General features: G+C 70.2%; 60 protein-coding genes and 1 pseudogene (2 of these 61 only partly in view). 43 read left to right on the top strand and 18 right to left on the bottom strand.

The genetic code is table 11. The annotated features are described in order from the left end of the window. A protein-coding gene (locus JI751_RS15030) for a cold-shock protein (protein WP_201938454.1) crosses the window boundary here: on the top strand, positions 1–335 show its 3' portion. The gene continues 61 nt to the left of window position 1, outside the view; the window shows 335 of its 396 coding nt (coding positions 62–396); the start codon falls outside the window, past its left edge; the stop codon is at positions 333–335. A gap of 6 nt (positions 336–341) precedes the next feature. Here JI751_RS15030 and JI751_RS15025 read toward each other — a convergent pair whose 3' ends face one another. Continuing rightward, positions 342–1,850, bottom strand: a complete 1,509-nt coding sequence (locus JI751_RS15025; protein ID WP_307814271.1) for an MFS transporter — start codon at positions 1,848–1,850, stop codon at positions 342–344. A gap of 91 nt (positions 1,851–1,941) precedes the next feature. Here JI751_RS15025 and JI751_RS15020 point away from each other — a divergent pair, with 91 nt between their 5' ends. Then, positions 1,942–2,745: a DUF3027 domain-containing protein gene (locus tag JI751_RS15020; protein WP_236666273.1), complete on the top strand. Its 804-nt coding sequence runs from the start codon at positions 1,942–1,944 to the stop codon at positions 2,743–2,745. Between the two features lie 3 nt (positions 2,746–2,748). Here JI751_RS15020 and JI751_RS15015 read toward each other — a convergent pair whose 3' ends face one another. Together JI751_RS15015 and JI751_RS15010 are read right to left on the bottom strand one after the other, a co-directional pair. Continuing rightward, entirely contained in the window at positions 2,749–3,381 is a 633-nt protein-coding gene (locus JI751_RS15015; protein ID WP_201938448.1) for a class I SAM-dependent methyltransferase, read from the bottom strand. Beyond that, complete coding sequence (locus JI751_RS15010) at positions 3,378–3,671, bottom strand: DUF2530 domain-containing protein (RefSeq protein ID WP_307814269.1); 294 nt, start codon at positions 3,669–3,671, stop codon at positions 3,378–3,380. The genes JI751_RS15015 and JI751_RS15010 overlap by 4 nt, the downstream gene beginning before the upstream one ends. Positions 3,672–3,740: 69 nt before the next feature. On the opposite strand from JI751_RS15010, the gene JI751_RS15005 reads away from it, so the two are divergent. The 7 genes and pseudogenes from JI751_RS15005 to tuf all read left to right on the top strand — a co-directional run bounded on the left by JI751_RS15005 (position 3,741) and on the right by tuf (position 11,644). Further along, positions 3,741–5,219 (top strand): NCS2 family permease, encoded by a 1,479-nt coding sequence (locus tag JI751_RS15005; RefSeq protein WP_201938447.1) that lies wholly within the window; start codon positions 3,741–3,743, stop codon positions 5,217–5,219. 163 nt (positions 5,220–5,382) lie between these two features. Further along, the gene (locus JI751_RS15000) at positions 5,383–5,826 is read left to right on the top strand and encodes a MarR family winged helix-turn-helix transcriptional regulator (RefSeq protein ID WP_236666272.1); all 444 of its coding nucleotides are present in this window, start codon (positions 5,383–5,385) and stop codon (positions 5,824–5,826) included. Positions 5,827–5,881: 55 nt separating this feature from the next. Continuing rightward, positions 5,882–7,144 (top strand): annotated as a pseudogene (locus JI751_RS14995) (MFS transporter); the annotation flags it as partial. A 189-nt stretch (positions 7,145–7,333) separates the two neighbouring features. Further along, the gene (gene rpsL, locus JI751_RS14990; protein ID WP_056599611.1) at positions 7,334–7,705 is read left to right on the top strand and encodes a 30S ribosomal protein S12; all 372 of its coding nucleotides are present in this window, start codon (positions 7,334–7,336) and stop codon (positions 7,703–7,705) included. Further along, positions 7,705–8,175 (top strand): 30S ribosomal protein S7, encoded by a 471-nt coding sequence (gene rpsG, locus JI751_RS14985; protein WP_201938443.1) that lies wholly within the window; start codon positions 7,705–7,707, stop codon positions 8,173–8,175. Before rpsL ends, rpsG begins: the two co-directional genes overlap by 1 nt. 122 nt (positions 8,176–8,297) lie before the next feature. Beyond that, positions 8,298–10,358: an elongation factor G gene (gene fusA / locus JI751_RS14980; RefSeq protein WP_236666362.1), complete on the top strand. Its 2,061-nt coding sequence runs from the start codon at positions 8,298–8,300 to the stop codon at positions 10,356–10,358. 92 nt (positions 10,359–10,450) lie between these two features. Then, a complete protein-coding gene (gene tuf / locus JI751_RS14975) occupies positions 10,451–11,644 on the top strand; it encodes an elongation factor Tu (protein ID WP_201938433.1) in 1,194 nt (397 codons plus the stop codon). A gap of 90 nt (positions 11,645–11,734) precedes the next feature. Here tuf and JI751_RS14970 read toward each other — a convergent pair whose 3' ends face one another. Then, positions 11,735–12,154: a hypothetical protein gene (locus tag JI751_RS14970; protein ID WP_201938431.1), complete on the bottom strand. Its 420-nt coding sequence runs from the start codon at positions 12,152–12,154 to the stop codon at positions 11,735–11,737. A gap of 68 nt (positions 12,155–12,222) precedes the next feature. On the opposite strand from JI751_RS14970, the gene JI751_RS14965 reads away from it, so the two are divergent. Further along, positions 12,223–12,807, top strand: coding sequence for a mismatch-specific DNA-glycosylase (locus JI751_RS14965; RefSeq protein ID WP_236666271.1), 585 nt, complete (start codon positions 12,223–12,225; stop codon positions 12,805–12,807). Between the two features lie 2 nt (positions 12,808–12,809). Here the strand turns inward: JI751_RS14965 and JI751_RS14960 are convergent, their stop codons facing one another. The 9 genes from JI751_RS14960 to JI751_RS14920 form a co-directional block, all read right to left on the bottom strand. Further along, the gene (locus JI751_RS14960; protein WP_201938429.1) at positions 12,810–14,177 is read right to left on the bottom strand and encodes a transaminase; all 1,368 of its coding nucleotides are present in this window, start codon (positions 14,175–14,177) and stop codon (positions 12,810–12,812) included. After that, on the bottom strand, positions 14,174–15,634 hold the full coding sequence (locus JI751_RS14955) for an NAD-dependent succinate-semialdehyde dehydrogenase (RefSeq protein WP_201938420.1): 1,461 nt from the start codon (positions 15,632–15,634) through the stop codon (positions 14,174–14,176). Before JI751_RS14955 ends, JI751_RS14960 begins: the two co-directional genes overlap by 4 nt. Further along, positions 15,634–16,983 (bottom strand): 4-aminobutyrate--2-oxoglutarate transaminase, encoded by a 1,350-nt coding sequence (gene gabT, locus JI751_RS14950; RefSeq protein ID WP_201938412.1) that lies wholly within the window; start codon positions 16,981–16,983, stop codon positions 15,634–15,636. Before gabT ends, JI751_RS14955 begins: the two co-directional genes overlap by 1 nt. Further along, positions 16,980–18,263, bottom strand: a complete 1,284-nt coding sequence (locus JI751_RS14945) for a saccharopine dehydrogenase family protein (RefSeq protein WP_236666270.1) — start codon at positions 18,261–18,263, stop codon at positions 16,980–16,982. The genes gabT and JI751_RS14945 overlap by 4 nt, the downstream gene beginning before the upstream one ends. Before the next feature lies 1 nt (position 18,264). After that, positions 18,265–19,119, bottom strand: a complete 855-nt coding sequence (locus tag JI751_RS14940; RefSeq protein ID WP_236666269.1) for an ABC transporter permease — start codon at positions 19,117–19,119, stop codon at positions 18,265–18,267. Between the two features lies 1 nt (position 19,120). Beyond that, positions 19,121–20,032, bottom strand: coding sequence for an ABC transporter permease (locus JI751_RS14935; RefSeq protein ID WP_307814267.1), 912 nt, complete (start codon positions 20,030–20,032; stop codon positions 19,121–19,123). Continuing rightward, positions 20,029–21,138 carry an ABC transporter ATP-binding protein gene (locus tag JI751_RS14930; protein WP_201938410.1) on the bottom strand — a complete coding sequence of 370 codons (1,110 nt, stop codon included), beginning with the start codon at positions 21,136–21,138 and terminating at the stop codon, positions 20,029–20,031. The genes JI751_RS14935 and JI751_RS14930 overlap by 4 nt, the downstream gene beginning before the upstream one ends. A 1-nt stretch (position 21,139) precedes the next feature. After that, complete coding sequence (locus tag JI751_RS14925; protein ID WP_201938408.1) at positions 21,140–22,390, bottom strand: ABC transporter substrate-binding protein; 1,251 nt, start codon at positions 22,388–22,390, stop codon at positions 21,140–21,142. 67 nt (positions 22,391–22,457) lie between these two features. Next, entirely contained in the window at positions 22,458–23,903 is a 1,446-nt protein-coding gene (locus JI751_RS14920) for a gamma-aminobutyraldehyde dehydrogenase (protein WP_307814266.1), read from the bottom strand. A 198-nt stretch (positions 23,904–24,101) separates the two neighbouring features. Between JI751_RS14920 and JI751_RS21910 the strand changes: the two genes are divergently transcribed. From JI751_RS21910 to trmB, 3 genes are read left to right on the top strand one after another with little or no spacing between them, the layout of a single operon-like run. Beyond that, positions 24,102–24,560: an Lrp/AsnC family transcriptional regulator gene (locus JI751_RS21910; protein WP_307814265.1), complete on the top strand. Its 459-nt coding sequence runs from the start codon at positions 24,102–24,104 to the stop codon at positions 24,558–24,560. After that, the gene (locus JI751_RS14910) at positions 24,557–25,942 is read left to right on the top strand and encodes an aspartate aminotransferase family protein (RefSeq protein ID WP_201938401.1); all 1,386 of its coding nucleotides are present in this window, start codon (positions 24,557–24,559) and stop codon (positions 25,940–25,942) included. Before JI751_RS21910 ends, JI751_RS14910 begins: the two co-directional genes overlap by 4 nt. A gap of 51 nt (positions 25,943–25,993) precedes the next feature. Beyond that, a complete protein-coding gene (gene trmB, locus JI751_RS14905; protein ID WP_307814263.1) occupies positions 25,994–26,716 on the top strand; it encodes a tRNA (guanine(46)-N(7))-methyltransferase TrmB in 723 nt (240 codons plus the stop codon). On the opposite strand, the gene JI751_RS14900 is transcribed toward trmB, so the two are convergent. Together JI751_RS14900 and JI751_RS21905 are read right to left on the bottom strand one after the other, a co-directional pair. After that, positions 26,698–27,438: a tetratricopeptide repeat protein gene (locus tag JI751_RS14900; protein WP_201938392.1), complete on the bottom strand. Its 741-nt coding sequence runs from the start codon at positions 27,436–27,438 to the stop codon at positions 26,698–26,700. The genes trmB and JI751_RS14900 overlap by 19 nt on opposite strands. Positions 27,439–27,447: 9 nt before the next feature. Continuing rightward, positions 27,448–28,221, bottom strand: a complete 774-nt coding sequence (locus tag JI751_RS21905) for a phosphotransferase family protein (protein WP_201938390.1) — start codon at positions 28,219–28,221, stop codon at positions 27,448–27,450. A gap of 48 nt (positions 28,222–28,269) precedes the next feature. Here JI751_RS21905 and JI751_RS14890 point away from each other — a divergent pair, with 48 nt between their 5' ends. From JI751_RS14890 to JI751_RS14765, 26 genes are all read left to right on the top strand, one after another. After that, positions 28,270–29,061 carry an alpha/beta hydrolase family protein gene (locus JI751_RS14890; protein ID WP_201938381.1) on the top strand — a complete coding sequence of 264 codons (792 nt, stop codon included), beginning with the start codon at positions 28,270–28,272 and terminating at the stop codon, positions 29,059–29,061. 364 nt (positions 29,062–29,425) lie between these two features. Beyond that, complete coding sequence (gene rpsJ, locus JI751_RS14885; RefSeq protein WP_008360994.1) at positions 29,426–29,734, top strand: 30S ribosomal protein S10; 309 nt, start codon at positions 29,426–29,428, stop codon at positions 29,732–29,734. A 9-nt stretch (positions 29,735–29,743) separates the two neighbouring features. Then, positions 29,744–30,412: a 50S ribosomal protein L3 gene (gene rplC, locus JI751_RS14880; protein ID WP_201938373.1), complete on the top strand. Its 669-nt coding sequence runs from the start codon at positions 29,744–29,746 to the stop codon at positions 30,410–30,412. Positions 30,413–30,414: 2 nt separating this feature from the next. Further along, positions 30,415–31,359, top strand: a complete 945-nt coding sequence (rplD, locus tag JI751_RS14875; protein WP_201938371.1) for a 50S ribosomal protein L4, sunset domain variant — start codon at positions 30,415–30,417, stop codon at positions 31,357–31,359. Beyond that, entirely contained in the window at positions 31,356–31,661 is a 306-nt protein-coding gene (gene rplW, locus JI751_RS14870; protein WP_129474442.1) for a 50S ribosomal protein L23, read from the top strand. Before rplD ends, rplW begins: the two co-directional genes overlap by 4 nt. Before the next feature lie 24 nt (positions 31,662–31,685). Then, positions 31,686–32,522, top strand: a complete 837-nt coding sequence (gene rplB / locus JI751_RS14865) for a 50S ribosomal protein L2 (protein ID WP_201938369.1) — start codon at positions 31,686–31,688, stop codon at positions 32,520–32,522. 5 nt (positions 32,523–32,527) lie between these two features. Further along, positions 32,528–32,809, top strand: coding sequence for a 30S ribosomal protein S19 (rpsS, locus tag JI751_RS14860; protein WP_056599671.1), 282 nt, complete (start codon positions 32,528–32,530; stop codon positions 32,807–32,809). Further along, a complete protein-coding gene (rplV, locus tag JI751_RS14855) occupies positions 32,806–33,264 on the top strand; it encodes a 50S ribosomal protein L22 (RefSeq protein WP_201938367.1) in 459 nt (152 codons plus the stop codon). Before rpsS ends, rplV begins: the two co-directional genes overlap by 4 nt. Beyond that, on the top strand, positions 33,264–34,067 hold the full coding sequence (gene rpsC / locus JI751_RS14850) for a 30S ribosomal protein S3 (RefSeq protein WP_201938358.1): 804 nt from the start codon (positions 33,264–33,266) through the stop codon (positions 34,065–34,067). Before rplV ends, rpsC begins: the two co-directional genes overlap by 1 nt. 4 nt (positions 34,068–34,071) lie before the next feature. Further along, complete coding sequence (gene rplP / locus JI751_RS14845; RefSeq protein WP_201938356.1) at positions 34,072–34,491, top strand: 50S ribosomal protein L16; 420 nt, start codon at positions 34,072–34,074, stop codon at positions 34,489–34,491. Further along, complete coding sequence (gene rpmC / locus JI751_RS14840) at positions 34,491–34,733, top strand: 50S ribosomal protein L29 (protein ID WP_201938349.1); 243 nt, start codon at positions 34,491–34,493, stop codon at positions 34,731–34,733. The genes rplP and rpmC overlap by 1 nt, the downstream gene beginning before the upstream one ends. Further along, positions 34,730–35,011 carry a 30S ribosomal protein S17 gene (rpsQ, locus tag JI751_RS14835; protein WP_201938347.1) on the top strand — a complete coding sequence of 94 codons (282 nt, stop codon included), beginning with the start codon at positions 34,730–34,732 and terminating at the stop codon, positions 35,009–35,011. The genes rpmC and rpsQ overlap by 4 nt, the downstream gene beginning before the upstream one ends. 125 nt (positions 35,012–35,136) lie before the next feature. Continuing rightward, positions 35,137–35,505 carry a 50S ribosomal protein L14 gene (gene rplN, locus JI751_RS14830; RefSeq protein ID WP_201938339.1) on the top strand — a complete coding sequence of 123 codons (369 nt, stop codon included), beginning with the start codon at positions 35,137–35,139 and terminating at the stop codon, positions 35,503–35,505. A gap of 15 nt (positions 35,506–35,520) precedes the next feature. Then, positions 35,521–35,862 carry a 50S ribosomal protein L24 gene (gene rplX, locus JI751_RS14825; protein WP_201938338.1) on the top strand — a complete coding sequence of 114 codons (342 nt, stop codon included), beginning with the start codon at positions 35,521–35,523 and terminating at the stop codon, positions 35,860–35,862. Position 35,863: 1 nt separating this feature from the next. Further along, positions 35,864–36,430 (top strand): 50S ribosomal protein L5, encoded by a 567-nt coding sequence (gene rplE, locus JI751_RS14820; protein ID WP_201938336.1) that lies wholly within the window; start codon positions 35,864–35,866, stop codon positions 36,428–36,430. Between the two features lies 1 nt (position 36,431). Beyond that, positions 36,432–36,617 (top strand): type Z 30S ribosomal protein S14, encoded by a 186-nt coding sequence (locus JI751_RS14815; RefSeq protein WP_011757321.1) that lies wholly within the window; start codon positions 36,432–36,434, stop codon positions 36,615–36,617. A gap of 70 nt (positions 36,618–36,687) precedes the next feature. Further along, the gene (gene rpsH / locus JI751_RS14810) at positions 36,688–37,107 is read left to right on the top strand and encodes a 30S ribosomal protein S8 (RefSeq protein WP_135838853.1); all 420 of its coding nucleotides are present in this window, start codon (positions 36,688–36,690) and stop codon (positions 37,105–37,107) included. 34 nt (positions 37,108–37,141) lie between these two features. Then, a complete protein-coding gene (gene rplF / locus JI751_RS14805; RefSeq protein ID WP_201938334.1) occupies positions 37,142–37,684 on the top strand; it encodes a 50S ribosomal protein L6 in 543 nt (180 codons plus the stop codon). 1 nt (position 37,685) lies between these two features. Continuing rightward, positions 37,686–38,069, top strand: coding sequence for a 50S ribosomal protein L18 (rplR, locus tag JI751_RS14800; RefSeq protein WP_201938332.1), 384 nt, complete (start codon positions 37,686–37,688; stop codon positions 38,067–38,069). Positions 38,070–38,118: 49 nt separating this feature from the next. After that, on the top strand, positions 38,119–38,739 hold the full coding sequence (rpsE, locus tag JI751_RS14795) for a 30S ribosomal protein S5 (RefSeq protein WP_201938329.1): 621 nt from the start codon (positions 38,119–38,121) through the stop codon (positions 38,737–38,739). Next, on the top strand, positions 38,739–38,921 hold the full coding sequence (gene rpmD, locus JI751_RS14790; protein ID WP_129474456.1) for a 50S ribosomal protein L30: 183 nt from the start codon (positions 38,739–38,741) through the stop codon (positions 38,919–38,921). Before rpsE ends, rpmD begins: the two co-directional genes overlap by 1 nt. A gap of 1 nt (position 38,922) precedes the next feature. Further along, positions 38,923–39,363, top strand: a complete 441-nt coding sequence (gene rplO / locus JI751_RS14785; protein WP_201938320.1) for a 50S ribosomal protein L15 — start codon at positions 38,923–38,925, stop codon at positions 39,361–39,363. A gap of 215 nt (positions 39,364–39,578) precedes the next feature. Then, on the top strand, positions 39,579–40,874 hold the full coding sequence (gene secY, locus JI751_RS14780; RefSeq protein WP_201938318.1) for a preprotein translocase subunit SecY: 1,296 nt from the start codon (positions 39,579–39,581) through the stop codon (positions 40,872–40,874). Beyond that, positions 40,875–41,450, top strand: a complete 576-nt coding sequence (locus JI751_RS14775) for an adenylate kinase (RefSeq protein ID WP_201938316.1) — start codon at positions 40,875–40,877, stop codon at positions 41,448–41,450. A 21-nt stretch (positions 41,451–41,471) separates the two neighbouring features. Beyond that, positions 41,472–42,296 carry a type I methionyl aminopeptidase gene (gene map / locus JI751_RS14770; RefSeq protein ID WP_201938314.1) on the top strand — a complete coding sequence of 275 codons (825 nt, stop codon included), beginning with the start codon at positions 41,472–41,474 and terminating at the stop codon, positions 42,294–42,296. 206 nt (positions 42,297–42,502) lie between these two features. After that, positions 42,503–43,531, top strand: coding sequence for a TerC family protein (locus JI751_RS14765; protein WP_201938312.1), 1,029 nt, complete (start codon positions 42,503–42,505; stop codon positions 43,529–43,531). A 21-nt stretch (positions 43,532–43,552) separates the two neighbouring features. On the opposite strand, the gene JI751_RS14760 is transcribed toward JI751_RS14765, so the two are convergent. From JI751_RS14760 to JI751_RS14750, 3 genes are read right to left on the bottom strand one after another with little or no spacing between them, the layout of a single operon-like run. Next, the gene (locus JI751_RS14760) at positions 43,553–44,230 is read right to left on the bottom strand and encodes an HNH endonuclease family protein (protein ID WP_201938310.1); all 678 of its coding nucleotides are present in this window, start codon (positions 44,228–44,230) and stop codon (positions 43,553–43,555) included. Continuing rightward, on the bottom strand, positions 44,218–45,624 hold the full coding sequence (locus tag JI751_RS14755) for a serine/threonine-protein kinase (RefSeq protein ID WP_201938308.1): 1,407 nt from the start codon (positions 45,622–45,624) through the stop codon (positions 44,218–44,220). The genes JI751_RS14760 and JI751_RS14755 overlap by 13 nt, the downstream gene beginning before the upstream one ends. Continuing rightward, on the bottom strand, positions 45,621–46,796 hold the full coding sequence (locus tag JI751_RS14750) for an FHA domain-containing protein (protein ID WP_201938298.1): 1,176 nt from the start codon (positions 46,794–46,796) through the stop codon (positions 45,621–45,623). Before JI751_RS14750 ends, JI751_RS14755 begins: the two co-directional genes overlap by 4 nt. Before the next feature lie 196 nt (positions 46,797–46,992). On the opposite strand from JI751_RS14750, the gene JI751_RS14745 reads away from it, so the two are divergent. The 4 genes in view from JI751_RS14745 to JI751_RS14730 are tightly spaced (at most 19 nt apart) and all read left to right on the top strand, a layout consistent with a single transcriptional unit that may run on beyond the window. Beyond that, on the top strand, positions 46,993–53,280 hold the full coding sequence (locus JI751_RS14745) for a fibronectin type III domain-containing protein (protein WP_201938296.1): 6,288 nt from the start codon (positions 46,993–46,995) through the stop codon (positions 53,278–53,280). 16 nt (positions 53,281–53,296) lie between these two features. Then, a complete protein-coding gene (locus JI751_RS14740; RefSeq protein WP_201938294.1) occupies positions 53,297–54,268 on the top strand; it encodes an AAA family ATPase in 972 nt (323 codons plus the stop codon). A gap of 19 nt (positions 54,269–54,287) precedes the next feature. Then, positions 54,288–55,466 (top strand): DUF58 domain-containing protein, encoded by a 1,179-nt coding sequence (locus JI751_RS14735; protein WP_201938292.1) that lies wholly within the window; start codon positions 54,288–54,290, stop codon positions 55,464–55,466. After that, a protein-coding gene (locus JI751_RS14730; protein WP_201938283.1) for a transglutaminase-like domain-containing protein crosses the window boundary here: on the top strand, positions 55,463–56,154 show its start. Its footprint extends 1,816 nt past the window's final position; the window shows 692 of its 2,508 coding nt (coding positions 1–692); it begins with the start codon at positions 55,463–55,465; the stop codon falls past the right edge of the window. Before JI751_RS14735 ends, JI751_RS14730 begins: the two co-directional genes overlap by 4 nt.

Raw genomic sequence — 56,154 nt, 5'->3', positions numbered from 1 at the left:
AGGACGGCCCCGACGTCTACGTCCACTCCGACGCGCTCCCCGAGGGCACCCCCGCGCTGAAGGCCGGCACCAAGGTCGAGTTCGGCATCGCCCAGGGCCGACGCGGCGACCAGGCCCTCCAGGTGCGCGTCATCGACGCCCCGGCGTCGGTCACGCGCAACCAGCGCAACGCCCAGCGCAAGAAGCCCGAGGCGATGGTCACCATCGTCGAGGACCTCATCAAGATGCTCGAGGGCGTCGAGGAGGGCTACCGGCACGGGCGTCACCCCGAGCGCAACGCCGCGCGCGGTACGGCGAAGGTGCTGCGCGCGCTCGCCGACGAGCTCGAGCTCTAGCCCGACCTACGTCGTCGCGGGGGCGGCCGGCCGCATGCGTGCCGGCCGGCTGATCAGCACGAACGTCGCCCACGCGCCGAGCACACCTGCCGCGATGCCCAGCCCGAGCTGGGGGTTGAGCGGCATCGCGATGCCGACGAAGCCGCCGATCACCCAGGCGAGCTGCAGTGTCGTGTCGGAGCGGGCGAAGGCGCTCGCCTGGATCCGGCTCGGCACGTCGCGCTGGATCGTGGAGTCGAGCGAGAGCTTGGCGAGGGACTGTGCGAGCCCGGCCGTCAGGCCGAGCAGCGCGAGGGCGAGCAGGCCGTAGAACAGCGCGGCGATCACGACGACGACCGCGTCGGCCAGCAGCGCCAGCACCACGGTGGCAGCGGGGTTGAGCTTGCGCAGCAGCGAGCCGATCGCGATGCCGAGCGTGTTGCCGAAGCCGGCGGCGCCGATCACGAGGCCGAGCAGCAGCTCGGGCTTCCAGTCGCCGATCGGGTTGTCGCGCAGCAGGAACGCCATGAACATCGTCAGGAATCCCGACAGCCAGCGCGGTCCGCAGTTGGCCCGCAGGGCGAAGGCGACGGCTGACGGGATCCGGGTCTTCGGGCGCCGGCTGCCTGCGGAGACCGCGGTGGACCCGGTGAGCACCAGCTCGCCCTCGCCCTGGCTGGCGTCGACCTTGTCGGGCAGCCGGATCGCCCAGATGGTGGCGAGCACGAAGACCATGAAGCCGTAGCGCAGCGACCACTCCGGACCGAAGGTCGAGGCCCCGATCGCCAGCGGTGCCGAGATCGCCGCCCCGACGACGCCCGCGAGGGAGACCCGGGCGTTGGCCTTCACCAGGGTGAGCTCGGGAGGCAGCAGGCGGGGGACGGCAGCGGCGCGGGTGACGCCGTAGGCCTTGGAGGCGACGAGGACGCCCAGGGCGGCGGGGAACAGCCACGCGGACCCGGTGATCACAGCGGTGGCCAGCACCCAGCAGAGGAAGGCGCGGATCGCCATGGTCGCGCCGACCGCCCACCTGCGGCCGTGGCTGAAGCGGTCGAGGAACGGGCCGATCAGCGGCGCCACGATCGCGAAGGGCAGCATCGTCAGCCCGAGGAAGAGGGCCACCTGGCCGCGCGCTTCGCCCGTGGGGACCTGGAAGAAGAGGGTGCCGGCCAGCGAGATCGCCACGGCCGCGTCACCGGCGGCGTTGAAGGCGTGCAGCTCGATCAGGCGCGACAGGCCCGAGTCGCCGGCGCCCTCGGCCCGCGCCGCGCGCCGCGCCTGGCTGACGGCGTACTGGCCCGCCGTGCCGGCTCCGCGCCCGGCGACGCGGGCGCCACGGCCGGCGGCCCTGGCTCCCCGTCCGGCCGCTCGCACGCCCTTGGCGGCACCCGACAGCGAACGGCGTACGGCACCCGGGGCGGGCGCCGACGGCGGCGGTGGCGACACGCGGTAGGGCTGGGTGTCCTCGCCCGGATCGGGCTCGTGGTCGTGCTCCCGCGCCTGCCCCGGGGAGGGGTCGGGGCGGTCGCTGGTCACGGGGACCATCTTGGACTACCCGCCCGACGGCGCGTGGATGCCGTCCCGGCCCAGGGTGCCGACGGGACAGGACCGCGCACCGTTTGTCATGATGGCGCACGTGATCTCTCTCCCGACCCGTTCCGGCAAGCCGGACTCGGCCCTCGCCAAGGCCGCCGACCTCGCACGCGGCATCGTGCTCGAGGTCGCCGACGGCGACGAGGTGGGCGACCACCTCGGTGCGTACGCCGAGGGGGAGCGGGTCGTCACGCACCACTTCGCCTGCACCCGGCCGGGCTACCCCGGCTGGCACTGGTCGGTCACCCTGACCCGCGCCAAGCGCGGCAAGGACCTCACGGTCAACGAGGTCGTGCTGCTGCCGGGCGACGAGGCGATCGTCGCTCCCGCGTGGGTGCCCTACAAGGAGCGCCTCCAGCCCGGCGACCTCTCGCCCGGCGACCTGCTGCCGGTGGAGGACGAGGACGCCCGCCTGGTCCCGACCTACCTCGTCGGCGACGACCCGCTCGACGGCCCGATGGACGGCGACGCCCGCGCCCAGGTGCGCCGGGTCGCCGAGGAGCTCGGCCTGGGCCGGGTCCGCACGCTGAGCCGCGAGGGCCTCGACATGGCCGCCGAGCGCTGGAACGCCGGCACCGGCGGGCCGGACGCGCCGCTCGCCAAGAGTGCTCCCGACCAGTGCTGGTCGTGCGGCTTCCTGGTCCGGCTCAACGGCTCGCTCGCGGACCGGTTCGGCGTGTGCGCCAACGGCAACGCCAACGACGACGGCAGCGTCGTCACCTTCGACCACGGCTGCGGGGCCCACTCCGAGGTCAAGCTCGCGCGCAAGCAGCAGCCGCTGCCGATGCCGGAGCACGCCTTCGACACGCTGACCGACGACGAGTTCGAGACGCTCTAGCCGTCAGGCCTGCCCCGGCCCCGACTCCGGCTCCAACACCCACACGGCGTACTCGTCGTTGGGCTCGTGCAGCTCGTAGCTGCCGAAGCGGTGGACGACCCGCAGCCCGGCAGCGGTCGCGTCGGCGACGAACTCGTCGGCCGGGTAGGTCCGGCTGCCGGCCTTCAGTGCCGTGAGGTGGAAGCCGATGACCGCGCGGCCGTCCGGCGCCAGCAGCTCGCGGACCCGTTCGAGCACGCGCCGCTCGGTGTCCTCGCCGAGGTAAACCATCACGTTGCCGACGACGGCGACGAGGTCGAACGGGCCGACCTCCGAGGGATCGAGCGCCAGCGCCTCGTGGGGGAGGACGACGAGGTCGGGGTACGTCGCCTCCGACTGCGCGCGCAGGGCGGGGTCGGGCTCGGTCGCCACGACCCGGTGGCCGCGCGCCCGGAGCGCCGCCGACACCCGGCCCATGCCGGAGCCGATGTCGAGGATGCGGGCACCGCGCGGCGCGAGCGCGTCGACGAGCCGGGCCTCCCCGTCGACGTCCGCGCCCTCGGCGACCCGCTGGGCGAAGGTCTCGCCGTAGCCGCGGTTGCGCTCGCCGGCGAGCTCCCAGCGGGTCGGGGGGAGCGCTCTCGGGGTGTTCGTCATGCGCGCCGCCGTCCCTGCTGCGCGGCGCGCTCCTTGCGGCGACGGCGGCAGTACTCCAGCCCGCAGAGGCCGAGGCCGAAGCCCGCGAGGCAGGTCCACAGCCACCAGGTGCGCCCGCTGTCCTGCAGCGTGCCCCAGAAGGGGAGGAGCCCGAGGAAGCCGAGCAGCCACAGCGCCGTGCCGACCTCGGTGGTGCGGACACCGTCGACGTCGAGCGGCTCGACCTGCGCCACGATGTAGGTGCGGTTGCCGATCTCGTGCTGCATCGGCTGCTCGTCACCCAGGTCCACGCCGTCACGCTACAACGCTGCGGCGAGGCGAAACATGCAGGTCACATACGTCTGCCAGACTCCGATTCCGTGAGCGACGACACGCAGACCACGCGGCCGACCTCGAAGGCCTCCGGCCTCGACGGGTTCTTCCGGATCACCGAGCGGGGCTCGAGCGTCGGCAGCGAGGTCCGCGGCGGGGTCGTGACCTTCCTGACGATGGCCTACATCATCGTGCTCAACCCGCTGATCCTCGGCTTCGTGCCCGACTCGACGGGTGCCTACCTCGGCGGCGGGACGGGCGACGGGTCCAACCTGCCCGTGATCGCCGCGGGCACCGCGCTGGTCGCGGGCGTGCTGACCATCCTGATGGGAGCCGTGGCCAACTTCCCGCTGGCGCTCGCGACGGGCCTCGGCCTCAACGCGTTCGTCGCCAACGCCATCGCCACCCGGTCGACCTGGGAGGACGCGATGGGCCTCATCGTCCTCGAGGGCATCATCATCCTGGTCCTCGTCCTGACCGGGTTCCGCAAGGCGGTCTTCCACGCGGTGCCGCAGCAGCTCAAGGTCGCGATCTCCGTCGGCATCGGGCTCTTCATCGCCCTCATCGGCTTCGTCGACGCCGGCTTCGTGACCCGCATCCCGGACGCCTTCAAGACCACGGTGCCGGTGCAGCTCGGCGACGGCGGCACCCTGACCGGCTGGCCGGTCCTCGTCTTCGCGATCGGCGTCGTGCTGATCATCGCGCTCTGGGTACGCCGGGTGCGCGGGGCGATCCTGATCTCGATCATCGCCACGACGGTGCTCGCCTTCGTCGTCCAGGCGGTCCTCGACCTCGGCGCGGCGGCCCAGGAGGGCCCCGGCAACTGGTCGCTCAACGTCCCCGAGCTCAACGGCGTCGTCGACGTCCCCGACTTCGGCACCCTCGGCCAGTTCTCGCTCTTCGGCGCCTTCTCGTCCGTCGGCTTCCTGGCCGCCCTGCTCCTCGCCTTCACGCTGCTCCTCGCCGACTTCTTCGACACGATGGGCACGATGACGGCCATCGGTGCCGAGGCGGGGCTCAACGACGAGGAGGGCATCCCGCCGCACTCGCAGCGGATCCTCATCGTGGACTCGGTCGCGGCGATGGCCGGCGGTGCCGCGGGGGTCTCGTCCAACACCTCCTACATCGAGTCGGCGTCCGGCGTGGGCGAGGGTGCGCGCACCGGCCTCGCGTCGGTCGTGACCGGAGTGCTGTTCCTGCTCTCGACGTTCTTCGCCCCGCTGGTCGAGGCGATCCCCTCCGAGGCGGCCGTCCCCGCGCTCGTCCTCGTCGGCTTCCTGATGATGCAGCAGGTCCGCGGCATCGACTGGGAGGACCTCGAGATCGCGATCCCGGCCTTCCTGACGATCGTGCTGATGCCGTTCACCTACTCCATCAGCGTCGGCATCGGCGCCGGCTTCCTGGCCTACGTGCTGATCAAGGTGGTCGTCGGCAAGGCGCGCGAGGTGCACCCGCTGATGTGGATCGTCGCGGCCCTCTTCGTCGTCTACTTCGCGATCGCCCCGATCACCTCCTGGCTCACCTGAGACCTTCGCTCGGGCCTGCATGAGTCCCCGCACGTGCGGGGACTCCGACACTCGGAGGCCGTTGCAACCCCCTCCACGTGTCCGACTCGCCCTCCAAGTCCGTGAGACGCGAGGTCGACGGCTGCCGGAATAGTTAGCACAGGTAATGAGTTACGCTAACGACATGCCGACCGCCGACCTCCGTACCGACGCCGGGCTCGCCTCCGAGCTCCGGGCCGGTGTCATGCGCCTGCGCCGCCGCCTGGTCTCCGAGCGCCACCCCGACAACGACCTGAGCATCCCGCAGATGGTCGTGCTCGGGCTGCTCGTCCGGCTGGGCGACCAGACCGTCGGCGAGCTGGCCCGCGCCGAGCGCGTGCAGCCGCCGTCGATGACCCGCACGGTCAACTGCCTGGAGGGCGACGGCTACGTCGTACGCCGTCCGCACGAGACCGACGGCCGCCAGGTCGTCGTCTCGCTGACCGACGCCGGTCGGGCCGCCGTGCTCGCCGACCGGCAGCGCCGCGACGCCTGGCTGTCGCAGCAGCTCGCCCGCCTGACGCCCGCCGAGCGGGCCGCCCTCCGCGAGGCCGCGCCGATCCTGGCCCGCCTCGCCACCGCCGACTGACACACCGACCGACACCGACCGAGGAGTCACCACGAGTCCCACGTTCCGTTCCCTCGCCAACCCCAACTACCGCCGCTACGCCGCCGGCGGCGTGGTGTCCAACACGGGCACCTGGATGCAGCGCGTCGCCCAGGACTGGCTGGTCCTCGAGCTGGCCGCCGGCTCCGGCGCCACTGCGCTCGGCATCACCACGGGGTTGCAGTTCCTCCCCTTCCTGCTGCTGACGCCGTTCGCCGGCCTGGTCGCCGACCGGATGCCCAAGCAGCGGCTGCTCCAGCTGACCAACCTCGGCATGGCGGTGCCCGCCCTGGTCCTCGGCCTGCTCGCCGTGACCGGCACCGCCGAGGTCTGGCACGTCTACGTCCTGGCCTTCCTCCTGGGCTCGGCCTCGGCCTTCGACGCCCCCGCGCGCCAGTCGTTCGTCTCCGAGATCGTCGAGCCGGTCGACCTGACCAACGCCGTCGGCCTCAACTCCGCCAGCTTCAACGCCGCGCGCCTCGTCGGCCCCGGCCTCGCCGGCCTGCTCATCGCCGCGTTCGGCGGGGGAGCGGTCGCGACCGGCTGGGTCATCCTCGCCAACGCGGTGTCGTACGCCGCCCCGATCTGGTCGCTGCGCCACCTCGACGTCAGCCGCATCGACGCCGCCCCCGCCAACCGGGGGCCGGGGGCGATCCGCGAGGGCGTCGCGTACGTCCGGGCCCGTCCCGACCTGCTCCTCGTGCTCGGCCTGGTCTTCTTCGCCGGCACCTTCGGTCTCAACTTCCAGATCACCTCGGCGCTGATGGCCACCGAGGTCTTCGACAAGGGCCCGGAGGAGTTCGGCCTGCTCGGCTCCTTCCTCGCCGTCGGCTCGCTCGCCGGCTCGCTCCTCGCCGCCCGTCGGACGGAGATCCGCCAGCGCCTCGTCGTCGGCGCCGCGATCGCCTTCGGCCTCTCGGTGATGCTGGCCGGCCTGATGCCGTCCTACCTCACGTTCGCGCTGCTGGCGCCGGTCACCGGGCTCACCGCGCTGACATTCATCACCAGCGCCAACACCTACATGCAGCTGCACACCGACGCCGGCGTGCGCGGCCGGGTGATGGCGCTCTACATGATGATCTTCATGGGCGGCACGCCCGTCGGCGCGCCCATCATCGGCTGGATCGGCCACGAGTACGGCGCCCGGTGGACGCTGCTCGGCGGCGGGCTGATGACGATCGTCGGGGTTGTGCTGTCTGCGATGATGTACCTGAGGCTCGAACGGGCCCGTCACGACCGGGCGGCCGACGGCGACGAGGCGGTCCGCGACGGTGTGCGGACGGCTCCTGCGGCGTTTTGACCCTGCGTGTGCGCCCCGAGTAGCCTCAATCCTTGTGTCTGGCACGCCCAGACCCCTGCGCGCGCACTCAACTGCCGCTGGTAGGGACGCGGTCCTCGGGACCGCACAGGCACGCAGCTCCACGGCAACACCCCCGAGTCCGGCACCGCGCCGGGCCGAGACGAGAAGACAGAGAGAGGGAACCACCCGGTGCCCACCATCAACCAGCTGGTCCGCAAGGGCCGCCAGGACAAGGTGTCGAAGTCCAAGACGCCCGCCCTGAAGGGATCCCCGCAGCGCCGCGGCGTCTGCACGCGCGTCTACACGACCACCCCGAAGAAGCCGAACTCCGCCCTCCGCAAGGTCGCCCGCGTGCGCCTGAGCAGTGGCGTCGAGGTCACCGCCTACATCCCGGGTGTCGGTCACAACCTGCAGGAGCACTCGATCGTGCTCGTGCGCGGCGGCCGTGTGAAGGACCTTCCCGGTGTCCGCTACAAGATCATCCGCGGCACGCTCGACACCCAGGGTGTCAAGAACCGCAAGCAGGCCCGCAGCCGCTACGGCGCGAAGAAGGAGAAGTAATGCCTCGCAAGGGTCCCGCCCCGAAGCGCCCCCTCGTCTCCGACCCGGTCTACGGCTCGCAGCTGGTCACCCAGCTCGTCTCCAAGGTCCTCCAGGACGGCAAGAAGGCTGTCGCGCAGCGCATCGTCTACACCGCCCTCGAGGGCGTCCGTGAGAAGACCGGCTCCGACCCCGTCATCACGCTCAAGCGTGCGATGGACAACGTCAAGCCGGCCATCGAGGTCAAGTCCCGCCGCGTCGGCGGCGCGACCTACCAGGTCCCCGTCGAGGTCAAGGCCAACCGCTCCACCACGCTGGCCCTGCGCTGGCTCGTGGGCTACGCCTCCGACCGTCGCGAGAAGACCATGTCGGAGCGCCTCATGAACGAGATCCTCGACGCGAGCAACGGCCTCGGTGCCGCTGTGAAGAAGCGCGAGGACACCCACAAGATGGCCGAGTCCAACAAGGCCTTCGCCCACTACCGCTGGTGACCTGAGCGGGGCTCCCGCCGGGAGCCCCGCCCCACCAACCCATCAACTCTTACGAGGGACTGAGACTTTCAGTGGCTGTCGACATCACCACCGACCTCAACAAGGTCCGCAACATCGGCATCATGGCGCACATCGACGCCGGCAAGACCACCACCACCGAGCGCATCCTCTTCTACACCGGCATCACCTACAAGATCGGTGAGGTCCACGAGGGTGGCGCCACGATGGACTGGATGGAGCAGGAGCAGGAGCGCGGCATCACCATCACGTCCGCCGCGACGACCTGCTGGTGGAAGGACCACCAGATCAACATCATCGACACCCCCGGTCACGTGGACTTCACCGCCGAGGTCGAGCGCTCGCTGCGCGTCCTCGACGGCGCCGTCGCCGTGTTCGACGGTGTCGCCGGTGTCGAGCCCCAGACCATGACGGTGTGGCGCCAGGCCAACAAGTACTCCGTCCCCCGCATGTGCTTCGTCAACAAGCTCGACCGCACGGGCGCGGACTTCTTCCGCTGCGTCGACATGATGGTCGAGCGCCTCAACTCCACGCCGCTCGTGCTCCAGCTGCCGATCGGCGCGGAGTCCGACTTCCTCGGTGTCATCGACCTGGTCGGCATGCGTGCCCTGACCTGGCGCGGCGAGACCACGATGGGTGAGGACTACGAGGTCGAGGAGATCCCGGCCGAGCTCGCCGAGCAGGCCGCGGAGTACCGCGAGAAGCTCCTCGAGACGCTCGCCGAGGCCGACGACGACATCATGGAGAAGTTCCTCGAGGAGGGTGAGTTCACCGTCCCCGAGCTCGAGGCCGCGATCCGTCGTGCCACCCTCGCCGACAAGCTCAACCCGGTCCTCTGCGGCACCGCGTTCAAGAACAAGGGCGTCCAGCCCCTGCTCGACGCCGTCGTGAAGTTCCTGCCCTCGCCGCTCGACATCGACGGCATCCAGGGCCACTCGGTCAAGGACGAGGACGAGGTCATCGTCCGCCAGCCGTCCGACGACGAGCCGTTCTCCGGCCTGGCCTACAAGATCGCCTCGGACCCGCACCTCGGCAAGCTGATCTACGTCCGGGTCTACTCGGGCAAGCTCGAGGCCGGCTCGACCGTGGTCAACTCGGTCAACGGCCGCAAGGAGCGGATCGGCAAGGTCTACCAGATGCACGCCAACAAGCGTGAGGAGATCGCGTCGGTCGGCGCCGGCCAGATCGTGGCCGTCATGGGCCTCAAGGACACCAAGACCGGTCACACGCTGTGCGACCCCAACAACCAGGTCGTCCTCGAGTCGATGACGTTCCCGGCCCCGGTGATCGAGGTCGCGATCGAGCCCAAGACCAAGGGTGACCAGGAGAAGCTCGGCACCGCGATCCAGCGTCTCTCCGACGAGGACCCGACCTTCACGGTCAAGGCCGACGAGGAGACGGGTCAGACCATCATCGCCGGCATGGGCGAGCTCCACCTGGAGATCCTCGTCGACCGCATGAAGCGCGAGTTCCGCGTCGAGGCCACCGTCGGCAAGCCGCAGGTCGCCTACCGCGAGACCATCCGCAACACGGTCGAGAAGCACTCCTACACCCATAAGAAGCAGACGGGTGGTTCGGGTCAGTTCGCCAAGGTCGTCATCAACCTCGGTCCCAACATCGACCCGGAGACCGGTCAGGGCGCGGGCTACGAGTTCGTCAACAACGTGTCCGGTGGTCGCGTGCCGAAGGAGTACATCCCCTCGGTCGACCAGGGCGGCCAGGAGGCCATGGAGTTCGGCGTGCTCGCCGGCTACCCCATGGTCGACGTGAAGTTCTCGCTCGAGGACGGCGCCTACCACGACGTCGACTCGTCCGAGCTCGCGTTCAAGATCGCCGGCAACCAGGCCTTCAAGGAGGCCGCCCGCCGCGCGAAGCCGGTCCTGCTCGAGCCGATGTTCGCCGTCGAGGTGACCACCCCGGAGAGCTTCCTCGGCACGGTCATCGGCGACATCAACTCGCGCCGCGGCCAGATCCAGGCCCAGGAGGAGCGTCACGGCGACATGGTCGTCAACGCGCTTGTGCCCCTGTCGGAGATGTTCGGGTACGTTGGCGACCTGAGGTCGAAGACCTCCGGTCAGGCGTCGTACTCCATGGAGTTCGACTCGTACGCCGAGGTTCCCTCGAACATCGCCGAGGAGATCGTCAAGAAGGTCCGCGGCGAGTGATCGCCCCGGGGCCAGCCCCGGACAGCAGGACCCTGCACCACCCCGTTTCACACCCATGAGTTCAAGTTCAAACCCAACCAGGAGGAGCCCCAGTGGCTAAGGCGAAGTTCGAGCGGACCAAGCCGCACGTGAACATCGGCACCATCGGTCACATCGACCACGGCAAGACGACGCTGACCGCGGCGATCACCAAGGTGCTGCACGACAAGTACCCGAATCTGAACGAGGCCTCGGCCTTCGACCAGATCGACAAGGCTCCCGAGGAGCGTCAGCGCGGCATCACGATCTCGATCGCGCACGTCGAGTACCAGACCGAGGCGCGCCACTACGCGCACGTCGACTGCCCGGGTCACGCCGACTACATCAAGAACATGATCACCGGCGCGGCTCAGATGGACGGCGCGATCCTCGTGGTCGCCGCCACCGACGGCCCGATGCCGCAGACGCGTGAGCACGTGCTCCTCGCCCGCCAGGTCGGCGTCCCCGCCCTGGTCGTCGCGCTCAACAAGTGCGACATGGTCGACGACGAGGAGCTCATCGAGCTCGTCGAGATGGAGGTGCGCGAGCTCCTCTCCGAGTACGAGTTCCCGGGCGACGACATCCCCGTGGTCCGCGTTGCTGCCTTCCCGGCCCTCCAGGGTGACGAGAAGTGGGGCGACTCGATCGTCGAGCTCATGAACGCCGTCGACGAGGCCATCCCGACCCCCGAGCGTGAGACCGACAAGCCGTTCCTCATGCCTGTCGAGGACGTCTTCACGATCACCGGTCGCGGCACCGTCATCACCGGTCGCATCGAGCGCGGCATCGTCAAGGTCAACGAGGAGGTCGAGATCATCGGCATCCGCGAGACCGCCCAGAAGTCGACCGTCACCGGTGTCGAGATGTTCCGCAAGCTGCTCGACGAGGGCCAGGCGGGCGAGAACGTCGGTCTGCTCCTCCGTGGCACCAAGCGCGAGGACATCGAGCGCGGCATGGTCGTCATCAAGCCGGGCACCACGACGCCTCACACCAACTTCGAGGCCTCGGTCTACATCCTCAGCAAGGACGAGGGCGGCCGTCACACGCCGTTCTTCAACAACTACCGTCCCCAGTTCTACTTCCGTACGACTGACGTGACCGGTGTTGTGACCCTGCCCGAGGGCACCGAGATGGTCATGCCGGGTGACAACACCGAGATGTCGGTCGAGCTCATCCAGCCCATCGCCATGGACGAGGGCCTCCGGTTCGCGATCCGTGAGGGTGGCCGTACGGTCGGCGCCGGCCGCGTCGTCAAGATCACCAAGTGATCACCGCCGGTCACTGACCGGCACCGCAACATCCGAGACCCCGTCTCCCGCAAGGGAGGCGGGGTCTCGTGCGTCCGGGGACCTACGCCGTCAGGCGGCCCGGTCGTGGAGCAGCAGGCCGGACTCCCGGAGCAGCCACTCGACCCGTCCGCGCTCCACGTCGAGCTCCACCCCCGGCGCCATGACCAGGAGGAGGTGCGGGATCTCGAGGCTGTCGGCCGCCTCAGCGAGGGCCGCGTCGTACGCCAGTCGGGTGCCCTCCCACTTCGCGAAGCGGAGCCCCGGGCGCTCGAAGGCGGCGCGGAGCCGTCGTACGTCCGCCGCGACGTCCTCGATGGGGCGGCGGACCGGCACGACCGTGGCGGCAGGGGTGCCACGCACGCGGCGCACCACGCCCCTCGCGAGACGGACCTCCCACGCGCGCCAGGTGCCGAAAACGGCACACCAGGCGACGTGGAGGCACAGCCAGAGCAGCACGAGACCACCGAGGTCCCGGAGCCAGCTCCACATCCCTCCACGGTACGCCTGCGCCACCTCGCCGTCATCAGGTTCGAGGCGCCGGGACCGGGCACGGCAGGATGGGCCCATGGGGTTCACCAGGGCCGAGCTGGAGTCGTTCCGCGACGTCGAGGTCCCCGACCTGCTGCCCGGGCCCGGGCAGCCGCTCCGGCTGCTCTTCGTCCGGCATCAACCCCGGCCTCTGGACGGCGGCGACGCAGACCCACTTCGCCCGCCCGGGCAACCGGTTCTACCCCGCGCTCCTGCGGGCGGGCATCCTCCGGCAGCCGGTCGACCCGTCCGCCGGGATGACCGACGACGACCGCGAGCTGTTCCGCAGCCGGGGGATCGGGATCACCAACGTCGTGGCCCGTGCGACCGCCCGGGCGGACGAGCTCTCGACCGCCGAGCTGCGCGCCGGAGGGGAGCGGCTCCGGGGCCTGGTGGCCGAGCGGGAGCCGGTCGTCGTCGCGGTCGCCGGCATCACCGCCTACCGCTCCGCGTTCGGCCGGCGCACGGCCGTCGTCGGCGAGCAGGACGAGCGCTGGGGCAGCTCGCGCGTCTTCGTCGTGCCCAACCCGTCGGGCCTCAACGCCCACGACACCGTCGACTCGCTCGCCACGGCGTACGCCGACGCGGCGCGGGCCGCCGGCGTGCTCGACTGACGTCAGCCGACGAGCGCCTCGACCGCCGCCCGGAACACCGTGGTGTGCGCGTCGACGTCGGCCGGGGTGTGGAACGGTGAGAACAGGGACATGTTGTGGAACGGCGCGAGCAGCACGCCGCGGTTGACGGTCCAGAGGTGGAAGAACGCGTCGAGCTCCTCGTCGACGGCTGCCGCCGCCTCGGCGCCGGCCCGCGGAGGCGGGCAGAACCAGTACTCGGCGCGGCAGCCGAGCCGCTGGACGTGCCAGGGGAGGCGGTGGTCGTCGATGACCCCCTGGATCCCGTCGGTGAACGACTCGGCCAGCGGGATCGCGACGTCGAAGTCCTCCTGACGCAGCGCGGTCGACAGGGTGGCGCGGACGGCCGCCATCGCGAGCGCCGAGCCCGACAGGGTGCCACCGACGCCGGCGACGTCGATGTCGTGGCCGAGCATCGGACCCTCGAGGCGGGAGGCGACGTCGGCACTCATGCCGTAGGCGGCCACGGGGATGCCGCCGCCGATCGGCTTGCCGATCACGACGAAGTCGGGATCGAGGTCCCACGCCGCGGTCGCACCGCCCGGCCCCGCGCAGATCGTGTGCGTCTCGTCGTTGACGAGGAGCACGCCGTGCCTGCGGGTGATCTCGCGGACGCCGGCGAGGTAGCCCTCGTCGGGCAGCACGATCCCGATGTTGGTGAGCGCCGGCTCCATCAGCAGGCACGCGACGTCCCCCTCGGCCAGGCGGGAGTCGAGCGCGTCGAGGTCGTTGAACGGCACCACCGCCGTCGTCACGGAGACGTCGACCTGCGGGCCGAGCGCACCCGGCCGGGCGACGACGCGGTCGCCCGCGCGGCCGTGCTCGAGCACGCCGAGGGTCTCGTCGACCGTGCCGTGGTAGCACCAGTCCATCACCGCGATCCGCGGCCGGCCGGTGAGGTGCCGGGCGAAGCGGAGCACGAAGCGGTTCGCGTCGGTGGCGGTCATCGCCATCTGCCAGCGGGGCAGGTCGAAGCGCCGGCTCAGCTCCGCGGCCACCCAGGTCGCGTCGGTCGAGGGCAGCATGGTGGTGATGCCGCGCTCGGTGCGCTCCCGCACGGCGTCGGCCACCGCGGGCAGGCAGTGACCAGTCATCGAGCCGGTGTCGCCGAGGCACAGGTCGACGTAGTCGAGGCCGTCGACGTCGGTGAACCGGCCGCCGCCGGCCGTCTCGACGAAGAGCGGGAACGACCCGGGCCACCGCGTCATCCACGGCATCGGCACCCCGGCGAGCAGGTGCTCACCGGCGGCGGCGGCGAGGTGGGCGGAGGTCGGGTGCAGGTCGACGAACCGCTGCTCCTCCTCGGCGTGGAGCGTGGCCAGCCGCGAGCGGTCGACCTCCGTGACCGTCACAGGGCGCTGCCGACGTACTTGGTCTCGAGGTACTCCTCGATGCCCTCGAAGCCGCCCTCGCGGCCGAAGCCGGACTGCTTCACGCCGCCGAATGGCGCGGCCGGGTTGGACACGATGCCGGTGTTGACGCCGACCATCCCGAACTCCAGCGCCTCGCTGACCCGGATCACCCGGGTGTGCGCCTGGGAGAAGAGGTAGGCGACCAGGCCGTACTCCGTGTCGTTGGCCCGCGCGATCGCCTCCTCCTCGGTGTCGAAGGTGATGATGGGCGCGACCGGGCCGAAGATCTCCTCGCGGAACACCCGGGCGGTGTCGGGTACGTCGACCAGCACAGTGGGCGGGTAGAAGAAGCCGGGACCGTCGGGGATCTGCCCGCCGACGACCGCACGGGCGCCGGCGGAGACCGCGTCGCTCACCAGCTCGTGGACGCCGTTGCGGGCCTTCTCGGTGATGAGCGGGCCGACGTCGACCCCGTCCTGCGTGCCGTCGCCGACGGTCAGCGCGCCCATCCGCTCGGCGAGACGGCGGGAGAACTCCTCGGCGACCGACGTGTGCACGAGGAAGCGGTTGGCCGACGTGCAGGCCTCGCCGATGTTGCGCATCTTGGCGAGCATCGCGCCGTCGACCGCGGCGTCGAGGTCGGCGTCGTCGAACACGATGAAGGGGGCGTTGCCGCCGAGCTCCATCGAGACCCTCAGCAGCTGGTCGGAGGCCTGGGCGACGAGCTTCTTGCCGACCGCGGTCGAGCCGGTGAAGGTGAGCTTGCGCAGCCGCGGGTCGGTGATGATCGGCTCGCACACGCCACCGGAGTCGGTGGTCGTGACGACGTTGAGCACGCCCTTCGGCAGCCCTACCTCCTCGAGCAGGGCGGCGAGCGCGAGCATCGTCAGCGGCGTCTCGTGGGCCGGCTTGACGACCATCGTGCAGCCGGCCGCGATGGCAGGGCCGATCTTGCGGGTGCCCATCGCGAGCGGGAAGTTCCAGGGCGTGATCATCAGGGTCGGGCCGACCGGGCCCTTCATGGTGATCAGCCGGGTGTTGCCCGCGGGCGCCTGGGAGTAGCGGCCGTGGATGCGCACCGACTCCTCGGAGAACCAGCGGAAGAACTCGGCGCCGTAGGCCACCTCGCCCTTCGCCTCCGCGAGTGCCTTGCCCATCTCGAGCGTCATCAGGCGCGCGAAGTCGTCGGCGCGCTCGGTGAGCAGCTCGAAGGCAGAGCGCAGGATCTCCCCGCGCTTGCGGGGCTCGGTCGCGCGCCACTCGCCCTGGGCGTCGGCCGCCGCGGCCAGCGCACGCTGGCCGTCGTCGGGTGTGCCGTCGGCGATGCTGGCGAGCACGTCGCCGGTGGCCGGGTTGGTGACCTCGAAGGTCGCGCCGCCACCGGCGTCCACCCACTCCCCGCCGATGAGCAGCTGGGTGGGGACGCGGTCGATCACGGTCTCGTTCACGGAAGCCATCACCCCACTGTGCCAGCGGCCTCGTCGAAGGCCTTCTCGAAGATGTCGAGGCCCTCGCTGAGCAGGTCGTCGCCGATCGCGAGCGGCGGGAGGAAGCGGAAGACGTTGCCGAAGGTGCCGCACGTCAGCGTCACCAGGCCCTGTGCCGAGCAGGCCCGGTGCACGGCGCCGGCGAGGGCCGCGTCCGGCGTACGACCGGGGCCGTCGCTGACCAGCTCGATCGCCAGCATCGCGCCGCGACCGCGGATCTCGCCGACGCGGTCGGGGTGCCGGTCCGCGATCGCCTGCAGGCGCGGGACGAACGCGGCCTCGATCGCGCGGGCGCGGGCCGGGAGGTCCTCGGCCTGCATGGTCTCGATCGCGGCGAGCGCGGCGGCGCACGCGACCGGGTTGCCGCCGTAGGTCCCGCCCAGCCCGCCGACGTGGACGGAGTCCATCACCTCGGCGCGACCGGTCACGGCTGCCAGCGGCAGTCCACCGGCCATGCCCTTGGCCGTCGTCACCAGGTCGGGAACGACGCCCTCGTGGTCGCAGGCGAACCAGTCGCCCGTGCGCGCGAAGCCGGTCTGGATCTCGTCGGCGATGAAGAGGATGCCGTTGTCGCGGCACCACTCGGCGACGCGGGGGAGCCAGCCCGGCGGCGGCACGATGAAGCCGCCCTCACCCTGGATCGGCTCGATCAGCACGGCCGCGCAGTTGTCCTCGCCGACCTGGGCGTGGACGGTCTCGACGAAGGCGTCGAAGGCCTCGTCGGCGCAGTCCTCGGGCCCACCCGGCCAGCGGTAGGGGTAGGCCATCGGGGCGCGGTAGATCTCGCCCGCGAACGGACCGAACCCGTGCTTGTAGGGCATGTTCTTGGCGGTCAGCGCCATCGTCAGGTTCGTCCGCCCGTGGTAGGCGTGGTCGAAGACGACGACGGCGTCGCGGCCGGTGTGGTGGCGCGCGACCTTGACCGCGTTCTCCACCGCCTCCGCGCCGGAGTTGAAGAGCGCAGAGCGCTTCTCGTGGCTGCCCGGGGTGAGCTCGGCGAGCTTCTCGCAGACCTGGATGTACTCCTCGTAGGGGGTCACCATGAAGCAGGTGTGGGTGAAGTCGGCGACCTGGCGCTGCACGGCCTCGACCACGCGCGGCGCGGCGTTGCCGACCGTGGTGACCGCGATGCCCGACCCGAAGTCGATGAGCTGGTTGCCGTCGACGTCGCGGAGGATGCCGCCGCCCGCCTGCTCGACGTACACCGGCAGGGTCGTGCCGACGCCGGCGGAGACCGCGGCGACCTTGCGGGCCTGCAGCTCCTGCGAGCGGGGGCCGGGGATCTCGGTGGCGAGGATCCGTTCCTGGGAGAGTGTCATGTGCGGTCCTCCATCCCCCAGGGGCTTCCGTACCCCTCGGGCTTCGGTGCGGCGAGCAGGTCGAGGAAGGGCTTCGGGGGAAGCGCCTCCGGGCCGAGCACGCCAGTGCCCGACCAGGTGCCGTCGGCGAGCAGCTCGAGCGCGACGACGGGGTTGATGGCGGTCTGCCAGACCACGCACTGCGCGCCGTAGTCGCGCATCGAGTCGGCGTTGTCGACCACGTGGTAGAGGTACGTCGAGCGCGGGGCTCCGTCCTTGCCGGTGCCGGTCACGAACAGCCCGGCGCACGTCTTGCCCTCCATCCGCGGACCGATCGTCGCGGGGTCGGGCAGGCAGGCGGCGACCACGTCGCGGGGCGAGACCTGCACGCCCTTGACCGTCACCGGCTCGGTCGAGTCGAGGCCGAGGGTGTGGAGCGTGCGGAGGATGCCGATCATCTCCTCGCCCAGGCCGTACTTGAACGTCACCCGGTCGGCATCGACCCAGCGGGGCATGAGGAGGACCTCCTCGTGCTCGACGTGCACGCACTCCACGGGCCCGATGCCGTCGGGGAAGTCGAAGACCTCCGGCTCGGAGAACGGCGGCAGGGTGAAGAACCCCTTCTCGAGGTCGCCCCCGCCGCGCTCGCGCTCCCACACCACGGGCGGGTTGAGGCACTCCTCGATGATCGTCCACATCGAGAAGCCGGGGGCGAAGACCTCGTTGCCGTCGTCGTCGCGGATCACGAGGTTGGCGCCGTCGCGCGTGCCGAGCTCGTCGATGTGGTCGAAGAGCTCATCGGCGGCGTAGCGCGCGAAGACGTCCGAGAGACCGGGCTCGACGCCGATACCGAGCAGCGCCAGGCGGCCGGCGGACTCCCACTCGCCGGCCCGGGCGAACTGCTCGTCGCCGAGCTTGACGCCGACCTGCTCGTAGGGCTTGTCGGGGTGGCGCACCGACAGGCTCATCGCCATGTCGAGGTAGTTCGCGTCGGCAGCGAGCGCGCCGCTGAAGATCGGCATCACGAACCGCGGGTCGACCGCGTTGAAGACGTGAGTCGCCCGCACCTCGCGGGCGAGGGCGGCCACGGCGTCGGCGTCGGACGCGTCCACCCGGGCGGCGGTGAAGCGCTGCTCACCCGTACGCCGTCCGGTGGCCGCGGCCACGGTGCTCTCGGCGCGGGCCAGGTCGTAGTCGGCGACGACCCAGGCCTCGAAGAAGTCGCGCTCGACCGCGATCCGGGCGGCGGCGTCACCGACGCCTCCGGCCCCGACCATCAGGACGCGCATCGGCTGTGACATGTCACTCCTTGAACTTGGACGCCCGGACCGAGCTCACGAGCTGAGCACCGACGACGAGCAGGACGGCGAGCACGAACATCGAGAAGCCGATGACGTTGGCCTCGGCAGGGATGCCGCGGCGCGAGGCGACGTAGACGAACTTGGGGAACGTGGACTCGTTGCCCGAGACGAAGTTCGTGATGATGAAGTCGTCGAAGGACAGCGAGAAGGCGAGCATCGCGGCACCGGCGATGCCGGGCAGGATCAGCGGGAAGGTGACCTTCCAGAAGGTCTGCATCGGGCTGGCGTAGAGGTCCTGCGCCGCCTCCTCGATCCGGGGGTCGAGGGACTGGATCCGGGCCTTCACCGTGACCACCACGAAGCTCAGGCAGAACATGATGTGGGCGAAGACGATCGTGGTGAAGCCGAGGCTGAGCCCGATGTTGGCGAAGCCCTGCACGAAGATCGTCAGCAGCGCGGCACCCATCACGATCTCGGGCGTCGCCATCGGCACGAAGATCAGCACGTTGCTCGCCGCCTTGCCGCGGAAGCGGTAGCGGACCATCGCCAGCGCCATCAGGGTGCCGAGCACCGTCGCGACGGCGGTGGAGATCGCGCCGACCTGCAGCGACGTCACCAGCGAGCCGCAGACTCCGTCGACGCGGCACGGGTCCTGCCAGTGCTTCCAGGTGAAGCCCTGCCACACGATGTTGGTCTTGCCGTGGTCGTTGAACGAGAACGCGAAGGTGTAGGCCACCGGCAGGAAGAGGTAGAGCAGGACCAGGATCGCGGACAGCATCGCGAAGTGGTTGGCCAGCCAGACCTGCACACGCTTGGCCGTCGACGGCCGGTAGGGGGTCGTGGTCGCGGTCGTCATCTCACACCAGCTCCTCGGTGCCGAAGCGGCGGACGTAGAGGAAGACCATGACCAGGATCGCCGCCATCAGGGTGAACGAGAGGGCGGCCGCGACCGGGTAGCCGCCCGGGACGGCGAGGAACTGGTCGTTGATGACGTTGCCGACCATCTTCCCGCGCTGGGGGCCGAGCAGCTCCATGTTGACGAAGTCGCCCGCCGCCGGGATGAAGGTGAGCAGCGTCCCGGCGAGGACGCCGGGCATGGACATCGGCAGGGTCACGGTGCGGAACGTCGTGAAGCCGTTGGCGTACAGGTCGCCGCCGGCCTCGATGACCCGGGGATCGGCCCGCTCGAGGGAGGCGTAGATCGGCAGCACCATGAAGGGCAGGAAGTTGTAGGTCAGGCCGGCGATCACGGCCAGGGGCGTGTTGATGATGTTGCCGCCGGGCAGCAGGTGCAGGAAGTTGAGGGTGCCCGCCACCCAGCCCTCGTCGGCCAGGATCTGCGACCACGCGAACGTGCGCAGGATGAACGAGGTGAAGAAGGGGGCCACGACGCAGATCATCATCAGGTTGCGCCACTTGCCCGCCTTGAACGCCATCGCATAGGCCAGCGGGTAGGCCACGACGAAGGCGAGGAACGTCGCCATGCCCGCGTAGAGGAACGAGCGCGCGAAGTGCGGGGCGTAGTCGGTCAGCGCCGCCGCGTAGTTCTCGAAGTTGACGTCGCGGTAGTAGTAGCCGGGGAAGCCGGGGTAGCGGCTCTGCAGGCTGACGGCTGCCAGCTGGACCAGCGGCAGGACGAAGAAGACACCGAGCCACAGCGCGCCGGGCAGGAGCAGGAGGTACGCCGTCCAGCTCCTCTTCGTCGCCTCCGGCGCGGGTGCCGCCGGGGTGACGTCCGGGTCGCCGGCGACGTGGGCCAGGGCGCTCACTTCTCGCCCGTCTCGTCCACGGGGACGCCGAACGCGTGGCCGGGGTTCCAGGTCAGCCACACCTCGTCCCCGGGCCGGAGGTCGAGGGGCTCCACGTCGAGGTTCTGCTCGTAGCAGCTCCACGTGGTGCCGCTCGGCATGTCGACGAGGTAGCTGGTGGCCACGCCCAGGAACGACACGTCGCGCACGACGCCCTTGACGTCGTTGCCGGCGCCCTCGGGCTGGGTGCGCGAGACCGTCACCTTCTCGGGGCGTACGCCGAACAGCACCTCGCCCTCGTGCACCTGGGACCGCGACTTGAGGATCTTCACCGGCGTGCCGAGGACGTCGGCGACGAGGTGGTCGCCGTCGGTGTCCTTGATGGTGCCGACCCCGGTGTTGGCCTGGCCGAGGAAGTTGGCGACGAACCGCGTGCGCGGGAGGTCGTAGAGCGCGGCAGGCGCGCCGAGCTGCTCGATGTGGCCCTTGTTCATGACCGCGACGGTGTCGGCCATGGTCATGGCCTCCTCCTGGTCGTGCGTCACGTGGATGAAGGTCAGCCCGACCTCCGTCTGGATCCGCTTGAGCTCGACCTGCATCTCCCGTCGCAGCTTGAGGTCGAGGGCGCCGAGCGGCTCGTCGAGGAGCAGCACCTCGGGGTGGTTGACCAGCGCGCGGGCCAGGGCGACACGCTGCTGCTGGCCACCGGAGAGCTGGGCCGGCTTGCGGCCGGCGAACTGCGACATCTGGACCAGCTCGAGCGCCTCGTCGGTGCGCGTCGCCGCGTCCTTGTCCTTGCGGCGCTTGGGCCCGAAGGCGACGTTGTCCTTGATGGACAGGTGCGGGAACAGCGCATAGGACTGGAAGACCGTGTTGACCGGGCGCTCGTAGGGGCGCGAGCCGGTCAGGTCGGTGTCACCGATCATCACCCGGCCGGCGGTGGGCTGCTCGAGCCCGGCGATCATCCGCAGGGTGGTGGTCTTGCCGCAGCCGGAGGGGCCCAGCAGGGCGAAGAACGACCCACGGGGGACGTGCAGGTCGATGTCGTCGACGGCGGTGAAGTCGCCGAAGGCCTTGGTCACGCTGTCGAGCTGGAGGTCGCCTCGCGCCTCGCGGAATCCCGCCATGTCAGTTCCCCATCACCTTCGTGGACCAGAGATCGGCGAACTCGATGTCCTCGTCGGCATCGAGCACGCGGAACGCCTGGATGTTGTTCTCCGCGATGTAGTCGGCGCTCGGGAAGATGAAGGGGCTCTCGGCGAGATCGGGGTCGATCTTCTCCATCTCGGCCTGCGCGCCGTCGACGGGACAGACGTAGTTGACCCAGGCGGCGACCTGCGCGGCGACCGCCGGGTCGTAGTAGTAGTCCATCAGCTTCTGGGCGTTGGAGCGGTGCGTCGAGGTGATCGGCACCATCATGTTGTCCGACCACAGCGTGCCCCCGGACTCGGGGATCGTGAAGGTCCAGTTGGGGTCCTCGGTGTCGTAGGCGAGGACGAAGATGTCGCCGCTCCACGTGATCCCGGCGACGGCGTTGCCGCTGGTGAGGTCCTCCATGTAGGAGTTGCCCTTCACCTTGCGGATGTAGCCCTCCTCGATCTTCTGCTCGATGAAGTCGAGCGCGCTCTCGAACTCCGCCCTGCCCCAGTCGCTGTCGATGTCGACGCCCTGGGACTGCATGACGAGGCCCGCGGTGTCGCGGAACTCCGAGAGCACCACGATCCTGCCCTTGAGGTCGTCGGTCCAGAGGTCGTCGAGCGACTTCAGCTCGCGCCCGACCTTCGCCTTGTTGTAGCCGATGCCGGCGAAGCCGCTCTGCCAGGTGATCGAGTGCTGGCGGCCGGGGTCGAAGGAGACGTCCTTCAGCGGCTGCAGCAGGTTGCTGACCACGTTGGGCATCTGGATCAGCTCGAGGGGCTGGCAGAGCTGGTCGCGGATCACCCGGGCGGCCATCCAGTCCGTCAGCGTGAAGATGTCGCGGTCGATGCTCTGGCCGGCGCGGAGCTGCGGGCCGACCTTGGCGTAGTAGGAGTCGTTGTCGTCGACGTCCTCGCTGTAGGTGACCTGGATCCCGGTCTGCTGCATGAAGGCGTCGAGCGTCGGCGACTTCGTCTCCTTGCCGTTCATGTCGAGGTACGCGGTCCAGTTGGCCCACTTGAGGATCTTCTCGGAGTCCGACACGTCGGTGGGCAGCTTGACGGCTGCGGGCCCACCTGTGGGCGGCTTGGGCGGTGCGCAGGCCGACAGGGCGAGCCCGGCGCTGGCGGCAGCGCCGGTGCCGAGCAGGGCCCGACGGCTCAGGCCGCCGGACGATGCGGCGACCACGGCCGCTGCCTCGGGCGAGAGGGGGCGTCGCGAACGGCGCGGGATGGGTGTCATCAGTGGTAGTCCTCCGTCGGCCCCGAGTTGATGAGTGGTCGTGCGGTGGTGCGGTGGCGGGTGGTGCTCAGCTCTCGATGTTGGCCATGACGTGCTTGATGCGGGTGTAGTCCTCGAACCCGTACATCGACAGGTCCTTGCCGTATCCCGACTTCTTGTAGCCCCCGTGCGGCATCTCGGCGACGAGCGGGATGTGGGTGTTGATCCACACGCAGCCGAAGTCGAGCGCCTTCGACATCCGCATCGCGCGGCCGAAGTCCTTGGTCCAGACCGACGACGCGAGGCCGTAGTCGACGCCGTTGGCCCAGCGGACCGCCTCGTCCTCGTCGGTGAACTTCTGCACGGTGATCACCGGACCGAAGATCTCGTTCTGGATCGCGTCGTCGTCCTGGCGCAGGCCCGAGAGCACGGTGGGCTCGAGGAAGAAGCCGGCACCCAGGTCCGTACGCCGGTTGCCTCCGGCGGACACGGTGGCGTGCGAGGGCAGGTTCTCGATGAAGCCGCTGACGTGGGCGAGCTGTCGCTGGTTGTTGACCGGGCCGAAGAGCGCGTCCTCGTCGTCGGGGAGCCCGACCGGGGCGGAGCTCCTGGCGTAGTCGGCCAGCGCTGCGACGAAGTCGTCGTGGATGCCGGGCGCCACGAGCACGCGGGTGGCAGCGGTGCAGTCCTGGCCGGCGTTGAAGTAGCCGGCGATCGCGATCCCCTCGACGGCCGCCTCGATGTCGGCGTCGTCGAAGACCACCACGGGTGCCTTGCCGCCGAGCTCGAGGTGCACGCGCTTGATGTTCGGTGCCGCGCTGGCGGCGACCTCGGCCCCCGCTCGCACCGATCCGGTGATCGCGACCAGGCTGGGCGTCCGGTGCTCGACGAGCAGCCGGCCGGTCTCGCGGTCACCGGTGACGACGTTGAGCGTGCCCGCCGGCAGGAACTCCGAGGCGAGCTCCGCGAGGCGCAGGGTGCTCTCCGGCGTGGTGTCGCTCGGCTTGAGGACGACCGTGTTGCCCGCAGCCAACGCCGGGCCGATCTTCCACACGGCCATCAGGAGCGGGTAGTTCCAGGGCGTCACCTGGCCGACGACGCCGATCGGCTCGCGCCGGATCCACGAGGTGTGGCCGGCCATGTACTCGCCCGCGGCCTTGCCCTCGAGCACCCGCGCCGCCCCGGCGAAGAACCGGAGCTGGTCCACCATCGGCGGGATCTCCTCGCTCGCGGTGAGCGCCTTGATCTTGCCGGTGTTCTCCGACTCCAGGTCGATCAGCTCGTCGGCGTGCGCCTCGATCGAGTCGGCGAGCCTGAGCAGCGCCTGCTGGCGTTCGCTGGGCGTCGTACGACCCCACTCCGCGAAGGCCGTGTCCGCGGCGGCGTAGGCCGCGTCGACCTCCTCGCCACCGCTGACCGGGGCGTGGGCGACGACCTCGCCCGTCGCGGGGTTGACCACCTCGCTGGTGGCACCGGCCTCGGCGTCGACGTAGGCACCGCCGATGAAGTTGCGCAGCGTGCGTGGGCTCGTCACGGAAGGTCCTCCCTGTCGGGTGCGGTCAAGGGAGAGTAGGACGCGACCGGCCGTCGTCGCCATAGTCTGCGGCCACAAATCTGCGGTAATCGTGGAATTAACGGGCCGGAAACACGGATTCCGTGCTGATTGGCTTGCGTTTTCCCCGCCAGTCCCTCCACCATGGGCGCATGAGCGAGCGCAGTGGGCGGACCAGTGGTGACTGAGGGACCCGTACGCCTCGATGCGACCGCCAAGAGGATCATCGAGCTGCTCCAGGAGGACGGCCGGATCTCCTACGCCGCGATCGCCAAGGCGGTCGGGCTGTCGGAGGCCGCCGCCCGCGCCCGGGTCCAGAAGCTGCTCGACTCCGAGATCATGCAGGTCGTCGCGGTCACCGACCCGACCCAGGTCGGGTTCACCCGGCAGGCCATGATCGGCGTCCGCACCGAGGGCGACCCGATGCAGGTGGGCGACCGCCTCGCCGAGGTGCCCGAGGTCGACTACGTCGTCACCACCGCCGGCAGCTTCGACCTCCTCGTCGAGGTGGTGTGCGAGGACGACCCGCACCTGCTCGACGTCATCCGACGAGTCCGTGAGCAGGACGGCGTGCTCTCCTCCGAGACATTCGTCTACCTGAAGCTCAACAAGCAGCACTACAACTGGGGTACCCGATGAGCCAGTCCTTCGACGATTCCTTCGACTACCAGTCGGCGGGCCGCGACCACCTGTGGTTGCACTTCACCCGGCACTCGACCTACGAGCAGGGCGGCGAGATGCCGCTCATCGTCAAGGGCGAGGGCCACAAGATCTGGGACAGCCACGGTCGCGAGTACATCGACGGCCTCGCCGGTCTCTTCGTCGTCCAGGTCGGCCACGGCCGCGAGGAGCTGGCCGAGGCTGCCGCCAAGCAGGCCAAGGAGCTCGCCTTCTTCCCGCTCTGGTCCTTCGCGCACCCGCGCGCCGTCGAGCTCGCCGACCGCATCGCCGCGATGGCCCCCGGCGACCTCAACCGCGTCTTCTTCACCACCGGTGGCGGCGAGGCCGTCGAGTCGGCCTGGAAGCTGGCCAAGCAGTACTTCAAGCTGACCGGCAAGCCCAACAAGCACAAGGTCATCTCGCGTGCGGTCGCCTACCACGGCACCCCGCAGGGCGCGCTGTCGATCACGGGCATCCCGCCGCTCAAGGAGATGTTCGAGCCGCTGGTCCCCGGGGCCCACAAGGTGCCCAACACCAACTTCTACCGCCGCCCCGAGTACGTCGGTGACGACGAGAAGGCGTTCGGCCGCTGGGCCGCGGACCGGATCGCCGAGGCGATCGAGTTCGAGGGCCCCGACACCGTGGCCGCAGTGTTCCTCGAGCCCGTGCAGAACGCCGGCGGCTGCTTCCCGCCGCCGCCCGGCTACTTCGAGCGGGTTCGCGAGATCTGCGACGAGTACGACGTCCTGCTGGTGTCGGACGAGGTCATCTGCGCCTTCGGCCGGGTGGGGGAGATGTTCGGCGCGGCCGAGTTCGGCTACCAGCCCGACATCATCACCTGCGCCAAGGGCATGACCTCGGGCTACTCGCCGATCGGCGCGATGATCGCGAGCGACCGGCTCTTCGAGCCCTTCAAGTCCGGTACGACGGCCTACGCCCACGGCTACACGTTCGGCGGTCACCCGGTGTCGTCCGCGGTCGCGATGGCCAACCTCGACATCTTCGAGCGTGAGGGCCTCACCGACCACGTCGCCCAGAACGCGCCGGGGTTCCGCTCGACGCTGGAGAAGCTCTACGACATCCCGATCGTCGGCGACGTGCGCGGCCACGGTTACTTCTACGGCATCGAGCTGGTGAAGGACCGCGAGACCAAGGAGACGTTCGACGACGCCGAGTCCGAGCGGCTGCTGCGTGGCTACCTCTCCGGCGCGCTGTGGGAGGCCGGCCTCTACTGCCGCGCCGACGACCGCGGCGACCCGGTCATCCAGCTCGCGCCGCCGCTGATCATCGGCCAGACGGAGTTCGACGACATCGAGCAGCGGCTCCGCTCGGTGCTGACCGGCGCCCTCGCCCACCTGTAGGCCACCGCCCTCGATGTGACCGCGGCGGTGACGCCGGGCGAGAATCAGCGCGTGAACGACGTACGCCCTGCCCGACCGCACCTCAAGCTCACCGAGGACGGACGGCGGATGCGGGAGGTCCTCACCTACTCGCGTCGCGGCAGCCGGTTCACGCCGCGCCAGGCCGAGGCGTGGGCGGCGCACCAGGCCGACTGGGTGATCCCCGACGAGGCCGTCGACCGGGCGGACTTCTCGCTGGCCGAGCGGTTCGGCCGCGAGGCACCGCTGATCCTCGAGATCGGACCGGGCGTGGGGGAGGCGACGGCGGTGCTCGCGGCCGCACGGCCCGACCACAACGTCCTCGCCCTCGAGGTGTGGCGCCCGGGCATCGCCGACTCGCTGTGGCGGGTGGCCGAGGCCGGCGCCGACAACGTGCGGTTCTGCTCGGTCGACGCGGTCTGGTCGCTCGAGCACCTGATCGCCCCGGGTGGACTCGCCGAGATCTGGACCTTCTTCCCCGATCCGTGGCGCAAGACCAAGCACCGCAAGCGCCGCCTGGTCAACCCGGCCAACGCCGCGCTCGCCTCGTCCCGCCTCGAGCCGGGCGGCGCGTGGCGGCTGGCGACCGACTGGGCCGACTACGCCGACCAGATGCGCGAGGTCCTCGACGCCGAGCCCACCCTCGAGGGCGGCCCCGTCGAGCGCTGGGCCGAGCGCCCGGTCACCCGCTTCGAGCGCAAGGGCCTCGACGTCGACCGCGACATCGCCGACTTCTGCTACCGCCGCACCACCTGATCGCCGCCCGGCGGGTCGAGCAGGGCGAGCTCCTCGTCGACGTAGGGGTCGTGCTCGCCGATCGCGTCGAGCTCGGCCTTGAGCGCGAGCTGGACCTCGCGTGCCCGGTCGACCTGACCGAGGTGGCGGAGCGACCAGCCGACCATCCATCGGGCGACGCGGGTGCGGGCCGGGTCGCCGATCCGTTCGCGGGCGGCGAGCGCCTCCTCGAAGGCCGCGAGCGCGGCGGTGTGGTCGCCGGCATCGGCGTGCTCCATGCCGATGTTGTTGAGCAGGGAGGCGTCCCAGTCGCGCGCCGCCGGCTCGGTCGCCGCCTGCGCCCGCACGAGCGCCGCGTGGTGGGCCGCCAGCCGCTCGCTCGGGTCGACGACGAGCGCCACCATGTGGAGCGCGTCGACCGTGAGCTCCTCCAGTCCCGCGTCGTGCGCCTCGGTGGACGCGGACTCGAAGTGCGGACGCGCGCCGATGGGGTCGCCGGACGAGCGCAGCAGTCGGCCGCGCTCGAGCGCGACCCGCGCCCGGCCCTCGGAGTCGGGAGGTGCGAGGTCGTCGAGCACCTCGTGCCCCGCGTCGTAGGCCTCCTGGAGGCCCAGTGCGCGCGCCCCCTGCGTGAGGGCGTACGTCGCCAGCGTCTCGTCCGCGGTCGCCGCGAGCTCGCGGAAGCGCTGCTCGCTCCCTGCCGGATCGTCGAAGTCCCAGAGCGCGCGCAGGTCGATCGTCATGCCGGCAGGCTAGGCCTCGCGACCGGCTGACGTCAGTGCCGCGAGGCGTCGGGCGAGGACGGTCCGACCCGACTCGTCGCCCATCGCCAGGAAGGGCGGCCAGTTCTCCCGCAGGAGGCGGAGCTCGGCGGCGTCGAGCAGGGGCGCGAGCGCAGCACCGTCGAGCCCCCGCGCGGCCGCGTAGGTCGCGGTCATCTCCTCCCGAGGCGGATGTGCCCCCTCGAACTCCGCGCGCTGCCAGGCGAAGACGAGGTCGTCCAGCCCGTCGCCGCGTCGCGCGTCCTGCCAGTCGACGAGGAGCACCCGGCCGGACCCGTCGCGCACCATGTTGTCGAGGTGGCAGTCGCCGTGCGCGAGCACGAGCGGCAGCCCGCTCGCACCGGGCACCTCGGACAGTCCGGGCGGGGCGGGAGCCAGGTGCACGGCGGCGACGAGTGCCGCGATCGCCTGCCAGTCGCCGGCCGACAGCCGGCCGGCCGGGGGCAGGGGAGCGGCCTGCTCGAGAGCGACGGCGACGCCGTCGGCGCCGACCACTGTGCCCCTCACGGTCGGGGCGAGCGGGACCGGATGTCCGGCGAGGTGGCCAAGGACCGCCACCTCGCGGCGCGCTCGTGCCAGCTGACCCGGGTCGGTGGTCACCTTGACGACGACCGTGCCGGTCGAGGTCCGGACGGAGGCGACGGCCGACCCGGAGCGTCCCGTGGTGATCGCCCGCACGTCCCGCACGCCCTCCAGCCCGGCACGCTCGCTCCAGGAGCGGAGATCGAGGGGAGCCGGAGCCACGGCCTCACGGTCGCACCCGGCACCGACAGCCGCGCCTATCCTCGGGTCGTGGGCGTCTGGAGCGCAGGACCGGTGCTGGCGGCCCTCGTGCTGCTCGCCTCCGCGTGCAGCGGGGGCGGCGACCCGGCGGACAGTGCGCCGTCGAGCGCCGAGCAGTCGGCCGACCCCACGACGGCGTTGCGCGAGCGGTGCCTGTCCGCGATCCCGGAGGAGGCCGAGCTCGAGGCGTTCACGCTCAGCGGTGCCACCGGGGGTGAGCTCGAGGCCGCGCGGATCGGTCCGGCGACCAGCGACCGGGTCGCGGTGCTGCTGCCGCAGACCTCCGGGATGTGCGGCTGGGGCCGGTGGGCGACCGCTGCCGCCGAGGACGGGGTGACCTCGATCCTCGTCAACCCGTGCGGCTACGGGGAGTCGACCTGCACGGCCTCCGACGACGCCGACCCGCTCAACGAGGCGGCCGCGGCCGTCTCCCTGGCCCGGGACCAGCTCGGCGCCGAGCGCGTCGTCCTGCTCGGCACGTCGATGGGTGGATCGCTGACCGTGATGGCGATGGCCGCCGGGGCGGACGTCGAGGCGTGGGCCGACGTGTCGGGCCCGGCCGCGTGGGAGGGCGTGGAGCTGACGTCGCTCGCCCCGTCGTTGCCGGCCGACGGGCTCGTCGTGATGGCGCCGAGCGACGGACCCCTGCAGTACGACGCCGCCGAGGCGCTCGCCGACGCCGCCGGCGTACCCTTCGTCGCGGGCAGGTCCGGACACGGCTGGGAGCTGCTGGTGGACCCCGTCAGCGGCTCGATCACCCGGATCGGACGTCGCCTGGTGCGGCTCGCGACGGGGGATTGAGTCCCTCCGTCATTGCGATTTGGCGTGGGCGCACCGAGTCTGCCAAGATGTTCCGGTTGCTCCGGCGGGTCGCCAGGGCACGGCACACCTTGACTTCTGAATCGCGTCTCCTCGATCGAACCAGTCGTCTGCGTGCGCCGCACCGGATCAAGACATCTTGATCGGAGACCCGACCAGATCCGACAACCGTCGGGTGCCATCCAGAGCAGTACCGCCTCCGGAAACGGGGACGTGTCACGAGTAACCAGCGCGACACGCCCGACCGCGGGGGTCGGAGGATGGCGGAGAAACAGGCGGTGCTCGCCCAACGGGGGCTGAGCGCCGAAACAGACCAGGCGTACGAGATCGAAGAGGACACGGACCTATGGCGGGACAGAAGATCCGCATCAGGCTCAAGGCCTATGACCACGAGGTGATCGACACCTCGGCGCGGAAGATCGTGGACACCGTCACCCGTACGGGTGCGAAGGTCGCCGGCCCTGTGCCGCTGCCGACCGAGAAGAACGTGTACTGCGTCATCCGTTCGCCCCACAAGTACAAGGACTCCCGCGAGCACTTCGAGATGCGCACGCACAAGCGCCTCATCGACATCATCGACCCGACGCCGAAGACCGTCGACTCGCTGATGCGTCTCGACCTGCCTGCCGGTGTCGACATCGAGATCAAGCTCTGAGGGCCTGACATGACGAACACTTTCGAGCGCAACGCGAAGGGTCTGCTGGGCACCAAGCTCGGCATGACCCAGCTCTGGGACGAGAACAACAAGGTCGTCCCCGTGACCGTGATCTCCGCGAGCACCAACGTGGTGACCCAGGTCCGCCAGCCCGAGGTCGATGGCTACAACGCCATCCAGATCGGCTACGGCGAGATCGAGGCCCGCAAGGTGAACTCGCCCGAGGCCGGTCACTTCACCAAGGCCGGGGTGACCCCGCGTCGCCACGTGGCCGAGATCCGCACCGCCAACGCCGCCGCGTACACCGTGGGCCAGGAGCTGAGCGTCGACACCTTCGCCGCCGGCGAGGAGATCGACGTCACCGGCACCAGCAAGGGCAAGGGGTTCGCCGGTGTCATGAAGCGTCACGGCTTCCACGGTGTCTCTGCCTCGCACGGTGCCCACCGCAACCACCGCAAGCCCGGCTCGATCGGCGCTTGCGCCACGCCGGGTCGCGTGTTCAAGGGCACGCGCATGGCTGGTCGCATGGGTAACGACACGGTGACCACGCAGAACCTGACGGTCCACGCCGTCGACGCCGAGAAGGGCCTGATCCTGCTGAAGGGTGCCGTTCCCGGCCCCCGCGGCGGTCTCGTCGTCCTGCGCTCGGCCGCCAAGAGCACCGTGAAGGAGGCCTGAGCATGGCTGTCAAGACCATCAAGGTCGACCTCCCCGCCGAGATCTTCGACGTCGAGGTCAACATCCCCCTGATCCACCAGGTCGTCGTCGCGCAGCAGGCCGCCGCGCGTCAGGGCACGCACGCCACCAAGACCCGCGCCGACGTGCGCGGTGGTGGCCGCAAGCCCTACAAGCAGAAGGGCACCGGCCGCGCCCGCCAGGGCTCGACCCGTGCGCCGCAGTTCGCCGGCGGTGGCGTCGTCCACGGCCCGCAGCCGCGCAGCTACGACCAGCGCACCCCCAAGAAGATGAAGGCCGCCGCCCTGCGCGGTGCCCTCTCCGACCGGGCCCGCAACGGCCGTGTGCACGTGGTCGACGCGCTGGTGTCGGGCGACAAGCCCTCCACCAAGGGCGCGCTGGCCTCGCTCGTCACGCTGACCGACCGCGTGGGCTACCTCGTGGTGCTCGAGCGTTCCGACGCGATCACCTGGCTCTCGCTGCGCAACGCGCCCGAGGTCCACATCGTCGCCGTCGACCAGCTCAACACCTACGACGTCCTCAACTCGGACGACGTGGTGTTCACCAAGGGTGCCTACGACGCCTTCGTCGGCGGCGTGTCCGCTGCTCCGGCCAAGGCCGAGACGACGACCGAGAAGCCTGCCGCGGCCAAGGCCGAGAAGGCTGAGCCGAAGACCGAGGCCAAGGCCGAGGTCAAGGCGTTCGCCGACGTCCCCGCTGACGACGAGTCCGACGCCCCGGCCCTGCCGAAGGGTGCCAAGGCTCCGCTGAAGAGCGGCAAGGCGCCCAAGGGCTACGAGGTCAAGGGCAACGCCGACTCGGGCAAGTACCACGAGCCCGACGGCCAGTGGTACGAGCAGACCGAGGCCGAGTTCTGGTTCAAGAGCGCCGAGGACGCCGAGGCCGCTGGCTTCGTGCGCGCCGGTGGTCCGAAGGAGGACGACAAGTGAGCACCCTGCACAAGGACCACCGCGACGTCCTGATCGCGCCGGTCGTGTCGGAGAAGAGCTACGGCCTCCTCGACGCCAACAAGTACACCTTCATCGTCCACCCGGACGCCAACAAGACCGAGATCAAGATCGCGGTCGAGAAGGTCTTCGACGTCAAGGTCACCTCGGTCAACACGATCAACCGCCAGGGCAAGACCCGTCGCACCCGCTACGGCGTGGGCAAGCGTCCCAACACCAAGCGCGCAATCGTCAGCCTCGCCGAGGGTCACCGCATCGACATCTTCGGAGGTCCGGTCTCCTGACCGGGCTCCTGACTAGGAACTGACATGGCAATCCGCAAGTACAAGCCGACCACCCCGGGCCGTCGTGGCTCGTCCGTGGCCGACTTCGTCGAGATCACCCGGACCACGCCCGAGAAGTCGCTGACGCGTCCGCTGCCCAAGAACGGCGGCCGCAACAACCAGGGCCGCATCACCACCCGTCACAAGGGTGGCGGGCACAAGCGCGCCTACCGCATCATCGACTTCCGTCGCTACGACAAGGACGGCGTGCCGGCCAAGGTCGCTCACATCGAGTACGACCCCAACCGCACCGCCCGCATCGCGCTGCTGCACTACGCCGACGGCGAGAAGCGCTACATCGTGGCGCCCAAGGGCCTCACGCAGGGCACCCCGGTCGAGTCCGGTCCCAACGCCGACATCAAGCCCGGCAACAACCTCCCGCTGCGCAACATCCCGGTCGGTACGACCATCCACTGCGTGGAGCTGCGTCCGGGTGGCGGCGCCAAGATCGCTCGCTCGGCCGGCAACTCGGCCCAGCTGATCGCTCGCGAGGGAAGCCGCGCGACGCTCCGCATGCCTTCGGGCGAGATGCGGTTCGTCGACGTGCGCTGCCGCGCCACGATCGGTGAGGTCGGCAACGCCGAGCAGTCCAACATCAACTGGGGCAAGGCCGGCCGCATGCGGTGGAAGGGCGTCCGCCCGACCGTCCGCGGTGTCGTCATGAACCCGGTCGACCACCCGCACGGTGGTGGTGAGGGCAAGACGTCCGGTGGTCGCCACCCCGTCTCCCCCTGGGGCAAGCCCGAGGGCCGTACGCGCAAGCGCAAGGCCAGCGACTCCCAGATCATCCGTCGTCGCAAGTCCGGCAAGGGTAGGAAGTAACCGACATGCCTCGCAGCCTGAAGAAGGGCCCCTTCATCGACGACCACCTTCAGAAGAAGGTGGACGCCGAGAACGAGAAGGGCAGCCACAACGTCATCAAGACCTGGTCGCGCCGGTCGATGATCGTGCCCGACATGATCGGTCACACCATCGCCGTGCACGACGGTCGCAAGCACGTCCCCGTCTTCGTGACCGACTCCATGGTCGGCCACAAGCTCGGGGAGTTCGCGCCGACCCGCACCTACCGCGGGCACGTGAAGGAAGACCGGAAGGGACGCCGTCGATGAGCACCACCGAGCGCACCCGCACCAGCGCGCGTCGCACCTCGGTGCTCGGCGACCAGCCGGGCGCCTACGCCAGCGCACGCTACGTGCGGATCACCCCGATGAAGGCCCGCCGTGTCGTCGACATGGTCCGCGGCCTGCAGGTCGACGAGGCCCTGACCCTGCTGCAGTTCGCGCCGCAGGCAGCCTCCGAGACCGTCTACAAGGTGCTGGAGAGCGCCGTCGCCAACGCCGAGACGACCGAGGGCCTCAACCGGGCCGACCTGGTCCTCTCCGTCGCGATGGTCGACGAGGGCCCGACGATGAAGCGTTGGCGTCCGCGTGCCCAGGGCCGTGCGACCCGCATCAACAAGCGCACGAGCCACATCACCCTCGCGGTGCAGCCGGCCGAGTTCGTCGGCAAGTCGTCGAAGAACGGCAAGCGCGGCGCCGCCAACACGAACGGAAAGGGTGCCTGATGGGCCAGAAGATCAACCCGAACGGGTTCCGCCTGGGCATCTCCACCGACCACAAGAGCCGTTGGTACGCCGACAAGCTCTACAAGTCCTACGTCGGTGAGGACGTCGCCATCCGCAAGCTGCTCTCCAAGGGCATGGAGCGGGCCGGCATCTCCAAGGTCGAGATCGAGCGCACGCGTGACCGCGTCCGTGTGGACATCCACACCGCGCGTCCCGGCATCGTGATCGGTCGCCGTGGCGCCGAGGCCGACCGCATCCGCGGCGAGCTCGAGAAGCTCACGGGCAAGCAGGTGCAGCTCAACATCCTCGAGGTCAAGAACCCCGAGATCGACGCGCAGCTGGTCGCCCAGGGTGTCGCGGAGCAGCTCGCTGGTCGCGTGCAGTTCCGCCGCGCCATGCGCAAGGCCATGCAGACCTCGATGCGCTCGGGTGCCAAGGGCATCCGGATCCAGTGCTCGGGTCGTCTCAACGGCGCGGAGATGTCGCGTACGGAGTTCTACCGCGAGGGCCGCGTGCCCCTGCACACGCTCCGCGCCGACATCGACTACGGCTTCTACGAGGCCAAGACGACCTTCGGTCGCATCGGCGTCAAGGTCTGGATCTACAAGGGCGAGGTCGCCGGCACCCGTGCCGAGCGCCAGGCCCAGCAGGCCGCCCGCGCCGGTGCCCCCGGTCGCGGTGGCCGTCCCACCACCCGTGGCGCCGACCGCCCGAGCCGTGGCTCGCGCGGCGACCGCGCCCCTCGCGCCGAGTCGACCGAGGCTCCGGCCGAGGCCGCTCCGAGCACCGGACAGGAGGCCTGACCTCATGTTGATGCCCCGTCGCGTCAAGCACCGCAAGCAGCACCACCCCAAGCGCACCGGTGTCGCCAAGGGCGGCACGTCGCTGGCCTTCGGTGACTTCGGTATCCAGGCGGTCGAGGGTCACTACGTGACCAACCGACAGATCGAGTCGGCTCGTATCGCCATGACCCGCCACATCAAGCGTGGCGGCAAGGTCTGGATCAACATCTACCCGGACCGCCCGCTGACCAAGAAGCCTGCCGAGACCCGCATGGGTTCCGGCAAGGGTTCCCCCGAGTGGTGGGTGGCCAACGTCAAGCCCGGCCGCGTCATGTTCGAACTCTCCGGTGTCGACGAGGTGACTGCTCGTGAGGCCATGCGCCGCGCGATGCACAAGCTTCCGATGAAGTGCCGGTTCATCTCCCGTGAGGCCGGTGAATTCTGATGGCTACCAAGCTGAACGCCCACGAGCTCGACGAGCTCAACGCCACCGACCTGGAGGCAAAGCTGCGCGAGGCCAAGGAGGAGCTGTTCAACCTCCGCTTCCAGGCGGCCACCGGCCAGCTGGACAGCCACGGCCGGCTGCGCGTGGTCAAGAAGGACATCGCCCGCATCTACACCGTGGTCCGCGAGCGCGAGCTCGGCATCCGCACCACGCCGGGCACCAACGAAGAGGGCAAGGCATGAGCGAGAACACTGCGACCCAGTCCGCTGAGCGCAACCAGCGCAAGACCCGCGAGGGTCTCGTGGTCAGCGACAAGATGGACAAGACGATCGTCGTCGCCGTCGAGGACCGCGTGAAGCACGCCCTCTACGGCAAGGTGCTGCGCAAGACCTCGCGCCTCAAGGCGCACGACGAGAGCAACCAGTGCGGCATCGGCGACCGGGTCCTGATCATGGAGACCCGCCCGCTGTCCGCCACCAAGCGCTGGCGCCTCGTCGAGGTCCTCGAAAAGGCCAAGTGACCGATCGGCCGGTCGAGCCCCGCTCGTCCGGCCCGGCACCGGGCAGTCATACAGAACCCCACCAGTTCGGCCAGGCTCCCACCCCGTGAGGGTGTGAGAACCAGCTCGACAACCAGGAGAAATCAATGATCCAGCAGGAGTCGCGACTCAAGGTCGCCGACAACACCGGTGCGAAGGAGATCCTCTGCATCCGTGTTCTCGGTGGCTCTGGGCGTCGCTACGCCGGCATCGGTGACGTCATCGTCGCCACCGTCAAGGACGCGATCCCCGGTGGCAACGTCAAGAAGGGCGACGTCGTCAAGGCCGTGGTCGTACGCACCGTCAAGGAGCGTCGCCGCGCCGACGGTTCCTACATCCGCTTCGACGAGAACGCCGCCGTCATCCTCAAGGCCGACGGCGAGCCGCGCGGCACGCGCATCTTCGGCCCCGTCGGCCGCGAGCTGCGCGAGAAGCGCTTCATGAAGATCATCTCGCTCGCCCCGGAGGTGTTGTGAGAGATGGGTAAGAACATGAACATCAAGAAGGGCGACACCGTCAAGGTCATCGCCGGCAAGGACAAGGGTGCCCAGGGCAAGGTCATCACGGTGCTCCGCGAGGAGGACCGCGTGATCGTCGAGGGAGTCAACCTCGTCAAGCGCCACACCAAGTCCGTGCAGCAGACCGGCACGACCGGCGGCATCATCACCCGCGAGGCCCCCATCCACGTGTCCAACGTGATGCTGGTCGAGGGTGACGGCGTCACCCGGATCGGGTTCCGCCGCGATGAGGTCACCAAGCGCCGCACCGACGGCTCGACCTACTCGGCGACCCGCTCGGTCCGCGTGTCCCGCAAGACCGGCAAGGAGATCTGAGATGGCCGAGACCACCTCCACCGAGATTCCTCGGCTCAAGGCCCGCTACCGCGAGGAGATCCTCCCCGCGCTGCGCACCGAGTTCGACATCGCCAACGTCATGCAGGTCCCCGGCCTGACGAAGATCGTGGTCAACATGGGCGTCGGCGAGGCAGCTCGCGACTCCAAGCTGATCGAGGGCGCCATCCGCGACCTCACCGCGATCACCGGCCAGAAGCCGGCCGTGACCAAGGCCCGCAAGTCCATCGCGCAGTTCAAGCTGCGTGAGGGCATGCCGATCGGCGCGCACGTCACGCTGCGCGGCGACCGCATGTGGGAGTTCCTCGACCGCCTGCTCTCGCTGGCCCTGCCCCGCATCCGTGACTTCCGCGGCCTCTCGCCGAAGCAGTTCGACGGTCGCGGCAACTACACCTTCGGTCTCACCGAGCAGGTCATGTTCCACGAGATCAACCAGGACAAGATCGACCGGTCGCGCGGTATGGACATCACCATCGTGACCACCGCCACCAACGACGACGAGGGCCGCGCTCTGCTCAAGCAGCTCGGCTTCCCGTTCAAGGAGAACTGACATGGCGAAGACTGCGCTCAAGGTCAAGGCCGCCCGCAAGCCGAAGTTCGCTGTCCGCGGCTACACCCGCTGCCAGCGCTGCGGCCGCCCGAAGGCCGTCTACCGCAAGTTCGGCCTGTGCCGGATCTGCCTGCGGGAGATGGCCCACCGCGGCGAGCTGCCCGGCGTCACCAAGTCCTCCTGGTAATTCCCTCACACACGTTGCAGGTCCCCGGGCCGCGAGCCTGGGGAAACCACGACGAGAAAGAACCCACATCATGACGATGACTGACCCGATCGCAGACATGCTCACTCGTCTGCGCAACGCCAACCAGGCGTACCACGACGTGGTGTCGATGCCTTACAGCAAGATGAAGGCCGGCCTCGCGGAGATCCTCAAGCAGGAGGGCTACATCACCTCCTACGACGTCGCGGACAACGTCTCCGCCGAGGGCGAGCCCGCCGTCGGCAAGACGCTGACCGTCACGCTCAAGTACGGCCGCAACCGGGAGCGCTCGATCGCGGGCGTCCGCCGCATCAGCAAGCCCGGCCTGCGCGTCTACGCCAAGAGCACGAACCTGCCCAAGGTCCTCGGTGGCCTCGGCGTCGCGATCATCTCGACGTCGCAGGGACTGCTGACCGACCGCCAGGCGAACCAGAAGGGCGTGGGCGGCGAAGTCCTCGCCTACGTCTGGTGACCCGGACCTACTGAGACCAGGAAGAGAGAGAAGCATGTCGCGCATTGGCAAGCTCCCCATCGCGGTCCCGTCCGGCGTCGACGTCGCGATCGACCAGTCGCTGGTGACCGTCAAGGGCCCCAAGGGCACCCTGTCGCACACCATCGCCGCGCCGATCACGATCGCCAAGGGCGAGGACGGCGTCCTCGAGGTGCAGCGTCCCGACGACGAGCGCAACAGCCGCTCGCTCCACGGCCTGACCCGCACGCTCATCAACAACATGGTGGTGGGTGTGACCGAGGGCTACGAGAAGAAGCTCGAGATCGTGGGCGTCGGTTACCGCGTCCTCCCCAAGGGTCCGACGCAGCTCGAGTTCCAGCTCGGCTACTCGCACCCGATCATCTTCGACGCCCCCGAGGGCATCACCTTCACCGTCGAGGGCCCGACCAAGCTCGGTGTCGTCGGCATCGACAAGCAGCTCGTCGGAGAGGTTGCGGCCAACATCCGCAAGCTCCGCAAGCCCGAGCCCTACAAGGGCAAGGGCGTGCGCTACGCCGGCGAGCACATCCGCCGCAAGGTCGGAAAGGCCGGTAAGTGACATGGCTATCTCCCTGAGCAACAACAAGCACACGGCGAACCGTGTTCGCGCCCGTCTGCGCCGTCAGGCGCGTGGCCGCAAGCGGATCAACGGCACCACCGAGCGTCCGCGCCTGGTGGTCACCCGTTCGGCCCGTCACATCACCGTCCAGGTCGTCGACGACCTGGCCGGCGCCACCCTGGCGTACGCCTCCTCCATGGAGGCCGACGTGCGCACCGCGGGTGGCGACAAGACCACGCAGGCCAAGAAGGTCGGCGAGCTGGTTGCTTCGCGTGCCAAGGCCGCGGGGATCGAGGGCGTCGTCTTCGACCGCGCCGGCAACAAGTACCACGGCCGCATCGCGGCCCTCGCCGATGCCGCCCGGGAGGGCGGTCTGTCCTTCTGATCGCGCCCGACGCGAGAAGAGAGAAGAACCTAGATATGGAGCACATCTCATGAGCGGAGCCCAGCGCGGACAGCGCAGCGGTGGCTCGGGTGACCGTCGCGGCCGTGACAACGGCCGTGGCCAGGCTGAGAAGTCGGTCTACATCGAGCGCGTCGTGGCGATCAACCGTGTCGCCAAGGTCGTCAAGGGTGGTCGACGCTTCAGCTTCACCGCCCTCGTGATCGTCGGCGACGGCGACGGCATGGTCGGCGTCGGCTACGGCAAGGCCAAGGAGGTCCCCGCGGCGATCGCCAAGGGTGTCGAGGAGGCCAAGAAGCACTTCTTCAAGGTCCCCCGCATCCAGGGCACCATCCCGCACCCGGTGCAGGGCGAGAAGGCCGCAGGCGTCGTCCTGCTGCGTCCCGCCGCCCCCGGCACCGGTGTGATCGCCGGTGGCCCGGTGCGCGCGGTCCTCGAGTGCGCCGGCATCCACGACGTCCTGAGCAAGTCGCTCGGCTCGTCCAACCAGATCAACATCGTCCACGCGACGGTCGAGGCCCTCCGCATGCTGGAGGAGCCCGAGCAGGTCGCGGCCCGCCGCGGCATGCGCGTCGAGGACGTCACCCCGGCCGCCCTGCTGAAGGCGCGCGCCGAGGGTCAGCTCGAGGCGACGGCAGGAGCGCAGCAGTAATGGCTCAGCTCAAGGTCCAGCAGAAGCGCGGAACGGTCGGCCTCAAGGCCAACCAGCGCGAGACGCTCCGCTCGCTCGGTCTGAAGAGGATCGGCGACGTCGTCGTCAAGGAAGACCGCCCGGAGATCCGCGGCATGGTCAACACGGTCCGTCACCTCGTGACGGTTGAGGAGGTGGAGTGACATGACGCTCAAGCTGCACCACTTGCGTCCCGCTCCGGGAGCCAAGACCGCCAAGACCCGCGTGGGTCGCGGTGAGGGCTCCAAGGGCAAGACCGCCGGCCGCGGTACCAAGGGCACCAAGGCGCGCTACCAGGTTCCGGTTGCCTTCGAGGGTGGCCAGATGCCGATCCACATGCGCCTGCCCAAGCTGAAGGGCTTCAAGAACCCCTTCCGCGTGGAGTTCCAGGTCGTCAACCTCGACCGCCTCGGCGAGCTGTTCCCCGACGGTGGCTCCGTGACCGTCGCCGACCTCGTGGCCAAGGGCGCCGTCCGCAAGGGCCAGCCCGTCAAGGTTCTCGGTCAGGGCGACATCTCGGTGGCCGTCCAGGTCAGCGTCGACGCCTTCTCGAGCTCCGCCAAGGAGAAGATCGAGGCTGCGGGCGGCACCACGACCGTGGTCTGAGGCTCGCCTCGGATCCACGATCACGCTCATCCGGTGAAGGCCTGGCCGCACAGTGGGAACTGTCGGCCGGGCCTTCGTCGTTCTCCACATGATTGCTGGGGGAAGCAGGCCACAGCCCGACTGTTAGGCTTCCCCGGGCCTTTCGCCGCACCACGGCGACGGGGCTTCTCGCCGCCCGCCTGACTCGGCCGGGCACCCGAATGAAAGAGGAACCAGTGCTAGGCGCGTTCGCCAACGCTTTCCGGACCCCGGACCTGCGGAAGAAGCTGCTGTTCGTCCTGCTGATCGTCACGATCTTCAGGCTCGGATCGCAGGTCCCGACCCCGGGCGTCCACGTGGCCAACGTCCAGGCCTGCATCAGCCAGCTCGAGGAGGGGGGCCTCTACAGCCTCATCAACCTCTTCTCGGGTGGTGCGCTGCTCCAGCTCACCATCTTCGCGCTCGGGATCATGCCCTACATCACGGCCTCGATCATCCTGCAGCTCCTCGTCGTGGTGATCCCGCGTCTCGAGGCGCTGAAGAAGGAGGGCCAGGCCGGCCAGGCGAAGATCACCCAGTACACGCGTTACCTGACGCTGGGCCTCGCGGTCCTCCAGGCGACCGGCATCGTGGCGCTCGCCCGCAACAAGGCCCTGCTCCAGGGCTGTGAGCGCGACCTGCTCCACGACGACGGCACCGGGACCTTCCTCGTGATGGTCGTGACCATGACCGCCGGCACCGCCGTCATCATGTGGCTCGGCGAGCTCATCACCGACCGCGGCATCGGTAACGGCATGTCGATCCTCATCTTCACCCAGGTCGTCGCGACCTTCCCCGCGTCGCTGTGGAGCGTCCAGACCTCGAAGGGCTGGGTCGTCTTCGGCATCGTCATGGTGATCGGGCTGATCCTCGTGGCGGGCGTCATCTTCATCGAGCAGGCACAGCGCCGCATCCCGGTGCAGTACGCCCGGCGGATGGTGGGCCGCAAGATGTTCGGCGGCAACTCGACCTACATCCCGCTCAAGGTCAACCAGGCCGGCATCATCCCGGTCATCTTCGCCTCGTCGCTGCTCTACCTCCCGGCGATGGCGGTGCAGTTCAACCCGGAGAGCACGAACCCGGTCCTGGACTTCATCGGCACCTACCTCGTCGGTGGTGACCACCCGCTCTACATGCTCTCCTACTTCCTGCTGATCATCTTCTTCACGTACTTCTACGTCTCGATCACCTTCAACCCTGTCGAGGTGGCGGACAACATGAAGAAGTACGGCGGCTTCATCCCCGGGATCCGGGCGGGCAAGCCGACCGAGGACTACTTGTCCTACGTCCTGTCCCGCATCACGTTCCCTGGAGCCCTCTACCTCGGTCTGATCTCGCTGGTCCCGCTCGTCGCGTTCGCGATGATCGGCGCCAACCAGAACTTCCCGTTCGGTGGCACGTCCATCCTCATCATGGTCGGCGTTGCGCTCGACACGGTGAAGCAGATCGAGAGCCAGCTCCAGCAGCGCAACTACGAAGGATTCCTGAAGTAGATGAGACTGATCCTCATGGGCCCGCCGGGTGCGGGCAAGGGCACCCAGGCCCGCTTCGTGGCCGAGCACTTCGGTGTGCCGGCCATCTCCACCGGCGACATCTTCCGCGCCAACGTCTCGCAGGGGACGCCGCTCGGTGTCGAGGCGCAGCGCTACATGGATGCCGGCGAGTACGTCCCCGACGAGGTCACCAACCGGATGGTCCGTGACCGGATCGACGAGCCCGACGCAACTCCTGGCTTCCTGCTGGACGGCTACCCGCGCACCCTCGACCAGGTCGAGGAGCTCGACGCGATGATCAAGCACACCGGCCACTCGCTCGACGCGGCCGTGGTGCTGACCGTGGACTCCGAGGAGCTCGTGCAGCGCCTGCTCCAGCGCGCGCAGACCGACGGCCGCGCCGACGACACCGAGGACGTCATCCGGCGCCGGCAGGAGGTCTACTCCGAGCAGACGCAGCCGCTCATCGGCGTCTACCGCGACCGCGGCATCCTCGTCGAGGTCGACGGGATGGGCGAGGTCGACGAGGTCACCCAGCGCATCTTCGCCGCGCTCGACGTCATCCCGCAGAGCTGACCCGGGAAGGGTTCGCCGCAGATGGGCTTCCGGGACCGTGGTCTCGAGATCAAGACGCGTGACCAGATCGACCTGATGCGTGTCGCTGGTCTGCTCGTGGGGGAGACCCTCGAGCTGCTCCGGTCCGCGACCCGCCCGGGTGTGACGACGCTCGAGCTCGACACGCTCGCCGAGACCCACATCCGCGACCACGGCGGCATCCCGTCGTTCAAGGGTTACAGCCAGCCGCCGTTCCCGGCGACGATCTGCGCCTCGGTCAACGACGAGGTCGTGCACGGCATCCCCGGGCCGCGGACGCTCGTCGACGGCGACGTCATCTCGATCGACTGCGGCGCGATCGTCGCGGGGTGGCACGGCGACGCAGCCATCACCGTCCCCGTCGGCGAGGTCGGCGACGACGTGCGCGAGCTGCTGAGGGTCACCGAGGAGTCGCTCTGGCGGGGGATGGCCGCCGCGCGCCTCGGCGGCCGGGTCACCGACATCAGCCACGCGATCGAGACCTACGTCCGCTCGCAGGGGCGCTACGGCATCCTCGAGGACTACACCGGGCACGGGATCGGGACCGAGATGCACATGGCGCCCAACGTGCCCAACTACGGCCGACGCGGTCGCGGTCCCGGGATCGTCGAGGGACTGGCCCTGGCCGTCGAGCCGATGGTCACCCTCGGCAGCAAGGACACCGACCTGCTCGAGGACGAGTGGACCGTCGCGACCGTTGACGGGTCGATGGCCGCGCACTTCGAGCACACCTTCACCGTCACGCCCGAGGGCTCCTGGGTGCTGACCGCGGTCGACGGCGGGGAGGCGCGGCTCGCCGAGCTCGGCGTCCCATTCGGCGGACGCTGACCGCTCGTTTTCCCACGCCCCCGGCGGGCGTGACAGGATGTGGGTACTGGAGGGGAGTATTCCCACGCAGTGGTGTCGTCATCACGGTGTCCGCGCGAGCGGCGCCCGGTGCCACTGGCTCGGCAGATCGGTTGCGAGCGGAAGAGACCTCCGGTGTCCGTGTGCTGCGCGGGCGCCGACTCACCCCCACCGCTAGGAGCACACACGTGGACGTCCCCACCTGGGTCTGGATCGCCACCGGCGTCGTGACCGTCGCCATCTTCACCTTCGACCTCTTCGTCGTCGGCCGTCGGCCGCACGAGCCGAGCATGAAGGAGTGCGCGACCTACCTGTCGATCTACGTCGGGCTGGCGATCATCTTCGGCATCGGCGTGTGGATCACGTGGGACCACCAGCACGGCCTGGAGTTCTTCTCCGGATGGTTGGTCGAGTACTCGCTCTCGATCGACAACCTCTTCATCTTCATCATCATCATGGCGAAGTTCGCCGTGCCCAAGGAGCTCCAGCAGTACGCCCTGATGATCGGCATCGTGATGGCGCTGATCATGCGGGCGATCTTCATCGCCGTCGGCGCCGCCGCGATCAGCAACTTCAGCTGGATCTTCTACCTCTTCGGGCTCTTCCTCGTCTACACGGCCTTCAAGCTGGCCCGGGAGGGCGGCGAGGACGAGGACGACGAGTTCGAGGAGAACCGCGTCGTCGCGTTCGTCGAGAAACGTTTCCCGGCCACCTCGGAGTGGCACGGCCGCGAGCTGTTCCACAGCGAGGCCGGCAAGCGGATGATCACGCCGATGTTCATCGTGATCATCACCCTCGGCACGACCGACCTGCTCTTCGCGCTCGACTCGATCCCGGCCATCTTCGGCATCACCAAGGAGCCCTACCTGGTGCTCACGGCCAACATCTTCGCGCTGATGGGCCTGCGCCAGCTCTACTTCCTGATCGGCGGCCTCCTCCAGCGCCTGATCTACCTCTCCTACGGCCTGGCGTTCCTGCTGGCCTTCATCGGCGTCAAGCTCTTCTTCCACGCCCTCCACGAGAACGAGCTGCCGTTCATCAACGGCGGCGAGCACCTCGACTACGCCTGGCTGGAGATCCCGATCTGGCTCTCCCTCGTCGTGATCGTGGCGACGCTGGCCATCACCGCGGCCCTGTCGCTCTTCGTCTCGAGCCGGATGACTGCGGAGGCGCAGGACGCGGCCACCGGTCCGCGCCGCGACTGGGAAGACGACTGACGAACAGCGGCCCGGTCGGGCTCAGCAGGTCGCGGCGACACGGCGTACGGCGTCCGCGTCGGCCGTGGTGAGGGGCAGGTCCCACGCCACGGCCACGCCGACGTAACGGCGTACGTAGTCGCAGTGCGAGCGGCGCCAGGGCGGCAGCCACTCGCCCGGGCCGTCGGCCTCCTTGGCCTGGTTGGTGCGCGCGGAGACCGCCAGCAGCTCGCGGCGTACGTCGTTGGCGAAGGTGATCCGCGTGCGCAGCGGCCACGCCCACGCGCCACCGTGCCAGGCACGGGCGAGCGGGTAGACGTGGTCGATCGAGATGTCGTAGCCGTCGTCGCGCCACGTCATCCGCTCGCCCGAGTAGGGATCGCGCAGCCGCGCCTCGTAGATGCGGCACCGCGATCCCCAGCGCAGCTCGATGTCATTCATCTGCATGAGCAGGACGTCCTCGCGGGTGGTGCACCCGTTGTGGCCTCGAGGGCCGGCGTGGTCGTCGGTCCAGGGCTCGCCGAAGACGCAGGCGCCGGGATCGCAGTCGCGGTCGTAGCCGGGGTGGTAGCCGATGTCGTCGACGATCCGTGCCTGTCCGAGCAGGTCGAGGATCCGCTGCTCGTCGGGGGAGGTGCGGTCGACCCGCGCCGCAGCCGCGCCTGAGCAGGCCAGCACCAGCGTGCAGGCCGCAACCGCGACACGGATCAGGTGACGCACTCGCTCACGCTCGGGGAGTTGTCGGACCCGCGGGTCATCCGGAGGTCGAGGCAGACCGGCTCGTCGGTGCGCAGCAGCAGCTGCTGCTTGGTGGTGCGGCCGTAGTCGTCGGTGTCGTCGCGGTGGTAGCTGAACGAGTCGCCGGGCTCGACGGGGACCGTCGGCTCCCACTCGAACATCACCCCGCGTGCCGTACGACGCCCGGAGAGCGTCGGAGCCGACGTGAGCTCGTCGGGCACGACGGCGCTCGGCACCTGCGACTCGGTCGGGACGACCACGCCGGGGTCCTCCTCGCGGTCGTTGCCACCGAAGACCAGGAACCCGACCACCAGCGCCACGACCAGCGCTCCGATGCCCGCCCAGACGAGGCCGGACACCGACGAGGCCTCCTCGTCGTCCTCGACGGCCGGTGCGACGTCCTGGGCGGCGATCCGCCGCGGGCCGCTCGCCGAGATCACCGTCACCGGCTTCATCGCGGTGGCGTCCTCGGGGGCCTCGGCCACCTCGGGCGCCGCGACCGAGGCGTCGGGCCGGTCGCCCTCCACCGCGACGGCGGTGCGCGACCAGCCGGCGGCGGACTCGATGCGCTGCAGCGCCCGGGCGAGCTCGAGCGCGCTGGCCGGCCGGTGCTCGGGCCGCTTGGCCAGGCACTGCTGGAGCAGCCGGTCGAGCGCGGGCGGCACGTCGGGCCGCTGGGTCGCCGGGGGAGCCGCGTGCAGGATGCGTGCGCTGAGCGCACGCGTGGAGTTGTCGCCCGAGGGGATGGAGAAGGGCGAGCGACCCACGAGCAGGTGCCAGATGGTGGCGCCGAGGGAGTAGACGTCCGAGGCGACCGAGCCGTTGGACCGGCCGTCGAGGAGCTCGGGCGGCGACCACGGGTAGGAGATGCGCACGTCGCTGTCGCCGTCGACGTCGGCCATGTGGCCAGCGATCCCGAAGTCGGTCAGGGCGGGCTCGTGATAGGTGGTGACCAGGACGTTGCTGGGCTTGATGTCGCGGTGGAGGATGCCCGAGCGGTGGGCCGTCTCGATAGCGCTCGCGAGCTTGATGCCCGTCGCCACCGCGTCGACCGGCGCCATCGGGTTCGAGCGCACCCGCACCCCAAGATCGGGTGGCGGGCAGTAGCGCATCACGAGGAAGGGGCGCCCACCCTCGGCGGTGACACCCGCGGTGATCACCGAGACGATGTAGGGGTGGTCGGCCAGCCGAGCCATCGCGTTGGCCTCGGCGGTGAAGAGGTACTTCTCGCGGTCGGTCAGCGGGACGTCGGGGCGGACGACCTTGACCGCGACGCGCTGGCGCGGCCACTGCTGCTCGTAGAGGAAGACGTCGGCGAAACCGCCGCTGCCCAGGTGCTCGATGAACGCGAACCCGGGGATGACCGGGGCGCTCACCGGGCAACCGCCCCCGTCTCGAAGCGGACGGCGTAGACCTGCGCCAGGTCCAGGACGGTGCCCGGCTCGAGGACGTAGGCGTCGCGCGGCCGCATCCGCTGCGGCTCGCGCCCGGGCGGGGCGATGGTCGTGCCGCCCCTGCTGTCGAGGTCGCGCGCCACGACGTCCCAGCCGTCGAGCTCGATCTCGAGGTGCTGGCGCGAGACGAACGAGTGGTCCCGCGGCAGGTGCACGAGGTGGGGCCAGTCGGTGCTGCCGTCGGCGGGAGCGGGCTTGCGCCCCAGCACCACACCGCGGTCGAGCGGCACGACCTCGCCGGTCGGCAGCCGCAGCCCGCCCAGCGGCGGGCGGTCGACGCGGCGCGGCTCCTGCGGCGCGACGCGTTGGTGGCACACGCGGCACTGCGGAGACACCGGCGGCGTCAGGTGGCCGAGCGGGCAGCTGACCGCGAGGACCGTGGGCGCGGTGTTGTGGGAGAGGTGTGCCGGTCGGAAGGTGGTGGAGCCGTCGTGGTCGTCGTGCTCGTCGTGGGAGTCGAGGACCTCGGCACCGGCCACCGGGGCGCTGTGCGGCTCGGACGGCGTACGGATGGTGGTGCGGGTGCCCTCCTCGATGCGCGCGGCGAGGAGCGGGTCGGGCTCGGAGGTGTCCCGCGCCGGTCCGGTGTCGTCCACGGGCGGGCGGATCCGGTTGCGCGGGGGCGGGCCGTCGGGGCCCTTGGCCGCGAGGATGGCGGCCGGGATCCCGTCGATCATGCCGGCCGCGGGCAGCGGCGCTGCGGCCTCCTGCGCCTGGTGTGCGGGGGCGACGCGCATCGAGATCGGCTTGAGCTCGACGCGCTGGGCGGCGACCACCCCGCCGACGAGCCGCCGGGTCGTCTCGAGCTCGCCGGGGTCGTTGCCGCCGTCGAGGCTGAGCACGCGGCCGGGGCCGGCCATCCGTACGTGGCCGGACCCGCGGGAGAGCGTGGTCGAGGCGCCGGAGGTGAAGTCCACGACCGCCAGGCCCGGCGGGTCGCCGTCGAAGGACTTCTCGACGATCGCGAGGACCCGCTCGACGACGGTCGAGCCGGAGGGGGCGGTCATGGACAGGACGTCCCAGATCTCCTGGACGACCTGCTCGTCACCCGGGTCGGTGAGCAGCACCCAGTGGGCACCACTGCCGATCAGCACACCAGCCCCACTGGTGTACCGCGCATCGACGATCAACGTCGGCTCCCCTCGTACGCGCCCACACCACCATCATCACCCATCCCACCAGTCCGCGCACGTGGTCGGCGACTTGTCGGATTCTCCGACACCTACTTACCCTCCCTGTGGTTGACTGCGGCGGGCGCACGTCGACCGTGTGGCCAAGGGGGAAAGTGGCGTGGCGCGTGCGACCTTCGTGCGACGGCACCGGGTGGGCATTGCCTCCGGTGTCGCACTGGCGATCGCATCGGGCGCGGTGGCGGTGTACGCCATCAGCGCGAGCGGTTACAAGAAGCACGAGGCCGAGCTCAACGACGGCGGCATCTGGGTCGTCAACGGCAAGAAGGGCTGGTCCGGCCGGCTCAACAAGCCGATCAACCAGCTCGACGGCGTCGTCCCCAGCGACGACGGCAAGACCCGGCTCGACGTCGTCCAGGACGGCGCGTCGGTCGTCACGCTCGACCTGAACTCCGCGCGAGGCCAGGCCATCGAGACCACGCGCCTGCAGCTGCAGGACGGCGGATCGGCGGCCGTCCCCGCGGCCGCCTCGGTCCGGATGGGCGGCGGCACGCTCGCGAGCACCGACCCCGAGACCGGTGAGGTCTGGGCGGTCCGCTACGACTCCGAGGTCGGCAAGCCCCTCATGGGCTCGCTCGACGTGCAGTCGAAGCCGCTCGCCGAGGCCGGCGAGGACGCCGCGCTCGCCGTCAGCCAGGGCGGCACGATCGTCGTCACGTCGGCGTCCGACGGCACCGTGACGACCATCGACCCCGCCGGCCCGGGCTTCGGCAAGCCCTCGACCACCGACCTCCCGGGTGACGCCGGCCAGGTGAGCGAGGTGACCACGGTGGGGGAGCGCGTGGTCACGCTCGACTCCGACTCCGGGGTGCTCCGCGTGCTCGACGGCGCCACCGCGTCGGTACCCGCCGGCAGCGTCCTCCAGCAGTCCGGACCGTCCTACGACGCAGTCCTCGTCGGCGCCGGCGACGGACTGCTGAGCGTCGACCTCGCGTCCGGCGACGTCACCACCATCACCTCGACCTACTCGGGCACCCCGGTCCAGCCGGTGCGGCTCGGCCCCTGCGTCTTCGGCGCGTGGTCGGGCGGCGTGGGAGCCGTGGCCACGCAGTGCGGCGCGCAGGAGATCATGGAGGACGAGCTGGGTGGCAACGCCACGAGCCTGGCCTTCCGCGTCAACCGTGGTGAGATCGTCCTCAACGACGCCAACAGCGGCGCCGTGTGGGACGTCCAGCAGGACCGCCCGATCGACATCGACAACTGGGACGCGTTCACCTCGAAGAAGCAGAGCGAGGACGACGAGAAGGACAACGAGAACCCCAGCGAGGCCGACCGCCGTCCGCCGACGGCCAAGCCCGACTCCTACGGCGTGCGGCCCGGCCGGACGACGGTGCTGCACCCGCTCGACAACGACGCGGCTCCCGAGGGCCGACTGCTCAGCATCGTCGACGTCGACCAGCCCACCGGTGGTGCGCGGGTCGAGATCAGCCCGGACGGTCAGACCCTGGTCCTGCAGATGCCCGACGAGGCCAGGCCGGCCACGTTCGACTACACCATCGACGACGGTCGCAACGGGCTCTCGGCGCGCGCGGCGGTGACCGTCGACGTCCGCAGCGGCGCGGAGAACGAGCAGCCCGACGTGCGGGCGGGCTACCGGAAGCCGGTCTACCGCGTGCCGCACGGTGGGTCACTCACGGTCCCCGTGCTCGCGGACTGGCGCGACGACGCCGACGGCGACACCCTCCTGCTCGACTCGGCCGCCGCGACCGGTGGCGAGGAGAGCGGCGCCACGGCGCGCACCACGGCGGACGGGCGGATCAGGTTCAGCGCCCCCTCCACAGCGGCGGACGGACCGCAGACGATCCGCGTCGAGTTCGCCGTGACGGACGGCCGCTCGCCGGCGGTGAAGAAGTCGCTGGCCTTCCAGGTGCAGGCACCCAAGGACCAGGACTCCTTCCCGCCGAGCGCCGAGCCCGACGTCGTACGCGGGGAGGTCGGCAAGCCGATCAAGATCCGCCCGCTCCTCAACGACCTCCCCGGCTCGGACCCCGACACCCCCAACGCGGAGCTCGCACTCGGCGGCAAGGTCCCCCAGCAGCCGGGCTCCAAGGTCGTCACCGACCTCGACACCGGGCAGCTCACCTTCACCGGAGACCGGGCCGGCACCTACTTCCTCAGCTACGACGCGGCCTACGGCAACGCCACGCTCGACGAGGGCACCATCCGCGTCGACGTGAAGCCACGACCGAAGCGGGCGGCGGACCCCATCGCGATGCCCGACACCCTCACGATCTACGGCCAGGCGCCGGGCATCGTCGACGTGCTCGCCAACGACCTCGACCCGGCCGGCGGGCTCCTGGTCGTGCAGCGGGGAGCGGGCGATCGTCCCGGCCAGCTCGACGTCGCCATCATCGACGGTCGTTGGCTGCGGATCTCGGCCGTGCAGCCCGACCTGTCGCCGGCCACCCAGACGGTGTCGTACACGATCAGCAACGGCACCAGCTCGGGCATCCGCGGCGAGGTCGTGGTCACCCAGCGCGAGGCCCCGGCCGACAACACCCCGATCACGGCCGGTGACCGGGTGGTCGTGAGGGCGGGATCGTCGGTCAGCGCGCCCGTGCTCGACAACGACGTGTCGCCGTCCGGGGACCGGCTGACCCTGGTCAACGACCTGATCGACAGCGACACCCCGGGCGAGCTCGACGTCGTCGCGCCGATCGACGTCACCGGTGACGTCGGCCGCGCCTTCGTCTCCGGACGCGTCGTGCGCTACGTCGCCCCGGACAGGATCAAGGAACGCGACACCTACGAGATCACCTACGTCGCGCAGAACCTCGAGGGGGAGAAGGCCAACGGCGTCCTCCGGGTGACCGTCGTGCCCAAGGACGACCCCAACGACCCGCCGGAGCCCCCGACGCTCGAGAGCCGGGTGACCTCCGCCGACTCGGTGAAGATCCGGGTGCCCGGCACCGGGGTCGACCGCAACGGTGACCCCGTGACGGTCACGGGCATCACCTCCGCGCCCCGGCTCGGACGGATCGTGGGCTACGGCGGCAACTTCCTGGAGTACGAGGCCTACCCGCGCACGGTCGGCACCGACGAGTTCACCTACTCCGTGGTGGACTCGCAGGGCGCCTTCGCCACCGGCACCGTCCGGGTGGCGGTCGTGGAGGCCACGCAGCCCCAGCCGCCGCTCGCGGTCGAGGACCGGCTCACCGTAGCGCCGGGGCGTACGGCGACGTTCGACCCGCTCGCCAACGACTACGTCGCGCCGGGCGACTCCGTGAAGGTCACCCTGCTCGACGGCCCCGAGGGCGCCAAGCTCGACCCCGACACCAACCTCGTCACCGTGCCGGCGCCCGAGACGGCCGGCGCTCGCCCCCTCGTGTTGGTCTACAGCGTCACCAACGGCCTGAGCGAGTCGCGGTCCACGATGACGCTCGAGACCGCGGAGGGCTTCAACAACCCGCCCATCGTCTACGACGCGTTCGGCCGGGTCGAGGACAGCGGCAGCGTGGTGGTCGACGTGCTCGACGGTGCGTACGACCCTGACGGCACGACCGACGACCTCCGCGTCTCCGGCGTGAGCGGAGACCCGTCCGCGACCGTCGTCGACGACGTGTCCGTGCGGGCCGACCGGGGCGTGGCGCCCAAGGTGCTGCCGTTCGTCGTCGAGGACCTCGACGGTGCGTCGGCGACGGCGTCGGTCTACGTCCCGCCGACCGGCACCGGCCTGCCCTACGTGGTCGACAAGGCACTGATCAAGCTGGACCCGGGCGAGACGATCACGGGCAGGCTGGGTGACTACGTCGCGGCGCCCGACGGCGGCGACGTGCGACTCGCGTCCGGCCGCCGATCCTGGTCGGCATCGCCGGCTCAGCTCGCGGTCGGACCGGACGGCGCCAGCGGATTCACCCTCAGCGCCCCGGAGGGATTCCGCGGACCCGGCGCGGTGCTGGTCGAGGTCACGACCGCGACCGACGAGACAGGCAACGAGGACGTCACCACCACCGACGACGGCGCGACGGTGCTCCTGTCGATCCCGGTGCTGGTCGGCGACGACCGGCCCGAGCTCGAGTGTCCGTCCCAGGTCGTCCCGATCTCCGCCGGGCAGAGCTACGACCTCGACATCGCCACCTTCTGCAAGGTGTTCACCGTCGACCCGCGCGACGAGGCCGGGCTCGAGTACTCGGCAGACTGGAGCGAGTCCGTCGACGGGGTCGACGTCGGCGCGCCGGACGGTTCGGTGGTGGCGGTGACGGCCGCGGACACCGCCACCCGGGGCGGCGAGGCCGTGCTGTCCGTGCAGGCCGGCGAGAGCAACGTCGAGGAGGTGCGCTTCCGGCTCGCGCAGGCGCCGCCTCCGACCATGAACCCCATCCCGGTGGAGGCGATGGAGGCGGGTGAGTCGCGCACCATCGACATCGGCCCCTACCTGCAGGCCGGGGTGTCCGACCCCGACCCGACGATCGTGTCGGTGCAGGGCACCGGCAACAACCCCGGCGTCCGCGCGACGTCCTCGGGTGGGAAGCTGACGCTGACTGCCGACAAGGACGCGCGTGGCGCGCAGGCCGCGTTCCGGCTGGTCGTCAGTGACGTCTCCTCCTCGAGCCCGCCACCCGAGCGCCAGGCCGAGGCCCGGATCCAGTTCCAGGTCATCGGGGTTCCTTCGACGCCCGGCGCGCCACGCCCCTACCAGCAGTCCGACGAGATCGACACGGTCAAGATGTCGTGGGCACCGCCCGACGACGATGGCGGGGCTCCGATCCTCTACTACGAGGTGAAGGAGGAGCGGAAGGGCACCACGCAGAGGTGCGAGACCAACGAGTGCGTCTTCCGCAAGCTCGTCAAGAACAGCACCGGCAACTACAACTTCCGGGTCCGGGCCTACAACCGCGTCGGCCCGAGCGACTACAGCGAGCTGTCCCAGACCGCGCGTGCCGACACCGAGCCCGGCCGGGTGCAGAACATCCGGATGAAGAGCCAGGGCGACGGCACGATCACGATCGCGTGGGACAAGCCGTCGATCATCGGAGCCGCGAGGATCGACGACTACACGATCACCTGGGTCGGTGGCCAGGCCGTCGTCCCCGGCAACCAGCTGAGCTTTGCCGCGCCCGGGCTCAACAACAACGAGAAGTACGTCTTCACGGTGAAGGCCCAGAACACCGTGGGCTACTCGGCGCCGCGCTCGTCCGCAGAGTTCCAGCCGCTCGGTACGCCGCCGGCCCCGCCTGCACCGGCGGTCACCGATCTCGAAGCGGGGGCCAACCAGACGAACATGCGCATCACGTGGCAGGCCGTCCTGCCCGAGGGCCAGGGACCCACCGTCTACACGGTCTCCTACACGACGAGCGATGGCGCCTCGGGCGCCGTCCCGGGCTGCCAGAAGCTCGCCTCGCTGTCGTGCACCCACCAGGGCGTGCCCTACGACGGACAGACGTACACCTACCGCGTCACGGCCGCGAACCAGCCCGGCAACCGGTCCCAGCCGAGCGAGGGCACGGCGATCGAGTCGGTCGGACGGCCCGCACAGTGGGGTCCCTTCACGGCGAACGCCACGGGGACCAACCAGGAGGTCCAGCTCCAGTACACGGTGCCCGACTCGCGCGGCACGACCAGCAAGGTGGACATCCTGGTCGGCGGTCTGGTCAACAAGTCCTTCAACCAGGGGATCGGCACGTACACGACCCGGATCCTGGTGCCGAGCAACGAGCAGCCCTATCCCATCCAGCTCCGGGTCTGCAACGAGAAGGCACCGGCCGGGTGCACCCTGAGCGGCCAGCAGAGCGTGCAGTCGTTCGGTCCCCTGGCCAACATGCTCAACGACATCCCGGCAGCCAACGTCAACGGCCGGGACCTGACGTGGTCGATCAGCGGCACGAGCAACGGTGATCCTGCCCAGCTGGCCGTCCGCGTGAACGGCGGGCCCGCCCAGATCATCGACCTCGGCGGTGCCGGCTCATTCACGCAGCCCTTCTCCTTCACGGCCGACGACTTCGACCGTGACGTCCGGATCGACGTGACCCTGCAGGATGCGGCTCCGGGAGGGCGCGGCACGGCGTCGAAGGGCCGTTCGGACCGCAGCGGGCCGCCGCCCCCGCCGACGGTGCAGGTGACGAGAGGCACGGCGTGCAGCGACGCCGCGGACTCCACCCTGCCCGACTGCAAGCAGAACGGGAGCCAGCCCGACTGCGTCGAGGCGACCTGCGCGCGGGTGCAGTTCCTGATCCGCGGTCTGCGCACGGGCGACGGCGTCAGCTGCGAGGTGGACAACACGCGCGACGCATGGTGGTCGAAGAACGAGCGGACGTGGGGTCCCTGGTACTCCTCGAGCGACCAGATCGTCCCCATCTACTTCCGCGGCGGCACCACGACGGCCCTCTGCCGGTGGGACCGGCTCGCGGGCGACGACGTCGACTTCCTGGCGTCCCCCGGCAACTGGTGATGAGAAAGAGAGCAGCATGACGATCAGCCACGAACAGGCAGAGTGGTTCAGGACCACCTTCGACCAGCTCACCGACAACATGGAGAAGGCCGTCCTCGGCAAGCGCCACGTCGTACGGCTGGCGCTGACCTGCCTGCTCTCCGAGGGCCACGTGCTCCTCGAGGACTTCCCCGGCACCGGCAAGACGATGCTCGCGCGTGCGTTGGCCAACACCGTGCAGGGCAGCCACGCCCGGGTGCAGTTCACCCCTGACCTGCTGCCGTCCGACGTCACCGGCGTCACGGTCTACGACCAGCACAAGGGCACGTTCGAGTTCCACCCCGGCCCGATCTTCCACACGATCGTCCTCGCCGACGAGATCAACCGCGCCTCGCCCAAGACCCAGTCGGCGCTGCTCGAGGTGATGGAGGAGGGCCGCGTCACCGTCGACGGCGTCGCGCACCCGGTGGGCAAGCCGTTCCTGGTGATCGCCACCCAGAACCCGATCGAGCAGGCCGGCACCTACCGGCTGCCCGAGGCCCAGCTCGACCGGTTCCTGATGAAGACGTCGGTCGGCTATCCCGACCGCCAGGCCACCGTCGAGCTGCTCAACAACGCCGCGGTGCGCGACCGCGCCGCACTGGTGCAGCCGGTGATCACGGCCGCGACGATCGCGCAGATGAGCGGCCTGGCCGACCAGGTCTACGTCGACCCGGCCGTCATCGGCTACGTCGCCGAGCTGGCCGAGGAGTCGCGTCGCCAGCCCCACGTCAAGCTCGGCCTCTCGCCGCGCGGCTGCCTGGCCCTCGTCCGCGTCGCCAAGACGTGGGCCGCCGCCGACGGTCGCGACCACGTCGTTCCCGACGACATCAAGGACCTCGCCGAGCCGGTGCTCTCGCACCGCCTGCTGCTCGACGCCGAGGCGCAGTTCAGCGGCGTCGACGTGCAGACCGTGATCTCGCGCCTGCTCGACGCCGTCGCGCCGCCGACGGACCGCGTGGGGGCCTGAAGCGGCGATGAGGCAGCGGTTGAACGATGCGCTGGAGGTGATCAAGCCAATCGGCTGGCTGGTCCTCGGGCTCGGGCTGGGCGCGCTCCTGGTCGCGAGCCTCACGCAGTGGCGTGAGCTGTCGGTCCTCGGCACGGCCTGCCTCGCCCTCATCGTCCTCTCGCTGCCCTTCCTGATGGGGCGCACCGCGGTGTCGGTCGACCTCCGCCTCCAGCCCGAGCGGGTCGCGGCGGGGGAGTCGGTGGCCGCCGGCGTCCTGGTGGTCAACCGCGCCTCGTCGCGGCTGGTGCCGACCACGCTGGAGGTGCCGGTGGGTTCGGCGATCCACCGCTACGGCATCAGCTCGCTCGCCCCCGGCGCCACGCACGAGGAGTCCTTCACGATCCGCACCGAGCGGCGCGGCGTGATCGCGGTCGGCCCGGCCATGACGCGTCGGGGCGACCCGATCGGCATCTTCTCCCGCGACGTGGTGTGGACGCCGGTGCGCGAGGTGCTCGTCCGTCCGCACCTGGTGCCGATGGAGTCGCTGGGCGCCGGCCTCCTGCGCGACCTCGAGGGCGTCTCCACCGACGCCGTCAGCCAGAGCGACCTGGCCTTCCACGCGCTGCGCGAGTACGTCCCCGGCGACGACCTGCGGCACATCCACTGGCGCTCGTCGGCCAAGGTGATGGCCTCGACGGGCGAGTCCGCCCTGCTGGTCCGCCAGTACCTCGACACCCGCCGCAGCCACGCCACGATCGTGGTCGACGACCGGCTGTCGTCGTGGTCGGACCCGGAGGACTTCGAGACCGCGATGGCGGTGGCGGCCTCGATCGCGGTCCGGGCGGTGCTCGACGAGTTCGACGTGTCCTTCGTCTGCGGCCCGCATGCCTCGGCGGGTGCCTCGGGCTCCGACGGCTACCTCGCGCTCGACGCCGTGTGCCGCGCCGACTTCGGGCAGCGCGGCATCGTCGAGTCGGGTCGTCAGGCGAGCACGCTGGCCCGCGACACCAGCCTGGCCTTCTTCGTCGGTGGCACCGGCACGGGCTTCCGCGACCTGCTGCGCTCGGCCGCGGCGTTCGCTCCCGAGGTCCGCAGGTTCGGCATCGTGGTCGACCCCGAGGGCTCGAGCCGGGTCACCGAGACCGGCGGCCTGCCCGTCCTGCACCTCGCCGCCAAGGAAGACCTCGGCGGCCTGCTGCGCTGGAGCGTGCGATGAACGAGCAGCAGCAGACGAGGGCCGGAGCGCGCGTGAAGACGTCGTCGAGCACCGGCACCCGCACCCGGGTCCGCGCGCACGCGCTGCTGCCCGACCGCCACTCGTGGATCGACATCGGCTTCACGCTGGTCCTGGCCGCGGTCGCGCTGAGCGCCCTGGGCAGCTCGTTCACCGGCGCCACCTACCTCGTGGTGGGCATGCTCGGCGCGCTCCTCGCAGTGGTGGTCACCCACCTCACCCGTGCCGCCGGGTGGCCGATCATCTCGGCCGTCGTCATCTGCGTGGTGCTGTTCTTCCTGCTGGGCGGGCCGCTCTGCCTGCGCTCTCTCGGCGACGGCGCCCTGTTCCCCAGTGCCTCGACGCTCGCGCGGGTCGCCGACCAGGCCGTGTTCGGCTGGAAGGACCTGCTCACCACCCTCCCGCCCGTCGACGGCGACGGACCCCTGCTGGTCCTGCCGTGGCTGGCCGGGCTGCTCGCCGGCCTGGTCGGCCTCGGGCTCGCCCACCTGCCGGTGCGCCGCGCCTGGCTGGCCGCCGTCCTCCCGGTCGTCGGGATGACCCTCGCCCTGTCGGGCGCGATCCTGCTCGGCGTACGCCACCCGCAGTCCCTGCTGCTCCAGGGCTCGGTGTTCGCCGGGCTCGCGCTCGCCTGGCTGGCGATCCGCGCACGCCGTGCCAGTGCTGCGGT

This window comes from Nocardioides baculatus (assembly GCF_016735675.1).
GTDB classification, from domain to species: domain Bacteria; phylum Actinomycetota; class Actinomycetes; order Propionibacteriales; family Nocardioidaceae; genus Nocardioides; species Nocardioides baculatus.
This window is presented reverse-complemented; position numbering and strand designations above follow the sequence as displayed.

Bases quoted from the DNA above. Each gene is read 5' to 3' on its own strand.
- JI751_RS15020 (WP_236666273.1), top strand. From the start codon at position 1,942: ATGGCGCACGTGATCTCTCTCCCGACCCGTTCCGGCAAGCCGGACTCG.
- JI751_RS15015 (WP_201938448.1), bottom strand. From the start codon at position 3,381: ATGACGAACACCCCGAGAGCGCTCCCCCCGACCCGCTGGGAGCTCGCC.
- JI751_RS15000 (WP_236666272.1), top strand. From the start codon at position 5,383: ATGCCGACCGCCGACCTCCGTACCGACGCCGGGCTCGCCTCCGAGCTC.
- rpsG (WP_201938443.1), top strand. From the start codon at position 7,705: ATGCCTCGCAAGGGTCCCGCCCCGAAGCGCCCCCTCGTCTCCGACCCG.
- fusA (WP_236666362.1), top strand. From the start codon at position 8,298: ATGGCGCACATCGACGCCGGCAAGACCACCACCACCGAGCGCATCCTC.
- JI751_RS14970 (WP_201938431.1), bottom strand. From the start codon at position 12,154: ATGTGGAGCTGGCTCCGGGACCTCGGTGGTCTCGTGCTGCTCTGGCTG.
- JI751_RS14965 (WP_236666271.1), top strand. From the start codon at position 12,223: ATGGGCCCATGGGGTTCACCAGGGCCGAGCTGGAGTCGTTCCGCGACG.
- JI751_RS14955 (WP_201938420.1), bottom strand. From the start codon at position 15,634: ATGGCTTCCGTGAACGAGACCGTGATCGACCGCGTCCCCACCCAGCTG.
- gabT (WP_201938412.1), bottom strand. From the start codon at position 16,983: ATGACACTCTCCCAGGAACGGATCCTCGCCACCGAGATCCCCGGCCCC.
- JI751_RS14945 (WP_236666270.1), bottom strand. From the start codon at position 18,263: ATGTCACAGCCGATGCGCGTCCTGATGGTCGGGGCCGGAGGCGTCGGT.
- JI751_RS14940 (WP_236666269.1), bottom strand. From the start codon at position 19,119: ATGACGACCGCGACCACGACCCCCTACCGGCCGTCGACGGCCAAGCGT.
- JI751_RS14930 (WP_201938410.1), bottom strand. From the start codon at position 21,138: ATGGCGGGATTCCGCGAGGCGCGAGGCGACCTCCAGCTCGACAGCGTG.
- JI751_RS14925 (WP_201938408.1), bottom strand. From the start codon at position 22,390: ATGACACCCATCCCGCGCCGTTCGCGACGCCCCCTCTCGCCCGAGGCA.
- JI751_RS14910 (WP_201938401.1), top strand. From the start codon at position 24,557: ATGAGCCAGTCCTTCGACGATTCCTTCGACTACCAGTCGGCGGGCCGC.
- JI751_RS14900 (WP_201938392.1), bottom strand. From the start codon at position 27,438: ATGACGATCGACCTGCGCGCGCTCTGGGACTTCGACGATCCGGCAGGG.
- rpsJ (WP_008360994.1), top strand. From the start codon at position 29,426: ATGGCGGGACAGAAGATCCGCATCAGGCTCAAGGCCTATGACCACGAG.
- rplC (WP_201938373.1), top strand. From the start codon at position 29,744: ATGACGAACACTTTCGAGCGCAACGCGAAGGGTCTGCTGGGCACCAAG.
- rplD (WP_201938371.1), top strand. From the start codon at position 30,415: ATGGCTGTCAAGACCATCAAGGTCGACCTCCCCGCCGAGATCTTCGAC.
- rplB (WP_201938369.1), top strand. From the start codon at position 31,686: ATGGCAATCCGCAAGTACAAGCCGACCACCCCGGGCCGTCGTGGCTCG.
- rpsS (WP_056599671.1), top strand. From the start codon at position 32,528: ATGCCTCGCAGCCTGAAGAAGGGCCCCTTCATCGACGACCACCTTCAG.
- rplV (WP_201938367.1), top strand. From the start codon at position 32,806: ATGAGCACCACCGAGCGCACCCGCACCAGCGCGCGTCGCACCTCGGTG.
- rpsC (WP_201938358.1), top strand. From the start codon at position 33,264: ATGGGCCAGAAGATCAACCCGAACGGGTTCCGCCTGGGCATCTCCACC.
- rplP (WP_201938356.1), top strand. From the start codon at position 34,072: ATGTTGATGCCCCGTCGCGTCAAGCACCGCAAGCAGCACCACCCCAAG.
- rpmC (WP_201938349.1), top strand. From the start codon at position 34,491: ATGGCTACCAAGCTGAACGCCCACGAGCTCGACGAGCTCAACGCCACC.
- rpsQ (WP_201938347.1), top strand. From the start codon at position 34,730: ATGAGCGAGAACACTGCGACCCAGTCCGCTGAGCGCAACCAGCGCAAG.
- rplN (WP_201938339.1), top strand. From the start codon at position 35,137: ATGATCCAGCAGGAGTCGCGACTCAAGGTCGCCGACAACACCGGTGCG.
- rplX (WP_201938338.1), top strand. From the start codon at position 35,521: ATGAACATCAAGAAGGGCGACACCGTCAAGGTCATCGCCGGCAAGGAC.
- rplE (WP_201938336.1), top strand. From the start codon at position 35,864: ATGGCCGAGACCACCTCCACCGAGATTCCTCGGCTCAAGGCCCGCTAC.
- JI751_RS14815 (WP_011757321.1), top strand. From the start codon at position 36,432: ATGGCGAAGACTGCGCTCAAGGTCAAGGCCGCCCGCAAGCCGAAGTTC.
- rpsH (WP_135838853.1), top strand. From the start codon at position 36,688: ATGACGATGACTGACCCGATCGCAGACATGCTCACTCGTCTGCGCAAC.
- rplF (WP_201938334.1), top strand. From the start codon at position 37,142: ATGTCGCGCATTGGCAAGCTCCCCATCGCGGTCCCGTCCGGCGTCGAC.
- rplR (WP_201938332.1), top strand. From the start codon at position 37,686: ATGGCTATCTCCCTGAGCAACAACAAGCACACGGCGAACCGTGTTCGC.
- rpsE (WP_201938329.1), top strand. From the start codon at position 38,119: ATGAGCGGAGCCCAGCGCGGACAGCGCAGCGGTGGCTCGGGTGACCGT.
- rpmD (WP_129474456.1), top strand. From the start codon at position 38,739: ATGGCTCAGCTCAAGGTCCAGCAGAAGCGCGGAACGGTCGGCCTCAAG.
- rplO (WP_201938320.1), top strand. From the start codon at position 38,923: ATGACGCTCAAGCTGCACCACTTGCGTCCCGCTCCGGGAGCCAAGACC.
- JI751_RS14775 (WP_201938316.1), top strand. From the start codon at position 40,875: ATGAGACTGATCCTCATGGGCCCGCCGGGTGCGGGCAAGGGCACCCAG.
- map (WP_201938314.1), top strand. From the start codon at position 41,472: ATGGGCTTCCGGGACCGTGGTCTCGAGATCAAGACGCGTGACCAGATC.
- JI751_RS14740 (WP_201938294.1), top strand. From the start codon at position 53,297: ATGACGATCAGCCACGAACAGGCAGAGTGGTTCAGGACCACCTTCGAC.